This is a genomic window from Flavobacterium procerum (assembly GCF_042431625.1).
In the GTDB taxonomy this organism is placed as follows: domain Bacteria; phylum Bacteroidota; class Bacteroidia; order Flavobacteriales; family Flavobacteriaceae; genus Flavobacterium; species Flavobacterium procerum.
This window is the reverse complement of sequence record NZ_JBHLYW010000002.1, coordinates 57,672-115,342: the sequence shown is the minus strand read 5'-3', so window position 1 is coordinate 115,342 and position 57,671 is coordinate 57,672. Positions and strand designations below refer to the sequence as shown.

The 57,671-nt window shown below is 36.7% G+C and carries 31 protein-coding genes (2 of these 31 cut by a window edge); 25 read left to right on the top strand and 6 right to left on the bottom strand.

The genetic code is table 11. From position 1 onward, the window contains the following. The 13 genes from ACFFLS_RS01940 to ACFFLS_RS01880 form a co-directional block, all read left to right on the top strand. On the top strand, positions 1–2,560 hold the 3' portion of the coding sequence (locus ACFFLS_RS01940; RefSeq protein WP_379685452.1) for a M16 family metallopeptidase. 212 nt of this gene lie to the left of the window's left edge; 2,560 of the gene's 2,772 nt are visible here — the last part of the coding sequence; the start codon falls outside the window, past its left edge; the stop codon is at positions 2,558–2,560. Positions 2,561–2,771: 211 nt separating this feature from the next. Next, complete coding sequence (locus tag ACFFLS_RS01935) at positions 2,772–4,772, top strand: protein-disulfide reductase DsbD family protein (protein ID WP_379685453.1); 2,001 nt, start codon at positions 2,772–2,774, stop codon at positions 4,770–4,772. A gap of 255 nt (positions 4,773–5,027) precedes the next feature. Beyond that, the gene (locus tag ACFFLS_RS01930; protein ID WP_379685454.1) at positions 5,028–7,208 is read left to right on the top strand and encodes an HAD-IIB family hydrolase; all 2,181 of its coding nucleotides are present in this window, start codon (positions 5,028–5,030) and stop codon (positions 7,206–7,208) included. A gap of 7 nt (positions 7,209–7,215) precedes the next feature. Further along, positions 7,216–8,745: a glycoside hydrolase family protein gene (locus tag ACFFLS_RS01925; protein ID WP_379685455.1), complete on the top strand. Its 1,530-nt coding sequence runs from the start codon at positions 7,216–7,218 to the stop codon at positions 8,743–8,745. A gap of 378 nt (positions 8,746–9,123) precedes the next feature. Then, the gene (locus tag ACFFLS_RS01920) at positions 9,124–9,528 is read left to right on the top strand and encodes a hypothetical protein (RefSeq protein WP_379685456.1); all 405 of its coding nucleotides are present in this window, start codon (positions 9,124–9,126) and stop codon (positions 9,526–9,528) included. Positions 9,529–9,625: 97 nt separating this feature from the next. Continuing rightward, positions 9,626–11,281: a peptidase domain-containing ABC transporter gene (locus ACFFLS_RS01915; RefSeq protein WP_379685457.1), complete on the top strand. Its 1,656-nt coding sequence runs from the start codon at positions 9,626–9,628 to the stop codon at positions 11,279–11,281. A 2-nt stretch (positions 11,282–11,283) separates the two neighbouring features. After that, a complete protein-coding gene (locus tag ACFFLS_RS01910; RefSeq protein ID WP_379685458.1) occupies positions 11,284–12,636 on the top strand; it encodes an HlyD family secretion protein in 1,353 nt (450 codons plus the stop codon). A 1-nt stretch (position 12,637) separates the two neighbouring features. Then, the gene (locus tag ACFFLS_RS01905) at positions 12,638–14,035 is read left to right on the top strand and encodes a TolC family protein (RefSeq protein ID WP_379685459.1); all 1,398 of its coding nucleotides are present in this window, start codon (positions 12,638–12,640) and stop codon (positions 14,033–14,035) included. A 478-nt stretch (positions 14,036–14,513) separates the two neighbouring features. Then, positions 14,514–14,897, top strand: a complete 384-nt coding sequence (locus ACFFLS_RS01900; protein ID WP_379685460.1) for a response regulator — start codon at positions 14,514–14,516, stop codon at positions 14,895–14,897. A 104-nt stretch (positions 14,898–15,001) separates the two neighbouring features. Further along, positions 15,002–16,444, top strand: a complete 1,443-nt coding sequence (locus ACFFLS_RS01895) for an ATP-binding protein (RefSeq protein WP_379685461.1) — start codon at positions 15,002–15,004, stop codon at positions 16,442–16,444. Between the two features lie 2 nt (positions 16,445–16,446). Further along, positions 16,447–16,878 carry a response regulator gene (locus tag ACFFLS_RS01890; protein ID WP_379685462.1) on the top strand — a complete coding sequence of 144 codons (432 nt, stop codon included), beginning with the start codon at positions 16,447–16,449 and terminating at the stop codon, positions 16,876–16,878. A 48-nt stretch (positions 16,879–16,926) separates the two neighbouring features. Next, the gene (locus tag ACFFLS_RS01885) at positions 16,927–23,283 is read left to right on the top strand and encodes a HAMP domain-containing protein (protein ID WP_379685463.1); all 6,357 of its coding nucleotides are present in this window, start codon (positions 16,927–16,929) and stop codon (positions 23,281–23,283) included. A 155-nt stretch (positions 23,284–23,438) separates the two neighbouring features. Then, positions 23,439–24,662, top strand: a complete 1,224-nt coding sequence (locus tag ACFFLS_RS01880) for a sensor histidine kinase (protein WP_379685464.1) — start codon at positions 23,439–23,441, stop codon at positions 24,660–24,662. Here the strand turns inward: ACFFLS_RS01880 and ACFFLS_RS01875 are convergent. Genes ACFFLS_RS01875 through ACFFLS_RS01855 form a run of 5 tightly spaced genes read right to left on the bottom strand, consistent with a single transcriptional unit; the run spans position 24,659 to position 34,456 of the window. Further along, positions 24,659–25,711: a GntR family transcriptional regulator gene (locus tag ACFFLS_RS01875; protein ID WP_379685465.1), complete on the bottom strand. Its 1,053-nt coding sequence runs from the start codon at positions 25,709–25,711 to the stop codon at positions 24,659–24,661. The two genes, ACFFLS_RS01880 and ACFFLS_RS01875, sit on opposite strands and share 4 nt — an antisense overlap. Positions 25,712–25,760: 49 nt before the next feature. Then, positions 25,761–27,581: an alpha/beta hydrolase fold domain-containing protein gene (locus tag ACFFLS_RS01870; protein ID WP_379685466.1), complete on the bottom strand. Its 1,821-nt coding sequence runs from the start codon at positions 27,579–27,581 to the stop codon at positions 25,761–25,763. After that, complete coding sequence (locus ACFFLS_RS01865; protein ID WP_379685467.1) at positions 27,565–30,531, bottom strand: glycoside hydrolase family 2 protein; 2,967 nt, start codon at positions 30,529–30,531, stop codon at positions 27,565–27,567. The genes ACFFLS_RS01870 and ACFFLS_RS01865 overlap by 17 nt, the downstream gene beginning before the upstream one ends. After that, a complete protein-coding gene (locus tag ACFFLS_RS01860; RefSeq protein WP_379685468.1) occupies positions 30,531–31,646 on the bottom strand; it encodes a glycoside hydrolase family 88/105 protein in 1,116 nt (371 codons plus the stop codon). The genes ACFFLS_RS01865 and ACFFLS_RS01860 overlap by 1 nt, the downstream gene beginning before the upstream one ends. An 11-nt stretch (positions 31,647–31,657) precedes the next feature. Next, positions 31,658–34,456, bottom strand: coding sequence for a glycosyl hydrolase (locus ACFFLS_RS01855; protein ID WP_379685469.1), 2,799 nt, complete (start codon positions 34,454–34,456; stop codon positions 31,658–31,660). Positions 34,457–34,897: 441 nt separating this feature from the next. Here ACFFLS_RS01855 and ACFFLS_RS01850 point away from each other — a divergent pair, with 441 nt between their 5' ends. From ACFFLS_RS01850 to ACFFLS_RS01795, 12 genes are all read left to right on the top strand, one after another. Beyond that, positions 34,898–38,062 (top strand): SusC/RagA family TonB-linked outer membrane protein, encoded by a 3,165-nt coding sequence (locus tag ACFFLS_RS01850; protein WP_379685470.1) that lies wholly within the window; start codon positions 34,898–34,900, stop codon positions 38,060–38,062. A gap of 49 nt (positions 38,063–38,111) precedes the next feature. Beyond that, complete coding sequence (locus ACFFLS_RS01845; RefSeq protein WP_379685471.1) at positions 38,112–40,208, top strand: RagB/SusD family nutrient uptake outer membrane protein; 2,097 nt, start codon at positions 38,112–38,114, stop codon at positions 40,206–40,208. 413 nt (positions 40,209–40,621) lie between these two features. Then, a complete protein-coding gene (locus ACFFLS_RS01840) occupies positions 40,622–43,759 on the top strand; it encodes a SusC/RagA family TonB-linked outer membrane protein (protein WP_379685472.1) in 3,138 nt (1,045 codons plus the stop codon). A 21-nt stretch (positions 43,760–43,780) separates the two neighbouring features. Beyond that, a complete protein-coding gene (locus tag ACFFLS_RS01835) occupies positions 43,781–45,724 on the top strand; it encodes a RagB/SusD family nutrient uptake outer membrane protein (protein WP_379685473.1) in 1,944 nt (647 codons plus the stop codon). 182 nt (positions 45,725–45,906) lie between these two features. Continuing rightward, positions 45,907–47,421 (top strand): sialate O-acetylesterase, encoded by a 1,515-nt coding sequence (locus ACFFLS_RS01830; protein WP_379685474.1) that lies wholly within the window; start codon positions 45,907–45,909, stop codon positions 47,419–47,421. A gap of 189 nt (positions 47,422–47,610) precedes the next feature. After that, entirely contained in the window at positions 47,611–48,630 is a 1,020-nt protein-coding gene (locus ACFFLS_RS01825; RefSeq protein WP_379685475.1) for a family 43 glycosylhydrolase, read from the top strand. A 3-nt stretch (positions 48,631–48,633) separates the two neighbouring features. Next, on the top strand, positions 48,634–48,963 hold the full coding sequence (gene rhaM, locus ACFFLS_RS01820) for an L-rhamnose mutarotase (protein WP_379685476.1): 330 nt from the start codon (positions 48,634–48,636) through the stop codon (positions 48,961–48,963). Between the two features lie 108 nt (positions 48,964–49,071). Next, positions 49,072–50,406, top strand: a complete 1,335-nt coding sequence (locus ACFFLS_RS01815; protein WP_379685477.1) for a glycoside hydrolase family 88/105 protein — start codon at positions 49,072–49,074, stop codon at positions 50,404–50,406. 219 nt (positions 50,407–50,625) lie between these two features. Continuing rightward, positions 50,626–51,966 (top strand): TolB-like translocation protein, encoded by a 1,341-nt coding sequence (locus ACFFLS_RS01810; RefSeq protein WP_379685478.1) that lies wholly within the window; start codon positions 50,626–50,628, stop codon positions 51,964–51,966. Positions 51,967–52,035: 69 nt separating this feature from the next. After that, the gene (locus ACFFLS_RS01805) at positions 52,036–53,439 is read left to right on the top strand and encodes a family 43 glycosylhydrolase (RefSeq protein WP_379685479.1); all 1,404 of its coding nucleotides are present in this window, start codon (positions 52,036–52,038) and stop codon (positions 53,437–53,439) included. 20 nt (positions 53,440–53,459) lie between these two features. Beyond that, positions 53,460–54,788, top strand: coding sequence for a rhamnogalacturonidase (locus ACFFLS_RS01800; protein WP_379685480.1), 1,329 nt, complete (start codon positions 53,460–53,462; stop codon positions 54,786–54,788). 112 nt (positions 54,789–54,900) lie between these two features. Next, positions 54,901–57,342, top strand: coding sequence for a glycosyl hydrolase 115 family protein (locus ACFFLS_RS01795; RefSeq protein WP_379685481.1), 2,442 nt, complete (start codon positions 54,901–54,903; stop codon positions 57,340–57,342). A gap of 253 nt (positions 57,343–57,595) precedes the next feature. On the opposite strand, the gene ACFFLS_RS01790 is transcribed toward ACFFLS_RS01795, so the two are convergent. After that, positions 57,596–57,671 carry the final stretch of a rhamnogalacturonan acetylesterase gene (locus ACFFLS_RS01790; protein ID WP_379685482.1) on the bottom strand. 1,433 nt of this gene lie beyond the right edge of the window, so only the last 76 of its 1,509 coding nucleotides appear in the window; the start codon falls outside the window, past its right edge; the stop codon is at positions 57,596–57,598.

The window sequence follows — 57,671 nt, the reverse complement described above, 5'->3', positions numbered from 1 at the left end:
CGAAGTTTTAGGAAATACAGGATCGACGCATCTTTTGGAACATTTGATGTTTAAAGGAACTCCGACTTTCAACAAGAAAAACGGAAACACAATTACAGATGTTTTACAAAATACAGGAGCGCAGTTAAACGCTACAACTTGGTACGATCGTACGAATTATTTTGAAACGTTGCCAAGTGATAAAATCGAACTGGCAATTCAGATCGAAGCCGACAGAATGCGTAATTCTTTATTATTAAAAGAAGACAAAGAAGCCGAAATGACTGTTGTCCGAAACGAATTTGAGCGTGGAGAAAACAATCCGAATGCTTTATTGGATAAAGAAATATGGGCTTCGGCATACGTAGCGCATCCGTATCATCATTCGACAATTGGATGGAAATCGGATATCGAAAATGCTCCAATCGAGGTTTTAAAGAATTTCTATAATACATATTACTGGCCTGATAATGCGACTTTAACCATAATTGGAGATTTTAGAAAAGAGAATGTTTTTGCGTTAATCGAAAAATATTTCGGCAAAATCACAAAAGCGCCAAACGTAATGCCACAACCTTATACGGAAGAGCCTCAGCAATACGGACCACGTAAGATTACCGTTAAAAAACCGGGAGAATTAGGTGTTGTAAACAAAGCGTATAAAATTCCGGGCGCTTTGCATGAAGATCTTCCAGCGCTGAATATTCTAGCGCAGATTATCGGCAGCGGGCCTTCAGCGATTTTAAACAAAACTTTTGTCGATACGCGTTTGGGAATTTATTCTTATGCAAGCGCAACAAACTTTAAAGAAGTTGGGCTTTTTACCATTGGAGTTGGTTTTCCTGTTGCTTCCAAACATGAAGATATTGATGCTAAAATCAGCGAAGTTGTGGCTAAAATCCAGAAAGAAGGCGTATCACAAGATGAGGTAAACCGTGTTGTGGCAAAAATCAGTGCACAGACCATTTTAGCTCGCGACGGTTCTGGAGTTATCGCATCGGCATTAAATGAAGCAATCGCTTCTGGCGACTGGACAGATTACATTACAGGAGTTGACCGATTGAAAAAAGTTACTCCAGCCGATGTTTTGCGTGTGGCAAATAAATATTTGGTGGAAGACCAAAGTACAACAGGATATTTTATTCCGAAGCAAGCCGGTGCTCAAAATCAAAATACAGCTAAAGCGAATAATTATATGCCAGAAAATGGTCCGTTTTATTACAGACATCCTGAAAATGAACATGCTCACGAAGAAAATACGCCTGCTTCATCTTCACTAAAAAATAAAGAAGAAGAAATGATTTCTGTCGAAAACTTAATCGAAAAATCGGCTTCTGTTTTCAAAAGAGAAAAAGTTTCTGGAATTGATGTGGTTTCGGTAAAAACTTCGGCAAAAGATTTCGTAACTGTTGCAGCAAGTATTTCGTTAGGAAATTATGCAAGCGAAACTAAAAATGACGTTATCCCAGCATTGACAGCATCAATGCTTTCAAAAGGAACAACGCTTAACGACAAATTTAAGTTTTCAGAAAAACTACAGAAACTTGGGGTAACATTAAATGTAAATGCTTCTACTTTTAAAATAAATATCGGATTTAAATGTTTGAAAAAAGACTTAGACCAAGTAATTGCTTTATTGGCAGAAGAATTAAGAAATCCGTTGTTTGATGCTAAAGAATTCGAAAATCTGAAACAGCAATTTATTGGAAATACACAACAAGATTTGAATGATCCGGGCGAAAGAGGCAGCATTGCTTTATCGCAGGCAATTTATCCGAAAGGAAATCCAAATTACAGCTTAAGCGTTGAAGATAATATCACTAATATCAAAAATGCGACTTTGGATGAAGTAAAAGCTTTTCATAAAAAATATTTCGGAACAGCTTCAATGCGTTTGGTAATTGTGGGCGACACAGAAGGAGCGAACTTAAATGCTTCTTTAAAAAAATCATTCAAAAATTGGAATGGCGGCGTTACAGAAAAACTGAAATTTGAAGAAGCTTCAAAAGCAAATGCAAAAACAGAAATTGTTGTAATTCCAGAAAAACCAAGTGCCGAATTATTCATCGGACAGTTCACAGGTTTAAAAAGAGCCGATGCAGATTATATACCGTTTTATATTGGGAATTATACTTTAGGTGCCGGTTTCGCAGGACGTTTAATGCAGACTGTTCGTGATGTTGACGGTTTAACGTACAGTATTTCATCTGGAATTGGAGGAAATATCGAAACAGGCGGTTATTGGTATGTAAATGCATCCTTCAATCCGAATTTATTCCAGAAAGGTTTGGACGCAACGATGGTTCAGGTGGATAAATGGGTAAAGAACGGAATCACAGCCGAAGAACTTGAAAACAAGAAAACCAACTTAATAGGAAGTTTTAAAGTCGGAATGTCAACTACAAACGGAATGGCAAGAACGATTTTAAGTTTTATCGAAAGAGGTTTAGAGCCAAATTACATCGATCAGTATCCAAAAGATATCGAAAAAGCTACTTTACAACAGGTAAACGATGCGATTAAGAAATACATTCAACTGGACAAAATGATCATCATTAAAGCAGGTTCGCTTGATAAATAGTGTTCAGGTTTAGTCGCAGTTGACAGCGCCATTTTGTAAAAGTTTCAAACTTTGACTAAATCTAAAATCTGCAATCTAAAATCTAAAATTTTAATAGTAGTCTTTCATTAGTTTCATTTTAGAATCTGAATTAGTAAGCCATTTTCTGTGAAAGACCAAAAGAGCTGTTTTTGCCAACAGCTCTTTTTTTCCAAAATCAAATCAAAAAACAATGAAAAATACGATACTTACATTTCTGTTACTTATCTCAGTATCGATGTTCGGACAAATGTACAATCCGGTAAAATGGTCGACAACCGTAGAAAAAGTTTCAGATAAAGAATATATTTTAAAAGCGCAGGCCGTGATACAATCCGGCTGGCATTTGTACGGACAATATATTGAAGAAGGCGGTCCTTCAAGAACTGCTTTTACCTTCAAAAACAACAATAAAAAGTTTGAACTTATCGGAAAAACTACCGAAGAAAAAGGGCATGAAGTTGTCGATAAAATCTTCGATATGAAAATCAAATATTTTGAAGATAAGGCGCTTTTTACGCAAAAAATCAAGTTCGTCTCAGACGATGTTTCGAATGTTGTAGCCGAAGTAGATTTTATGGTTTGTGATGACAGTAACTGTTTACCGCCGACAACTGAAGAATTAACGTTTAAAATTCAAAGTATAAAGAAACAGGCTTCCGCCGAAGAAAAAATACCTGCCAAAGATACAGCAACAACAGGTTTGGTGGAAGTTAAAGAACCTGAAAAAGCAGAAGCCGTTTCGGTAAAACCAATTAAAAAAGAGGAATCTAAAGGATTGATAAGTATTTTTGTTTTAGCCTTTTTATCTGGCTTCGCAGCATTGCTGACGCCTTGCGTTTTCCCGATGATCCCGATGACGGTAAGTTATTTTACGAAACAGAGCAAAACCAAAGCTGCAGGAATACGAAATGCTGTAATTTATGGTCTTTCGATAATCGTTATTTATGTTTTGCTGGGTTCGATCGTGACAGCGATTTTCGGTGCCGATTCGCTCAATGAACTTTCTACAAATGTCTGGTTCAATCTTATTTTCTTTATTTTATTAGTAGTTTTTGCTATTTCATTTTTAGGCGCTTTCGAAATTATGCTTCCAAATGCCTTGGCCAACAAAGTCGATTCACAGGCAGATAGAGGAGGAATGATTGGAATTTTCTTTATGGCTTTGGCCTTAGCCATTGTATCTTTTTCTTGCACAGGACCAATCGTAGGGACTTTATTAGTTGAATCGGCTTCAAAAGGAGGAATTGCGCCAATTGTCGGAATGCTAGGATTCTCAATTGCTATTGCATTACCGTTTTCATTATTTGCCGCTTTTCCAGGCTGGTTAAATGCGCTGCCAAAATCTGGCGGATGGCTGAATACGGTAAAAGTAGTTTTAGGATTTTTAGAATTGGCTTTGGCTTTCAAATTTTTATCAAACGTCGATTTAGTTTTACAATTGCATTGGCTGGAAAGAGAAGTTTTCCTTGCTATTTGGATAGCTGTTTTCGGAATGTTGGCTTTTTATTTATTTGGAAAAATCACATTACCGCATGATTCTCCTCTGAATCATATTTCTGTTGGAAGATTAGGATTAGGTTTGATTGTTCTGAGTTTTACGATTTACTTGATTCCTGGACTTTGGGGCGCTCCATTAAAATTAATCAGCGGATTTGCTCCTTCTACGCAGTACAGCGAATCTCCTGATGGGTTTGGAGGTTCGAAAATTTCGGGCGAAAACTCAAAAATTAATCTGCCAGAAGGTGCAGAGAAAGGACCACAGAATATTGCCACTTTCCACGATTATGAAAAAGGAATGGAGTACGCTAAAAAAGTTGGAAAACCAGTTTTGCTGGATTTCACAGGATATGCCTGCGTGAATTGCCGAAGAATGGAAGAACTTGTTTGGTCAGATCCTAAAGTTTTGGGCGTTTTAAATAATGATGTTGTTTTGATTTCTTTATATGTAGATGATAAAAAAGAACTGCCAGAAAAGGAACAGTACATTTCTGAAACAACTGGAAAAAAAATTAAAACCATTGGCAACAAATGGAGCGATTTACAAATTAAAACGTATAAAGCAAACGCGCAGCCGTTCTATGTAATTGTAAATCATAAAAGTACAAATCTAACGACTCCATCAGCTTATAATCCGAATGTTGAAGAATATTATAATTGGCTCCAAAGCGGAATCAAAAACTTCAAAAAATAGTAGATTTAGCGTTTGATTTCATAAAAAACAAAAAAGCCTTAAGATAGATGCTATTTTAAGGCTTTAGCATTTTTAGAAGTCTTAATGTTGGGCATCATCATTTTTTTAGGATTTATTGGTTTTCAAGTGCGATTTTTTAACAGTAGTGTGACGTTTTTCAACATGTCAATGTTGTAATGAAACTGTTATTTTTTTGTAAAAGCTACCGTTAAAATGTGTCGAAATTTGTAACTTAAAATTTCTTAGAAGTAACAAATGATGAAAAAATTACGAATTTCACTTATAAATATACACGGTCTTTTAAAAGGATCTGGTCTAGAAATCGGACGGGATGCTGATAACGGCGGACAAACAAAATACATTTACGAACTAGCCGAATTTTTGTCACAGCACGAAGATGTCGAGCATGTTCATTTATTCACAAGATTAATAGACGACCGCTCATTATCGCCAGAATATGCGGTTCCGATTGAGGTTGTCAATGAAAAATTAGACATTAGAAGAATTCCTTTTCTAGGAAAAAAATACCGTCCGAAAGAACAGCTTTGGGAAGGTCTCGATACTTTTGTAAGCGGTGTAATGCAACACATCAAAGCACATAATATTTATCCCGATTGGATTCATTCGCATTATGGCGATGCAGGATATGCCGCAGCCGAATTATCATCAGTACTCAATATTCCGTTTGCGCATACCGGACATTCTCTTGGCTTTTATAAAAAGAAGAAACTGCTAGAAAGTGGTCAGAATGAAGAAGAACTGGAAAAGAAATTTAAATTTAAAGCCAGAATCGCCGCCGAAGAAAAAACCTTAGAACTTTCTGAATTTATCGTAACTTCTACAGAGCAGGAAATTGAAACCTATAAGGCGTATAAAAATTTTGAACTCGCAAAATACCACGCTATTTCTCCCGGAATAGATACCCGAAAATTTGTTCCGTATTATTATCATGAATCAGACGGAGATAAAAATATGGAAGAAACACAGCGTAAATACTGGGTTTCAGAAACAATAGCCAAATTTTTGACCAATCCGCACAAGCCTTTTATTCTGGCACTTTCGAGACCAGATCGTCATAAAAACCTGAACACCTTAATAGAAGTTTACGGCAAAGACAAAGAATTGCAGAGTATTGCCAATCTGGTGATTTTTGCAGGAATTCGAAAAGACATTCAGAAAATGCCAGAATCTGAAAAAAATGTCCTGACCGATTTGTTATTGTTGATGGATAAATACGATTTGTACGGCAAAATGGCAATTCCAAAAAAACATGATGTTGAAAATGAAGTTTCGATTATTTACCGTCATGCCGCAGAAAAAAGAGGCGTTTTTGTCAATCTCGCACTCCACGAAAACTTCGGACTTACGGTTATCGAATCGGCAAGTTCGGGACTTCCAGTGGTAGTTACCAAAAACGGAGGGCCTGCAGAAATTATTCCGGTCTGCCAAAACGGAGAACTCGTTGATCCACAAGACGAAAACCAAATCAAAAAAGCCCTTCTAAATATCCTTACCGATGAAAATCAGTGGAAATATTATTCTAATAACGGAGCAATCAACATTCAGAAACATTACAGTTGGGTGAGCCACGTAGATCAGTATGTAGAATTGGTAAAAGAGAATTTATCTGTTTCTTCTGGTGCAGGAATCAAAAAACAGCATTATGCCAATATCAATATTGACCGCTTAAAGCGAAAGGTAGAAAACTTACTCGTTTCGGATATTGACGGTACTTTGATTGAACCTAAACTAAATAATCCCGGCTTAATAGAGTTGAAAAAACATTTGATTAATCGAACCGATAAAATGGCTTTTGCAATGGCTTCTGGCAGAAATCTGGCGTTGGTCAGGAAAATCATCGATGAAGAAAAATTTCCTTTGCCTGATTTTATAATTTGTTCAGTGGGGACCGAAATTTATTATACTAACGGAAAAGAATACATTCTAGACAAAGGCTGGGCCAAATTCCTTGCCGGACGCTGGAAAAGAGACGAGATAGTTCAAAAACTTTCGGCAGTAAAATGGATCAAAATACAGGAAGATGAGGCTCAGAACCCTTATAAAATATCGTATTACTACGAAAAAGAAAAGTACGATCACGACGAGCTGGTAAGAGTTTTGGGCGACGGATGGTACAAAATCAATATTATTCCGAGTCACGGACAATTCTTGGATTTTATACCTAAAAGAGCTTCAAAAGGAAATGCAATCAAATTTTTATGCCGAAAATGGGCAATTCCGCTGGGTAATGTAATTGCAGCAGGCGATTCTGGGAATGATATTGACATGTTCAGAGGGCCAATCAAAGGAATTATAGTCGGAAACCGAAGTGCAGAATTAGCAGATTACGAAACAACTAAAACCATTTATGTGGCAAAAACTGCTGCTTCTTTGGGAATTTTAGAAGGATTAAAGCATTATAAAATCATTAAATAAGTAAAATATGTATTCAGGTTCAGGATTCAGTAATTGGGAAATAGGAGATGTTGATGTTTTTATAGACGAGCATGGTGTTCATCATTTGTTTCATCTCATTATTCCTAATCACGATTATATTGCACATGCAGTATCAAAAGATGGTCTTTCCTGGAAAAGAGTAAAAAATGCTCTTTTTGTTGGCGATCCCGGCGAATGGGATGATGATATGTTGTGGACCATGCATGTCAGTAAAAAATCGACAGGAAAAGGATATGAAATGTATTATACAGGTCTCAAACGTCAGGACAAAGGTATAGAACAAAAAGTAGGGCGCGCGGTTTCTAAAGATTTGATCCATTGGACAAAAGACAATTCGTACGGTATGCCCATAAAAAGCGAACCGCCGCATTACGAAAGCCCCACAAATAATCCTCGTGAATGGATTAGTTTTAGAGATCCTTTTAAATATCAGTACCAGGGAGATGATTATTTGCTCATCTGTGCCCGTAGCGCATCGGGACCAATTTATCGTCGAGGCTGTGTTGGAGTTGCCAAAAGAGAAAAAGAAGGTTTTGTTTTGCAAAAACCGCTTCATATTCCGTATGTGTATGACGATGTAGAATGTCCGTGCGTGATTGAGATAAAGGGCTCGTACTATCTTCTGGGTTCTATTCGAGAAGATATAAAAGTACGGTATTGGTCATCACCAGAATTTAGAGGCGAGTACTGCGCCTTTCATAATAATGTACTTTTGCCACAAGGAAATTATGCTGCCCGTGTTGTAAAAAATGACGATCATTTTTTGGTGTATAACTTTTATTTTGCCGATGGAAATGTCAATACTCACCGCGTAATTCCGCCTCCCAAAGAGCTTGATGTCGACCGTAGCGGCAGATTGATGCTTAAAAGTTATTATTATTGGGAAAAATTATATCAAAAGACGATCCATCAAAAAGACCTACCGCATCCGTTGCCTGTTTTAGGAAATCCGACTGCCGAATTTGTGATTGAAAATGAAAATAAATGGCAATTTGGATGCAGAAGCGGTTACGAAATATATTCCTTCGAAAAACCTTCATCAGATTTTGTGTGGGAAGGTACTTTTTCTGTTGAAGGACTAGGAAAAACAGGTTTTGTGATAGAATGTGATAAAGAAGGCACAGGCTATTATATTTCGATTGATTTTGTGAATGGATTTGTGCAGTTCAGAGCTTGGGGATTTAACGAAAAAGATGTTAAGAATAATTTCATTTTTGAGAATATCCAAACCAACCAGTTTGAAATACACGAAAACAGACAGATTTATTTTAAGATCATCCGTTACGGAAATTATTATGAACTTTCGATAGATGACATCGTAAAACTCACACTGCTAGATTTTAAATACAATGAAGGCAAAATCGGAATTTATGTTTGCTCGGCAGTTATATCAGTAAGTGATTCCAAAATTCATGTTATTCCGGAACCCGAAAACGAGTATGCTACTTCAGATCCCGAAAAATACCAGAAAGATTATTCACGAATGATGCAAATGGGAAATGAAAAATCAAATTAATTATGGCCAAGCTTGCAAAACTTGTTTTACAAAAGTCAGAGGGAAATTTCTTCTGACTTTTTTTTATAATTATTCTTAATAATAAAATCCCAATATTAGATTGAAAACAGAACTCATTTATTAATAACAAGTTAAGATTTTATATTTAAACAAATTCTAATGTTATTCTAATGTACCGAAAAAAATTTAACTCTAAATTGCGCGCTCAGAAAATGGAGCAGAACTGCCTTAAATCACTGGGATTTTGATTGAAATTCGTTTGATTTTTTAGACTAAAAAATAAATTTGGTGGCAAAATAAAACCAAAATCTTGAAAAATGATTTAAATGGGTTTGGTAAAACTTTAATTGGAAGAGATAACTTTTATTTTTTAGAAAAATGTTGAATAAGATTAAAAATAGCTTTTTATGCAAGTTCCTTCAGGTGCTTCTTGTCGGCTATTTTTTAATCAGCAGTTTAAATATTGCAAATAGTGTCGGGCGTATTGTGGCGGATAACTCCGAAAAGCACACTGCTAAAGGCATGGCATGCAATTTTCTTAAAAAAATATTCAAATGCGACGGTATTCCCGAAGAATTGGATGATTACAAAACAAAAGATTCTAAAACCGCAAAATTATCAAAAGGAATTCCGTCAATGGAGTATCTTCTTTCTTCAGATACTTCAATGCCAAATTTATACTTTCTAGTAGAAGCAAAAGGGAAAAATTACATCAATAATCCCATCTTTTCTTTTGCTTTTCATGGTAAAATTCATTTACCGCCTCCCCAAAGTTTGATATAAATAGTTTTTTGATGGATAGGAAGAAATTCTTACATCCTGAATACGGTTTTTGCCGTATATTTATCTATCTAATAATTCTGTATTTATATCTAAATTCATGACACCATTAAAACGTTTTTATAATTTACTTACACTAGACAAGCGCGACGTATACCAGATTGTGTTTTATGCTGCTTTTGCTGGGTTGGTAAATCTTTCACTGCCTTTAGGAATTCAGGCTATTATTAATTTTATTCAAAGCGGACAGTTAAGTGTTTCCTGGATTGTTCTGGTTTTCTTAGTGACAATTGGAGTTGGTTTTGGAGGAATTCTTACAATTTTGCAGCTTAGAATTGTAGAGAATCTGCAGCAGCGAATCTTCGTTCGTTCTTCATTTGAATTTGCCTACCGAATGCCTTTAATTAAATTTAAAGAAATGTATTCGGAATACGCTCCAGAAAAAGCAAATCGTTTTTTTGATACCCTGATGGTCCAGAAAGGAACAGCAAAGCTTTTATTGGATTTCTGTACTGCTTTTCTTCAAGTAGGTCTTGGTATTATTCTTTTGGTTCTTTATCATTCTTTCTTTATGGTAATCGGACTTTTGTTTATCGTGATTTTGTACATCATTTTTAAATTTTCTTATAAAGACGGATTAGAAACCAGTCTTAATGAATCAAAATTTAAATATAAAGTGGCAGCCTGGATTCAGGAAATTGCACGCAATCGCGAAAGCTTTCGTAAAAAAGGAGGTTTTGACTATGCCTTGGAACGAAATGACGGTTATGTAAGTCATTATGTAAATTACCGTGAAAAACACTTTCAGGTAATGAAAAAACAATATATTCAGCTGACTATTTTTAAAGTAATTGTGACCGCTGCCTTATTGTCTATTGGTGGTTTTCTGGTAATTCACCATCAAATGAACATCGGGCAGTTTGTTGCAGCTGAGATTGTTATCGTGCTTTTAATCAATTCGGTAGAAAAAATTATTTTCGGTCTAGAATCGTTTTATGATGTTTTGACTTCATTAGAAAAAATAGGTCAGGTTACAGATATGGAAACATCTTGTATTCCGCAGACTTCAAAAGTAAGCGAAACCGGCATTACTATTGAAACAGAAAGTATATCCTATAATTATCCTGACCACAATAAAAAATCGCTTAAGAATATTAACCTGAAAATCGCTCAGGGCGAAAAAATATTGTTGAGAGGAACAAACGGAGCAGGAAAAAGTACTTTACTGCGTTTGCTTTCTGGTCTGCTTGAACCTGAGAGCGGTGCCATGTACGTAACAGACAATTTTATGAACCGCCTCGACGAAGATGCCTATAGAGCTCAGGGAGGTACTTTTTTACAGGGTGATACGCTTTTTGAAGGTACTATAAAAGAAAATATTCTTTTTGGAAATGAGGAACTTAATAGTGATGATTTGAAATGGGCTTTAGATAATGTTTGCCTGACACCTTATATAAAAACATTCCCGAACGGACTTGAAAATCAAATTCATCCGGGAGGCCGTGAGCTTTCTGCTTCTGATGTACAGAAAATATTGCTGGCGAGAAGCATCGTTCACAAACCTAATATTTTATTCCTCGAAGATCCAGTTGATAAAATGGATGAATTGACTTCTGGTAAAATTGTAGATTTTTTACTTTCTGAAGAAAATGACTGGACCGTAATTGTAACTTCTAAAAGCGATATCTGGAAGAACAAATGCAGTCGTATGATTACAATCGACGATGGAAAAATTATTAACGACATAAAGCTATAATCATGCTCAATATATCAAAAGATAATCATGTATTGATAACTCCAGGGAAATACGCTTCTATTACGAGCGTTGCCCGAAGACCTCACTATAAAATTTTAAACAGAGTAATTGTTGTATTTTTAATTTTTTGTATTGCCTGTCTTTTTCTGCCTTGGACACAAAATATTTCGGGAAGCGGTTCTGTAACAACTTTAAAACCAGACCAAAGACCTCAAACTGTTCATAATGCCATTGCGGGACGAATCGAGAAATGGTTTGTTCAGGAAGGAGATTATGTAAAAAAAGGAGATACAATTCTTTTTATTTCTGAGGTAAAAGAAGATTACCTGGATCCCAATTTAGTTGGAAATACTAAAGATCAGGTAGACGCAAAAAAGATGGCATTAGAATCTTATGGAGACAAAGTTAGTTCTCTTGACGTTCAGGCACAGTCTTTAAATGCTGAAAGAGAGTTAAAACTACAGCAGGCACAAAACAAAATCAAACAGGCACACCTTAAGATAAAAAGTGATAGTATGGATCTTGAGGCTGTTAAAACGCAGTTGCGAATTGCCAAGACACAATTTGATCGTTCTACAGCATTAAACAAAGAAGGCTTGAAACCGCTTACAGATGTAGAACAGAAAAGATTAAAACTTCAAGAATCTGAAGCTTATATTATTACACAGCAAAATAAACTGTTAAGCAGTAAAAACGAACTGATTAATGCTAAAGTTGAGGTAAACCGAATTACAGCCGAATATTCTGAGAAAATTTCGAAATCAAGAAGTGATAAGTTTACGGCATTAAGCACACAGTATGATACTGAAGCGCAGGTAAATAAACTTCAGAACCAATATACGAATTACAGACTTAGAAGCGGTCTGTATTATATTACAGCGCCTCAGAGCGGTTATGTAAACCGTGCTTTGTTGGCAGGTCTCGGAGAAACGATAAAAGAAGGGACACCGATTATCAGCATAATGCCGGCAAGTTATGATATTGCTGTAGAAACCTATGTAGATCCAATAGATTTGCCACTAGTACATCGTGGTGCAAAAGTCCGTGTTTGGTTTGACGGATGGCCGAGAATTGTATTTTCTGGTTGGCCTGGATTGTCTTACGGAACGTTTGGCGGTCGTGTGGTGGCTATAGAAAACTTTATAAGTGCTAACGGAAAATATAGAATTCTGGTTTCGCCAGACGGTAAAGATCACAAATGGCCAAAAGAATTGAGTATTGGTGCAGGAGCACAGAGTATAGCATTGTTGGAAACCGTTTCGGTATGGTATGAAATATGGCGAAATTTAAATGGTTTTCCGCCAAACTATTATAATTCAGGCGAAAAAGAAACAAAAGGAAAGGAGAAAAAATAAAATGAGAAACAGTATAAAAATATTTTCTTTTTTATTCTTGTTTGGTTTTTTTCAATTGCATAGTCAGGATTTCAATAAAGAAGAATTAAGCTTTAGCGAGTTCCTTGGTTATGTCAAAAAATATCATCCGCTGGTAAAACAGGCTGATCTTGAGGTTAGCAATGCTCAAGCTAAACTGATGACAGCCCGTGGCGGATTTGATCCTAAAATTGAAGTCGATTACAATAAAAAAGAATTTAAAGGAACAGAATATTATTCGATTCTAAACAGCAGTTTTAAAATCCCGACTTGGTACGGAGTAGAAATAAAAGCCGGATTTGACGATACAGACGGACAATATTACAATCCGCAGAACCGTACTCCAGATGCCGGATTGACATCTCTAGGAATCAGTGTTGCTTTAGGACAGGGCATGTTTATAAACCAGCGAATGGCCGATGTGAGAGAAGGAAAACTGCAACTGAAATTGAGTGATGCCGAACGTAAACTTAGAGCCATCGAGGTTTTGTACAAAGCCAGCGAAGCTTATTTTGAATGGCGTAAAAGCTACAATGAGGCCGAATTGTACAAAAGATATCTAGGCTTTGCAAGTACTCGTTTTCAAGGTGTTAAAAAGTTAATAGAATTAGGAGATTCACCAGCTATTGATAGTGTTGAAGCCAAAATTACGGTAAGAAATAGAGAACTTAATGTAGAAAATGCTAATCTGAAACTGGCAAAAGCAAAGCTTAACCTAGCCAATTATTTATGGATTGAAAATGTACCAGTTGAACTTGATGATATTGTAAGACCAGAACAAAATTTAGTTCAGACTGTCGAAGAAACGCTCAAAACAGATGCCATGATGGTAAATGTGGAGTCTTTAGATTCACATCCTAAAATGCAGGCTTTAGAAAGCAAATTGTCTATTCTTGAGGTCAATCGACAGCTTAAGGCAAACGCACTGCTTCCAAAAGTCAATGTGGGCTATAATTATATTTCTGAACCGTCTTATTTTGACACTTTCAATGCAGATGATTATAAGTTTAATATCGATTTCAGTTTTCCGATTTTTTTAAGAAAGGAACGTGGAAGCTTAAAAATGGCAAAAATTAAAATTCAGGATTTAAAATTCGATATCGGACAACAGCGTCTGGAACTGAAAAATAAAATCAAGGCCCAGCAGACGGAAATAACTTCATTAAAAAAGCAAAAATCAGTAATTGACGAGCTTGTTAATGATTATACGGTGATGCTCAATTCTGAAGAAAAATTATTTTCATTTGGAGAAAGTTCAATATTCCTCATCAATTCACGAGAGAATAATCTCGTTAGTGCAAAATTGTCGCAAATTAGTATAGAGAACCAATTCTATATCTCTAATGCAGGATTGTACAAAATTCTGGCAAATCCAGATTAGAAAAGTTTTTTATATTTTTAAATACGTTGGTTAATAGGTTAAACGCAAAAAGGATGGGTATGCACTCATCCTTTTTCTTTTTGAAGCAGTTCAACTAAAATTGAATTTGTGAAGTTTCAGAATTCCTATTATCCATATGTGAATTTTGTAAGTTTTATTAATTATTATATAAGAAGTTTGAAAAACAAAACACAATATTTGTTACTGCACTGCAGCAGGAATGTTCTAAAACTGCTGTATTAGTTAAGCGGCTTTTAGTAGTGTCTTTTAACACAATCTATTCGATTTATTTTTAAAAATATAGATTCTTTCCGTAGAATATTCATTGAAAATGTGAATTTTAGTGAGTAATAAAAAACGAAGAATTTAAGTGAGTCTGTTTTCTTGTTAAAGTCAAAAGATTATTTTAAAAGAGGGATTGGTTGCAACAACTAGTTGAATCATAAAAACATATACCTAAACATAAAAAAATAAGACTATGACTTACAGTAACATACTACAGATTGACGATGATTTTGATGATTGTGAACTGTTTATGGAAGCATTGGAAGAGGTTTCGAACGCGACCTACACTTCTATCTGCAATCCTGTTGAAGCGCTCCGCAAGTTGATACAAAAAGAAATACAGCCAGATGTAATTTTTCTAGATTTGAATATGCCAATCATGTCTGGACTGGAATTTTTGACAGAAATAAAAAAGGAAGAAAACCTTAAAGAAATTCCAGTAATCATTTTTTCGACTTCTCAGCTGGATGATATAATTCGTGAAGCCAAATCATACGGAGCTCATGATTTTATTTCAAAACCAAATAATTTTAGTGACTTAAAGAAAATCTTAAGCCGGTATGCTTTTGCCGGTTAAGCATTTTTGTTCCAGATTCTTAGTTTAGAATTCATAAATCTTAAAAAAACTCTTTTTGTTTAAATAAGGTCAAGCACTATGAAATGGATATTTAATTTAAGGAAATGAAATTATCTACTCAAATACTTGCAGCATTTACTTTGATAATTTTGCTGTCTGTTGCCGACTCATATACCAATTATATGCTGTCTAACAAAGTGCACCGTAATTCTAAATTTCTGGCCAGATCAGAAGAAATTATTCGTAATTCAAATAAGACTCACAAAGCGATTATCGAGATGCAGAGCGCGTTTCGTGGTTATCTGCTTACAGGCGACAGCACTTTTCTGACTTCTTATTTTAAAAGGCTTAATTACGTACCGCTTCTTATAAAAGAACAGCAGCGACGTATTGGCAGCAATAATATGCAGCGCTCTATTTTAGACTCGATAAACCTGCTTCACAATAACTGGGTGCTTTATTCTGAGGAGATTATAAAAGCTAGAAAAGAAGAGCCTGGGGCGTATGATAATCTTTTCGAAAACTCCTTAAAAAAACATGTCGGAAAGAAAATCAATGATGAGATTTCTGATAAATTTTCCCGATTCGACAAAATAGAATACAGACGAAGAAAACATCATACCGATACGCTGCTTACTTCGTTAAAATATGCGCGGACATTTTCTCTTATCTTTCTTACGCTCACTGTTATAGTTGGAGTTTTAAGCACTATTTTTATTATGTTCATTATCAACAGAAGAATTACTTCAATGGTAAAGCTGGCAGAAAATATCGCAAAAGGAAATTTCACAAAAGTAAAGGATACCAGAAATGACGAATTGACCGCACTGACGGTTTCGTTAAACGGGATGTCGAGTAAACTCGATAAAAATATTCATGAGCTGAGAAATCGTAATGAGGAACTTAACAAGTTTGCGTATGTGGTTTCGCATGATCTCAAGGCGCCTATACGCGGTATTCATAATGTTGTAAGCTGGATTCATGAAGATCATCAAGAAGAGTTGTCTCCGGATCTAAAAAGATATCTCAGTATTATTCCGCAAAAGACTAGACGAATGGAAGCCTTGATCAACGGTTTGCTTGATTATGCCAGATTAAATCTAAAAGTGCCTTCTGAAAATATCGATACGAATGCACTGGTTCATGAAATAGCCGATTCTATTGTTCCTAGAAATTTTAAATTGGAAATTGGAAAGTTACCTAATTTGTACACGGAACAGATTAAACTAGAACAGGTTTTTGCTAATTTAATCAGTAATGCGGTAAAATATACGCCTCAGGAAGATGCGATGATTGAAATAAGCTGTAGAAAAAGAAGCTCCTATTATGAGTTTTCGGTAAAGGACAACGGAATCGGAATTGCAGTTGAATATCATCAGAAAATATTCGAAATATTTCAGACACTCAGAGAACAGGACGAACAAGAAAGCACGGGTGTGGGACTTGCAATTGTCAAAAAAATTATTGACGATCAGGATGAAAAAATTATTGTAAAATCAGAATTAGGCAAAGGCAGTGAATTTGTTTTTACATGGAGAAATAACTAATTATGAAAGCAACGAAAATATTATTGGTAGAAGACGATGAATTGGACATTATTAGTGTCGAAAGGTCTTTAAAAAAAATAGAAAGCGAATACACACTTTATACTGCTTATAACGGTATTGAAGCGTTACGCATTTTAAGAGACGAAAGTATCGGTTTGGTTCCAGATGTTATTCTGCTAGACATTAATATGCCAAGAATGAACGGAATAGAGTTTCTAAAAGTCATTCGAGAAGATGAAAAACTAAAAAAATTAAAAGTATTCATCATGACAACTTCTTCAGAAGGAAGAGATAGGAGCGAAGCCGAAGAACTTGGAATATCAGGATATATTATAAAGCCTTTGAATTATACAGAAAATACCAAAAGGCCAGATTCAATGGACGCCTTTGTTCAGTTTCATTTAAGGAAAATACTGCTTGACGAAAGTATGTAGCAAAATTAAGAATCAGATTTTTTAATCATTCGATAAAGAATTGGGAATATGAAGAAAAGTAAAGAAAATAATAAAACGGTCGAGGCTGTTATTGCATTTCCGATAGTGGCAGAAGAAAAAACTTCAAAATCAAAATCTAAAAAAGTAGATGCTGAAGAATCTATTTTGACAGATGCTGAGTTTTTGAAAATTCTGCTTAAAGTTAAAAATGGAAATTTTACACAACGGTTCCCAACGGATCAGAATGGTATAAAAAGATCGATTTGTGATACTTTAAACGAAATTATTGATCTCAACGAACGTATGGTTTTTGAATTTCAAAAAGTTGGGAAAAGTATTGGAAAGCAAGGAAAACTAACCAACAGAGTAGCGCTGGATGGTGCAAGAGGCTCGTGGAGTTCTTGTGTTGATTCTGTTAATACATTGATTTCAGACCTTGTACACCCAACAATTGAAATTGCCCACGTAATCACTTCTGTGGCAAAAGGGAATTTATCTCAAGAAATGCCATTATCTATTGAGGGAAATCCGCTTCAGGGTGAGTTTCTCAGAATTGCCAAAGAGGTAAACGGAATGGTAAAGCAGCTGAATTTGTTTTCGATGGAGGTTACTCGTGTGGCGCGTGAAGTTGGTACAGAAGGAAAACTAGGAGGTCAGGCAAAAGTACGAGGCGTTGGTGGTGTATGGAAAGATTTGACCGATTCTGTAAATAAAATGGCATCGAATCTTACTGGCCAGGTTCGAAATATTGCAGATGTAACCACTGCAGTGGCAAAAGGAGATTTATCCAAAAAAATTACTGTTGACGTAAAAGGAGAAATTCTTGAGCTAAAAAACACAATCAATACCATGGTGGATCAGCTGAACTCTTTTTCTTCTGAAGTTACCCGTGTGGCACGTGAGGTAGGAACTGAAGGAAAGTTGGGCGGACAAGCGCAAGTAAAAGGAGTTGGTGGAACTTGGAAAGATTTGACCGATTCTGTAAATCAGATGGCATCTAACTTGACGGGACAGGTTCGTAATATTGCCGATGTAACCACTGCGGTAGCAAGAGGTGATTTATCTAAAAAAATTACGGTTGACGTAAAAGGAGAAATCCTTGAACTTAAAGATACCATCAATACGATGGTGGATCAGCTGAACTCTTTTTCTTCTGAGGTTACCCGTGTGGCAGTAGAGGTAGGGTCGGAAGGAAAACTTGGAGGTCAAGCAAGAGTAAGAGGAGTTGGAGGCGTATGGAAAGATTTGACCGATTCTGTAAACCAGATGGCGTCAAACTTGACGGGACAGGTTCGTAATATTGCCGAGGTAACAACGGCCGTGGCAAAAGGCGACCTTTCTAAAAAAATTACTGTAAACGTTGCAGGAGAAATTCTGGAACTTAAAAATACCATCAATACGATGGTAGATCAGCTGAACTCTTTTGGCGCGGAGGTTACCCGTGTGGCACGTGAGGTAGGTTCTGAAGGAAAGCTGGGAGGTCAGGCAAAAGTAAAAGGAGTCGGCGGAACTTGGAAAGATTTGACCGATTCTGTAAATCAGATGGCATCGAATCTTACTGGTCAGGTGCGTAATATTGCTGAGGTAACCACCGCTGTTGCGAATGGAGATTTATCTAAAAAAATTACTGCCGTTGCCGAAGGAGAGATTTTGGAATTAAAGAAAACCATTAATACAATGGTGGATCAGTTGAACTCTTTTTCTTCTGAGGTTACTCGTGTGGCGCTTGAGGTTGGTACCGAAGGAAAACTTGGGGGTCAGGCAAAAGTAAAAGGAGTCGGCGGAACGTGGAAAGATTTGACCGACTCTGTAAATCAGATGGCATCTAACTTAACGGGGCAAGTGCGTAATATTGCCGAAGTAACGACTGCAGTAGCAAAAGGCGATTTATCAAGACAAATTACGGTTGATACAAAAGGAGAAATCCTCGAATTAAAAAATACCATCAATACCATGGTGGGCCAGTTGAACTCATTTGCGTCTGAGGTAACTCGTGTGGCGCGTGAGGTAGGAACCGAAGGAAAACTGGGAGGTCAGGCACAGGTAGAAGGTGTGGGAGGAACTTGGAAAGATTTAACCGATTCTGTAAACCAGATGGCATCAAACTTAACGGGTCAGGTTCGTAATATTGCCGAGGTAACTACTGCGGTAGCAAAAGGCGATCTTTCGCTTCAGATTACGGTAGACGTAAAAGGAGAAATCTTAGAACTTAAAAATACCATTAATACGATGGTGGATCAGCTTCGAGGCTTTGCTTCGGAGGTAACGCGTGTATCCCGTGAGGTTGGTACCGAAGGAAAACTTGGAGGTCAGGCTAATGTGCCTGGAGTTGCAGGAACCTGGAAAGATTTGACCGATTCTGTAAATCAGATGGCGGGAAATCTTACCGCACAGGTTCGTAATATCGCTGATGTGGCGATTGCGGTTGCCAACGGAGATATGTCCCGAAAAATTACGGTAGATGTACGTGGAGAAATTCTTCAATTAAAAGAAACCTTAAATACGATGGTGGATCAGCTTCGTGAGTTTGCCTCTGAGGTAACTCGTGTGGCGCGTGAGGTAGGAACCGAAGGAAAGCTGGGCGGACAAGCCAACGTACCCGGAGTTGCCGGAACATGGAAAGATTTGACCGATTCGGTGAATCAGATGGCCGGAAACTTAACGACTCAAGTACGTAATATTGCAGAGGTAACGATAGCCGTAGCAAATGGGGATATGTCCAAAAAAATTACGGCAGACGTTCGTGGAGAAATTCTTCAACTAAAAGAAACCGTTAATACGATGGTGGATCAGCTTCGTGCTTTTGCATCTGAGGTTACGCGTGTGGCACGTGAGGTAGGAACCGATGGTAAATTGGGCGGACAAGCGTTCGTGCCCGGAGTTGCAGGAACTTGGAAAGATTTGACCGATTCTGTAAACCAGATGGCCTCTAACTTGACGGGGCAGGTTCGAAATATTGCCGATGTAACCAAAGCGGTAGCAAATGGCGACCTTTCTAAACAAATTACGGTAGATGTAAAAGGAGAAATTCTGGATTTAAAAAACACCTTTAATACGATGGTGGAACAGTTAAATTCGTTTTCTTCAGAGGTAACGCGAGTGGCGCGTGAGGTAGGTACAGAAGGAAAATTGGGTGGACAGTCTGAAGTAAAAGGTGTTGCAGGAACGTGGAAAGATTTGACCGATTCGGTTAACGTAATGGCTTCGAACTTGACAGGCCAAGTGCGTGGAATTGCAAAAGTAGTAACTTCTGTAGCCAAAGGAAATTTAAAACAAAAATTATCTATCGATGCCAAAGGCGAGGTTGCTCAGCTTACTGATACTATCAACGAAATGATTGATACGCTGGCAACATTCTCTGACCAGGTAACAACTGTGGCGCGTGAGGTTGGGGCTGAAGGAAAACTGGGAGGTCAGGCCAATGTACCAGGAGCATCAGGAACTTGGAAAAACTTAACTGAAAATGTAAACCAGCTTGCAGCAAATTTGACAACTCAGGTGCGTGCAATTTCTGAGGTGGCTTCAGCGGTAACTCAGGGAGATTTAACGCGAACCATTGGAGTTGAGGCAAAAGGTGAGGTGGAAGCATTAAAAGATACAATCAACCAGATGATTTCGAACCTGAAAGCGACAACCTTACGTAATCAGGAACAAGACTGGCTGAAATCGAATTTAGCAAAATTCACCCAGATGCTTCAGGGACAGAAAGAATTAAATTCGGTAACCAAAAAAATCCTTTCGGAGCTGGCAACGGTTGTTACCGCACAACATGGATTGTTTTATATTTTGCAGGAAGATGAGGATTTTATGGATTCAAAACTGAATCTTATTGCGTCTTATGCTTACATCAAAAGGAAAAACTCTCCTACGCAGTATGCTATGGGAGAAGGGCTTATTGGCCAAGTTGCAGTTGAGAAAGAAAGAATTATTTTGAGCAATGTTCCTAAAGATTATATCAGAATCAATTCGGGGCTTGGAGATGCAAAACCTAAAGACGTTATTATTCTTCCGGTTCTTTTTGAAGGAAGATTAAAAGCGGTCATCGAGCTGGCTTCATTAGACACTTTCAGCCAGACGCATTTGGATTTCCTTGAAGGATTGACAGAAAGTATCGGAATTGTATTGAATACGATTGAATCAAACTCGAGAACCGAGGAATTACTGGTTCAGTCGCAGTCTTTGGCAAGCGAGCTCAAAAGTCAGCAGGAAGTATTGAAAAACACTAACGAAGAACTGGAAGAAAAGGCAATCTTACTAGCCAATCAAAAAGAAGAAGTAGAACTTAAAAACCAAGAAGTTGAGGTTGCCAGAAAAGCTTTAGAAGAAAAAGCCGATCAGTTGACGCTGACGTCTAAATATAAATCGGAGTTTTTGGCCAATATGTCGCACGAACTTCGAACACCGCTAAACAGTTTACAGATTTTAGCAAACGAATTGATTGCCAATCGCGACGGAAATTTATCCGAAAAACAAATTCAGTTTGCAAAAACAATCAATTCTTGTGGAGATGACCTTATTCAGCTGATTAATGATATTTTAGATTTATCGAAAATCGAATCGGGTTATATTTCTGTTGATTACAATCCGATTAGTTTTGCAGAAATCAGCCGTTTTGTTGCCTCTACTTTCAATCCGATTGCGGCGGCAAAACACCTGCGCTTTAAAATTGAAATGGATGAAGAACTTCCTGAATTGATGGAAACCGATTCGCAGCGATTGAATCAAATTTTAAAAAACCTGCTTTCCAATTCATTCAAATTTACAGAGAAGGGAGAAGTACAGCTTAAAATATACAAAGCCAACAACAATTGGAAAATTAACAATGTCAGTCTTGAAAATGCAGAAGCAGTGGTGGCATTTGAGATTTCGGATACTGGAATCGGGATTTCAAAAGAGAAACAAAATATTATTTTCGAAGCTTTCCAGCAGGCAGAAGGTTCTACAAGCCGTAAATATGGCGGTACAGGACTGGGACTTTCAATAAGCCGCGGACTTTCAGATTTGCTTGGAGGAAGTATTGAATTAGAAAGCGATACCAATGTAGGAAGTAAGTTTACGCTTTTCCTGCCATTACAATATGTTGATATTTCTGAAATTGAAAACATTGATGTTACAGAAGAACAGGATGTGAAAGGGAGAATCAAATCTCTTCCGTCGGAGAAATTTAACAGATCAGATATCGATTTGTTTTTTGTGGATGAAGTTGGAGATGACAGAACCGACATCAAACCAGAAGATAAAGTGTTGCTCATTGCTGAAGATAATTTGACTTTTGCGAAAATTATGCTGGAGCAGGCGCATGTAAACGGAATCAAAGCGATTGTTACTACTAAAGGAAATGATGTGATTGATTTTATCAACCAATTTAATCCCCACGCGATTACGATGGATTTGAATATGCCGGATACAAGTGGCTGGAAAATTCTAGACAGACTTAAAACCGATTTTAATCTGCGCCATATTCCGGTTTACATTATTTCTGGAGAAGATGAAAGAAACAAAGGACTCAAACGCGGTGCGAGAAACTTTTTCCTTAAACCGGTAAAAAACGATTCGCTTTCGTATCTTTTTAATGATATTCATGATTTCAAGAATAAAAAAGTAAAAAATCTTCTGGTTGTAGATGATAATCAGCAAGAATTAGAGCGAATATTGGAAGCGGTCAGTGGAGATGATATTACGGTTTTCAGTGCCAAAACGGCGGCAGAAGCGGTAACTCTTTTGCGAGAAAAATCGTTTGACTGCATTATTTTAGATTTAGTGCTTCCCGATGCAGACGGTCTCGACCTGATTACAGATTTAGAAAATAATATTACAGGTCAGGAAACGGCAATTATCATTCATTCGGCTGGAGATTTAACCAAAAAGCAGAAATCACGATTAAACCGTTTCGCTCACAGCATTATTACAAAAAGTGCCGTTTCTATGGACGAATTAATTGATCAGACGGCTTTGTTTATGCATCGTGTACACAAAGAACTGCCTTTGGAAATGCGTGAAAAAATAGAATCGTATTATCTAAAAGAAGATGTTTTATCCGGAAAAAAAGTATTGCTTGTCGATGATGATGTTCGTAATCTTTTTGCACTAACTACGGCTTTGGAACGTTATAATCTAGAGGTGATAAGTGCAGAAAGCGGTCAGGAGGCAATCGATATTTTAAATGAAGACGAATCGATTGATATTGTTTTGATGGATATCATGATGCCTGAAATGGATGGTTACGAAACCATGAAGCGAATTAGAAAAGAAGAAAGACATAAAGATTTGACAATGATTGCCGTAACAGCCAAAGCAATGAAAGGCGATAGACAGCGCTGTATAGAATCGGGTGCATCAGATTATATGACAAAACCTGTAAACGTTGAACAGTTGTCTTCTTTAATGCGTGTATGGCTTAAATAATTTAAATTTATATGAAGTTTTAAATCACAAAAAACGAAAATGAATTTCTAATACATAAGCACCGGAAGCCTTATTTTATGCCCCAAAATAAGGTTTCTAATGTGTTGAAATTAGAGCAACGGACTTAGTAATTAATTTATTCAATTGAAAGTATAATGGTTGATAATGCTATAAAAATCTTAATAGTTGATGACAAGAAAGAAAACCTACTTTCTTTACAAGTCATTTTGGCCGATCGCGGTTATCAGTTTGTTGAGGCAACATCTGGTAAGGATGCTTTGCGGATTCTTTTGAAAGATCAGGATTTTGCTATCATACTTATGGATGTCCAGATGCCTTTGATGGATGGTTTCGAAACAGCCGAAATGATTCGCCAGAGTGATAAACTCAAACATGTGCCTATCATTTTCCTGACAGCGAATATGAATGCGTCTGAATATATTTTTAAAGGTTATCAGTCGGGTGCTGTCGATTATATGATTAAACCGTTGTCTCCAGAAATTCTGCAGGCTAAAGTGATGGTTTTTACTGAATTGTTTAGAAAAAACAGAGAATTACGAATTAAGGAAGAAGAAACAAAGGCGCTTAACGAAATAATTCTAAAAGCCAACATCAAGCTTTCTGCTCAATATGAAGCCATAGAAAAACATGCAGAAGAACTGAGAAAGAAAAATCAGGAACTTGATGCTTTTACTTACATCTCTAGTCATGACCTTCAGGAGCCTTTGCGAAAAATTCAGACTTTTGTAAATCTTATTTTAAATAATGATTACCCAAATTTATCTGATGATGGAAAGCAGAAATTTGACAGGATTTTGTACGCGACCAATAGGATGCGCGAACTTATAAACAGCCTTTTGACTTTTTCTCGAACTACTATTGTGGACCGTAAATTTGAGAAAACCGATTTAAATACTGTAATTACAGATGTAAAGTTGGCGCTACAGGAGAATTTAACAGAAAAGAAAGCAGTCATTGTAACCGATTTTCACGATAAAGTCAATATAATTCCGTTTCAATTTGTTCAGCTCATGGAAAATCTGATTCATAATGCTATTAAATTTTCGAAAACAGAGGTACCGTTGCAAATCGAAATCAAAAGTAAATTTGTAGCCAGAAATACAGTTCAAATCGAAAAATTATCACCTCAATACGATTACTGCCATATTAGTTTCGGAGATAACGGTATCGGTTTTGAACCGGAACATAGCGAAAAAATATTTGGAGTGTTTCAGAAATTGCATGGAAAAGACGTTTATGAGGGCACCGGAATAGGACTTGCAATCGTCAAAAAAATTGTAGAAAACCATAACGGACATATCAATGCTACGGGCGAACCTATGCAGGGAGCAATCTTTAATATTTATATTCCGTACTAAAGCGAAGTGCGTTCGATATAACGAAACGGGTTTTTTGAAATTTCCTTTTTTTTGCTCAGGATCAAATCTCCTGCTTTTTGTCCCATTGCTTTAAAATCGGTACTCATAACCGTAATATCCAGAAGTGCTTTTAGAGGTGTTTCATTATAGGAAATAACGCCAACATCTTTTCCTATTTTTAGCTTTTTTTCTTTAATCTGCTGAATCAGATTGACCAAATCATTATCTTCAATCGTAATATAGGCTTCTTTATTTTTAAATTCTAAGCCGTCATAGATTTTATCGGCAATTTCATACTCAAAATTATAAGTATTGCAGAATTCTAAAAAGCCATCAACCAACGACCCAGGAGCAGGAAAAGCGGCTTTTTCGGGATGAACAAAAATAATCTTTTCGTATTTTTTTAGTTTATCAATTCCTTCTTTTAAAGCGTTAAATATATCCGATTTAAAATCTTGATAAACTGCTGTGAAATCGCCTGTAATTTCTTCACAGGAATTATCTAAAATTACCAATTTTTCTTTCGGAATATTTTCAATGAAATTAATAACATTCGGAGTATAATTCACGTGACTCTCTTCTGTATTTCGAAAATGAGGCATAATGACAAAATAATTGTAATTGTGAATGTTTTTTTTCAGGACTTCTATAAACAGCTGTTCGTCATTGTAATAAAGATGCATGTCAACATGAACGTTGTTTCCAATCGTCGTCACAAAAGAGTCGTAGACTTCCATTTTGTAGGAGCAGGGTTTGTTGATGAGAAAAAGAACATTTTTGGACTTTTCATCATTAATAGACACAAAATTACCAACTCCCATTACAGAAAAGGCTAAATTTCGATCTCGCAATTCTTTATAGGCTTTCTCTGCTGTATCACGCGATATAGATCTTGCTTTGCTCAGTTCGTTAATAGACGGAAGTCTCTGTCCTTTTTCCATTTTTCCAGATAAAATTTCCTCGGCTAAGCCATTGGCAACCTGAATGTATTTTGGAATACTAGAATTGGATTCTATCTTTATTTCTGAATGTTCTGTTGTTGATATCATGACTTTTATTGTATTGATTAAAAGTACAGTCCTGTAATCTGTAAATAGGTTATTTGCTGCCTGATTCCTTTTTTAAGTTATTTAATTCTTCTGAAGACACTTTTATTACAGTGCCATGGCGTGTTCCAGACGGAAAACTGATTTGCTCCGAAATATCTTCCCAGCCTTTTGCAGTTTCTTTAACTGCGCCGTATTTCTTCTCTGTATATTTATCAAAATAGACAATCCAGCTGTTGTCGATTTTAACAGCAGTCGGTCCTTCTGCCCAATACTTTCCTGTTATGGGTTCGCTGGCTTTACTGTAAGGCCCTGTCAGATTTTTACTGTAAGCCACTTTAAGATTCTTCTGAACCGGATTTCGGGTTTCATCTTTTAGATACATTACATATTGTCCTTCTTGCTTTACAATTGAAGCATCAATTACATTAAAACCAGGATCATAAAGTAATTTGGTTTTGCTGAATTTTTTAAAATCTTTGGTTGTAGTATAATAAATTCGATGATTATAGCCTTTCTCTTCTTCCGATTTTGTTTCAGGGAATTTTCCATCAATAGTAGAAGCCCAGTAAATCATATAGTCTTTGCTTTTTTCATCATAAGTTATTTCTGGAGCCCAAGTATTACGGGTTTTTTCTTCATGCATCATAACCGGAATAAATTCCTGTTTCGACCAATGAATTAAATCTTTGGACGAAGCATATCCAATTCCTTTATCGGTCCAGCTTACCGTCCAGACCATATGGTATAATCCGTCTCCGCCTTTGATTACGCAAGGATCACGCATTAGTTTATCTTTTCCAACTTCAGGAGTTAAGAAAGAAGTATCATTTTTAAGCGTATTCCATTTATAACCGTCTTCGCTGTACGCCAAATGCAGTCCATCTTCGCCGTTTCCTTTAAAATAAGTAAAAATATAGGCATCAGGCTGAAGGGTATAATTATTTGCTACAAGCCATTTTTCACAGGCTTTTGGCCAGAAAGAGTTAGTTCCATTAACGCCTAAACCAAAACCATGTCCGCCGTTTTCATACAAATGCATTTCGGCCGAAACTTTTTCCTTTTTTAAAGCCAGATAGTAGTTAATGCTGTTTTCTACTGGAACGGCCTTGTCATCTGTTGCATGAACCAAAAAAGCTTTTGGTGTTGCAGCATTTACCTGTTTTTCATTAGAATAGAAATCAACTAATTTAGGTTCAGGATTTTTGCCCAGCAGATTGTCTTTCGACCCTTGATGCGTAACACCTTCCTGAGTTGAAATAACGGGATAGATTAAAATAGAGAAATTGGGTTTTGCACTGATTGTATCTGACGGAATATATACTTTGTCTTTATAATGAGTACTTAAAGTTGAAGCTAGATGTCCTCCGGCAGAAAATCCCATGATACCGATTTTGTTCGGATTAATTTTCCATTTCACAGCATTGCGTCTCACCATACGCAGTGCTTCCTGTGCATCCTGCAATGGTGCGACAGTTTTGTTTTTCATTATCAAATCACTTGGGAGACGGTATTTTAATACAAAAGCGTGAATGCCGATACTGTTAAGCCATTCCGCAACTTTAAAACCTTCTTTGTTAATGGCTAGCATTCCGTAAGCTCCGCCCGGACAGATAATAACGGCGCTTCCATTTGATTTTTCGGGGTCGGCAAAATAAGGCGTTAAAGTTGGTATAGTTACTTTTCTGACTCCTTCTGCAATTCCGTCTTTATTGTAATCTATTTTTTCTGCGTATTCTTTTGACTGAATTTCATCAGGGATTTTATCCCATAATGGTATTTCTTTCTTTTGTGCCAAAGCAGCAAAACTTATCAATAAAGTAGCTAAAAATGTGGTTGCTTTTAGTTTTTGGATGTTAATCGATTTTTTCATAAAATTCTATTTCTACAATGCGTAATTGTCCCGAGGCATCAACGGAAGTTTTATCTTTAAACAAATCAAGTTCTTTTGTAGGATCTACTTCAGTAATCTTTGAGAAATTGTCTTTTTCGGTGTTAATGCCGATTAATTCAATTGTGATTTTTTCAGCTAAGATAGGTTTTAACGGAATTGTGATATAACCTAGACTCTGAGTTGTATTTCCTTTAAAAACTTCCTGTCCATCTGCCAAAATCCTGATTGGGTAAATTTTGGATCTCCAGCCTGTAAGTTTTACTACTATTTCGTTTACAATAGAGGCTTTCGCCAAAGTATACGTTATAGTTCCAGTATTGATGTTCCCATCGTTTCTCCATTCTGTCAACTCGTTATCATCATAACTTTTGTAAGTGTCGTTATTGTTTGACGGAGAAACAGCATTTAAAATGTTAATTGGATTTCTTTTTATAGTATAAGAGGATGTTTTAGGAGTTGGACCACGCTCTAAATACGAAGGAAGATCAGTTCCTGGAAGCTGTTTTGAAAGACCATTTGAAGTTTCTATTGGCTTGCTTTCAAAAATCAATTCAGCAGGCTGTAATCCTTCAGAAACGGCTTTAATCTTAATTTTGCCTGATTGTATCATCGATTGAATCATAACTCTGTTGATGCCGTTTTCAACTGGAATTTCTTTAGAAAGAATATAATTTTTAGGGCCAAGCGCAATACCTCCAAGCCATTCTGCAGGTCCTTCCAAAGTAAAAGAAATCATATTGTTGCTGATTGGACATCGATTACCTTCTTTATCAACTGTTTCAACATCAATCAATGCTGTGTCAGCACCGTCGGCAGTAAAGCCATTTGGATTTGTGTTTAATTTTAATCTAATGGCATAAGGCTCGCCAGAAGTACTTTTAGAATCCTCGCTTAAAATAATTCCGTTCTCATTATAAGCAATTGCTTTTAAGGTTCCTGATTTCCATTTTATATTTTCAAATGTAAAAAGAAATTCACTGCTTCTTTTCCCGAAACCCTGTGAAGAACCATTTACAAAAAGCTCCACTTTTGAAGCAGTTGAAACTACATAAATATTTTTGGTAACGGAATCAGAATAATTCCAGTGCCCCATAATATGGATGCGGTGTTTTTCAATATCAACCCAGCCATCCCACATTACTTGATGTGCCCAAAAACCGTCTTTAGGAATCCGCATGGCATCGACTTCGCCACTGGTTCTGTAATTTACTTCGCCACGATGGTGCGTATTGGAATCCGAAAAAATAATATTGACGCCACCTGAACTGACTCTCTTTCCAGTTCCCGGTCTTTCTCGATAATAATCGTACCATCGCACAATATTTTCAATGGCATGTTTGTCCTGATTATGATTGTAAGCTTCAGCAGGATTACCGCGGTATAAGGGGCCATCGCCTTCTTTATGATAGGGAGGAGAAAACTCATCCCAATATTTGCGTAGTCCTTCATCTCTTGAATATTCGGTTGCCCAAAGCGGTTTTCCAGCGCTTTTGTTAATGTAAAGCATTTCACCGCCGTATTCCGCTTCACGGCTATCAAGCATTTCGCGGGAACCAATGGCGCGTCCTCCAAAAGGGTCATAAGTGTTGCGAAGGCTTTTCATTTCGTGCATATGGGTTTCGCTGATGGATTCATTACCGCTTTCATAAAAAATAATACTTGGATTATTTCGGTTGTAAATGATGGCATCCCGCATCAGGTTTACTCTTTGTTTCCAAGTATCGCCTTGGGCATCTTTTTCTGCATCTCCTGCCGGCATTGCTTGCAAAAGCCCAACCCTGTCACAGGATTCTATGTCTTGTTTCCATGGCGTGACATGCATCCAGCGAACCAGATTTCCGTTTCCTTCCACAATCATTTTATTACTGAAATCACTGAGCCATGCTGGAACAGACATTCCGATGGCAGGCCATTCGTTGCTGGTTCTTTGCGCATAACCTTTTAACTGTAATACACGATCGTTTAGCCAAAATTGACCGTCTTTAAAATCAGTTTTTCTGAAACCTGTTCTGCTCACTACTTCATCAGCCGTTTTCTCGTCAATTTTTAAAATTGTTTTTACATTATATAAATAACCATATCCCCAGCTCCAGAAATTTAGTTTTTCAACTAATTGATGCGCTTTGATAATTTTGGTTTCACTAGGTTGAATAAGGATTTTGTCTCCTGAAAATAACGCTTTTTGATGTCCTTCTAAATCTTCTAGTATAACTTCAAATGTTGCCATTTTAGGAGTGTCGAATTCATTCTTGATTTGAGATTCAACGTTGATGACGGCACTTTCGGCTTGTATATTTATTTGAGAAGGATAAATATATACTCCAGTTGTATTTAGATTAGAATAAAGCGGTAATGTCTGATATAGTTTTCCGGTAATGTGAAGAAATACATTTTTGGGAATACCGCCATAGTTTGCATTAAAATTAATGTTATTCCATTGGTAAGATGCTCCGGTGGCTTGTTCCTTGTATTTCCAGTCGTTATCAATTCGGAGTGCGATACAATTTTCCTGCGGATAAGGTTTAAGCAGGTTTGAAATATCAAATCCAAAAGCCATTACGCCATTTTCATGAAGCCCGATTTTTTGTCCGTTTACATAAATAACGCCTGCTTGACGAATTCCTTCAAATTCTATAAAAACTTTATTGTTTTTAATGCCTTTCGGTAGTTTGAATTTTTTACGATACCAGACAATTCCTGTAGTAAGATGTTCAATATCTTTTTCAAATGCCTCTTCTTGATTGTAGGCATGAGGAAGCGTGATATTTTTCCAAGAGTTATCATTAAAAGCAGGTGATTCTGCATTTTTAGAATCACCTGCTTTCAGTTTCCAATCAGAATTGAAATTGTATTTTTCTCTCTTAAATTGCTGAGAAAATAAAGCGGTATTGAATAGAATTAACGCAGTATATAAGAGAGCTTTTTTCATTATTTCATTTTATAAATTTCTGAACCAGCCAGTAAAAAACATCCCAATCCGTAATCTTCGAAATCTGGAATTTTGTCGTAAGATAATGGTTGTCCATCTTTAGGCTCTTTTCCAGTTGACTGTAAAAATCCTAAAAATCCGTTTTCGTGAAGACTTTCTTTTGTAAGGGCATTCCAAGCTTTTTCAATTACAGGAAGATATGTTTCTTTTTTCAAAATGCCGTTGTTTACGCCGTAAGCTATTCCGTAAATGAATAATGCAGTTCCAGAAGCTTCTTTTCCTCCAAAATTAGTTGGGTCGTGCAGACTCACATTCCAAAAACCGTCAGGTCTTTGAATTGGGACAAGTGCAGCTGCCATTGCTTTCAAATCTTTTGCATATTGCTCTCTGTGAGGTGCATTTTCAGGAATAATGGTCAATACTTTTGCTAAAGCGGCAATTACCCAGCCGTTGCCACGACTCCAGTAGCAGTCTTCTCCGTTTGGTTCTTTGTACGGAGGGTCAAAATCGGCATCACGCCACCATAAACCGTCTTTTGGATTAAAAAGTCCATGATCGCCGTGTTTATTTCTTGAATACATATACATTTGGTACATTTTTTCGAAATAACGATTGTCTTTTTCTAAAACCCCCATTTTCGCAAAAACTGGCATTCCCATCTGGATAGCGTCAATCCACGACCAGTCATCAAGCTGAGGCGTGTTTAAAAGCATGTTCAAATTGGCTTTTGTATTTTTTAATTTTTTAGAATCCGGTTCCAGATTGTACAAATCAATATATGTTTGGGCTGCGCAGTAATTATCTGCATTTCGGGTAGTGTTGCCACCGTTGAATCCCCATTTGTGGAACTCAGACCACGACATAGCATAATCATAATAAGCATCTTTCGGAAAAATTTCGTGTAACGCCATCAATCCTTCATAATAAACTCCTCTCGTCCAGATATTGCTAGGACGCTCTTTATTGGTAATAATTGTTTTTCCAGTTTCTGGCCATTTCTGCATAAAATAATCATTGGCCGAAATCATTTGTTTGAGTACTAATTTTTTATCAAATTGCTGTGCGGTGGCATTATAAAAAGCGCCTATAGCGAATATTAAAAGTAATTTCTTCATTTTAGATATCGTTATTTAATAGTTAGTTTAAAGGTTAAAGGTGTAATGGTCACAGGGCCTAATAATCCAGAAGGCATCGGACTCCATTTTGTTGCGTCGAATTTTTTATAATCTTTATCGACCATATTGATTTCATAAAAAATCTTCCATTCTTCTCCTTTTAATTCTTTGTCACGAATTCTGTTGGCAGAAAGATTCGTTACCTGAATCTTAAGAATGTTTTTGCCTGATTTTAGTTTTCCAATATTCAGTTCATACGGAACAGACCAAGCGGTGCCAATATACTGGTCATTCAGCCATACTTTTGCGCTTTCGCGGACATCGCCCAGATTTAGATTCCAAGATTCTGTTTTCGTATTCGGATTATCAAATTCCAAAGTATATGTTGCAGAACCTGAAAAAGCTTCGGCTTCGGGACTTAATTTTGTCCATGATTCCAAATTTGAAATTGTAGCGGGACTAGGCAGTTTTGGACCTCCTTTGTCAAAATTAATTTTCCATTTTCCTTTTAGAGGAACGGCTTCGGCGGTTGGTTCAAAATAAGTCCATTTTTTTTGTGAGGTCGTATTTTCTGTTTTTAGAAAATAAGACTTGCCCGGTTCTATTCTGATTTTGACAAATGTTTTATCGCCTGTTTTTTTTACGATGGCATTGCCAAATTCCCTGTCTAGCGGATCAAGAATAATAACTTCTTTATTGCTGATTTGCAATGGAATAAAATCATCAATTGTTTTGGTGGTATGATTGACCAAATAGTATATTTTTTCTCCGTCGATTGTTCTTCGGATATATTTTAAACCTGTATTTACAAGTGTTTCTGGGTAAATCTGCACACTTTCTAATGCTGTAAAAATATCAGAGACAGGTTTTACTTCTTTATTTTCTGCCAAAAGCGACTGCATTTTCTCTTCCTGTTTTTTATAATCATAAAAACCGGGAACAGATTCGGGCAGATTTTCAAAAATAATTGAGGCTCCAGCCTTTTTCAATTCAATTAATTTTTGAAGCGTTGCCAAAGGCATTTTTTTACAGGAAGGAATAATTAAAGATTTAAAAGTTCCTCCTGGCAGTACTATTTTTCCATCAATGATTTTGGCATCAGCTATGAAATTATCCGAAATAAAATCAACGCCATATCCTTTTTTCATAAGCTTGTTGGTCATATCATAAAATGAGGTTCCGTGCAGCCATTCGGAAAGAGAATGTATTTTAAATTCAAAAAATAAAGTACCTTTTTTATATTCGTTCCAAGTATCAAAAATGGGAAAGTACAATAGGATTTCATTGTCTGATTTTCCCTGTTGGAGCAATGATTGACAATTGGAGATATATGAGAATAGGGCAGGAGCATTTTCCCAAATGCTGTTGTTGGCATTAAAATTTACTGAAGCATAAAACTGCCAGCCCGGCCAAGCTGCTCTTTCTGGCGAATAAGTAGAACCGTGCAGGAAAATATGATTGATTCCGTTTAGCATTAAATCTTCGGCTTCTGGTTTACATTGTGACAATGCTGCTTTAAAATGTTCGCGAAGCCAAGTAAATGTTTCAGAAGAAACGAGATTCTTTCCTGAAATATGTGCCGCAGATGAAGAAAATTTCAGCATAACAGGATCTGCATCTCCAGGACGAATATCTTCTTTTTCACGTCTAAAGCCTGGAATATCAAAAGGCATGGAACCAAAAGTTTCGCATTCTGGAATATCAGCGGAAGCATATAAATCAATTAAATTCCCAGGAGAACCATGTGCTTGTAGTTTGGTTTTAAAGTTTTTAGAATTGCCCCATTTAGTCCAAGGTTTGTCAAATTTATTCAGTAATAAATCACCAATAGTCTGGCGGTAATCACTTCGTATTCTGTTGCTTATTTCATCGTCGGTTTCATTGAGTAATAAAGGCAGTTGTTTTTTAAGGTCATAACCTCTAAGTTTTAGGAATTCATCAAAAAAAGCAGGAGTAAAATCGGTGCCATATACTTCATAACTGTCATTAAATATAGCCCTGATTTTGCCTTCTCGGCCTTTAAAAGCATTATTAAATGGAACAACATAAGCATTCAGCGCTTCTTCAGAATAATGGTCTAAAGTAAAACCAGCTCCACCCGGAGCTGCTCTCTTTACTTGCTGTCCTGTTTTGCCTGTAAAAACGGCATATAGAGTATAATCTGTTTTTTTGGCGGTCCATTTTAGTTTATTAGGTTCTGGATTTGGTAATGAAACTGAACTTCCGTCAAAACCTTTGTCTTTTGATTTTGATTTACTTCCAGCAAGCTGATCTGTTAGATTAATATAAGATCCGTCACTTCCATAAGCTACAACATATAAAAGTGAAGCGGGATTTTTTTCTTTACTGTTTTCTAGTTTAATAATCCTATCGATTGTTTCGTTCTTTTTTAGAGGATATTTTTCGACGATAAGTTTGGTCGCGGCATATTCTGGTGTAACATGAGATCCGCCATACGGCCATCCTGTGCCTAATACCATATCAACCTGCATATGAAGACTATCTGCGACCTGAATGGTATAATCGAGCATGTTCAGCCATTTTGGAGAAAGATAATCGATGAAGTTTTTTTCTTCTCCCTTAACTCCGTAAATAGGAGTGATTTCTACACCGCCAATTCCCGCTTTATGAAAATCAATTAAACTTCTCTTTAAATTAGGTTTGTCCACTGCGCTTCCCATCCACCACCATCTAGTCCATGGCTGGTTTATGTTGGAAGACGCTGGCCAAGGAGATTTGGACGTTTCCTGGCTAAAAGAACTAAAAGCCAGAAAAAGGAGCATAATAGAATATGGTTTGGTTAGTCTCATATTTTGGTTTTCGATAGTTTAGATATTCTTAATGTGCTGTTTATTGTTTGATTATTAATCGTTTCTATAATTTCCAGCCACATCGATAAGGTAAAAATATTTCTTGTGAGGGAGATTGCTATCCTGTAGCGTCCTGTTTTATTGTGTTTTTGATAAAAATCATATTTATAAAAAAGTAATTGATTTTTTTTACAATTCGTATTTTTTGTCAAAAATAAATAGGAATAAGTAAAAAATATTTTTATAAAATTTCACACTGTGTAATTGTGTATTTCGCAATGATTTCAGCCTTGTAAATCAGTCAGTTGAGATTTTTTTTTGTTAAAATAAATATAATAAAATTTATAATAACCTGAAAGTTAACAGGATACTACAGGATACCGCGGAGGTCGCTTCTAAATAAATTTGGAATAACTAATTAATTAACCAAATTTAACTTTTATGAAAAACAAATTTAGTCTTATGCTGATTTTGGCCATGTTTATGCTGCTTCAGGCTTCGGCATATGCGCAGAGCAAAGTGGTTAAAGGTACGATTACAGATGCCTCAGGATTACCAATTCCGGGAGCAAATGTGACCCTTAAAGGAACAAAGCAGGGAACAAGTACTGATTTTGATGGTAAGTATTCGATAAGTGCCACTCAAGGACAAGTGTTGGTTTTTACTTCTACCGGATCAAAAACAGTCGAAATGACTGTTGGGACATCATCAGAAATTAATGTGAAGCTCCTTGATGATGTTTCGCAACTGAATGAGGTGGTTGTGGTTGGATACGGAACGCAGAAAAAATCTGATGTTACGGGATCTTTAGTAAATGTAACTGCAGAGCAGTTGATGACAAGACCAGTTACAAACGCTCTTGAAGCATTGCAAGGAAAAGCGGCCGGTGTTGATATTACCAGTAACGAACGTCCTGGAGCTTTAGGAAGGGTGCGTATTCGTGGTGTACGCTCACTGCCGATTTCGGGTAGTGATGATAGACTTAATGAGCCTCTTTATGTAGTAGATGGTGTGCCTTTGATGTCTTCGTCTGCTATTGAAACATTAAATCCAAGAGATATTGCTTCTATTGATGTTCTTAAAGACGCATCGGCTACGGCAATTTATGGTTCTCGTGGTGCAAATGGGGTCATTATTGTTACTACTAAACAAGGAAAAGCGGGGCAGTTTTCTTTAAATTACTCCGGTACAATTACAACTTCACAAATTGTAGATCGTGCTCCTTCTATGAGTGCAGCAGATTTTATTACGTTTAGACGTTGGGCTGCTTATAATCTAGATCCTAATACTTATGCACATCCTGACTCGCCAACTATCGCAAATGACAGATTGATTTTTGATAGTGCGCTAGACGGACAGACTTCTAGGGATAATGTTTTGAAAGGTTGGCAAAGTGGAACTTGGGATGCTTCTAAAGTAACCAATACTGACTGGGTGGATATGGTGACTCAGGCGGGAATCAGTAAAGAGCATGTTTTAAGCGCTAGTGGAGGTTCAGAAAAAGTAAATACATATGCTTCGCTTGGTTATTTGGATAATGAAGGAACTCAAAAAGGGCAGTGGTACAAACGATATACTGCGAAACTGACTTCGAATATTAATCCGGTTGATTGGTTTAGAATGAATGCATCGTTGAATGTTTCGTGGAGTGAGCAAGACTACGGAATGTCTACATTGCAAGCACGAAGTGGTACGGCACCAGATGCTATCTATGGAGCAGCAAAAACGTTGTACAATATGGCGGTACCTTATGATGCCAACGGAAAAATGGTGATTAATCCAGGAGGAGAATCTGCGATTTATACAGTTGCAAATGAATGGGATAAAAGTACGCAACAGTCTCAGATGATGAGAATATTAGGTAATTTTTCAGCGACTTTTGATATTGGAAAAATTGTAACTCCTTTAGAAGGGCTTAGCTATAAAATAAATTTTGGTCCTGATTTTCGTAATTGGAGAGAAGGAGTTTATGTAGACGGAACTTCATCTCTTAAAATCAATGCAGACGGAAGTACAGGTGTAAACTATGCCCGTCTTAGAAATAGTAGAGATCTTTCTTGGACTTTAGATAATATGATAACTTATGATCGTACTTTTACAAAACATAAGATTGGTGCTACTTTATTACAGACTGTATCTTCTTGGGATATTGAAGAGTCTTCGATGAGTGCTAATAATATTCAGAAGCCTTCTTTCTTATGGAATGCAATGAATACTGTAGATTTGACCAATGCTGCAAATAATGCCCGTATGGGGTCTGATATTACGAAACGTCAGCTTAATTCGTATATGGTTCGTCTGAATTATGGCTTTGATAATCGTTATTTGCTTACAATGTCAGGACGTTGGGATGGTGCATCGCAATTGGCAGATGGTTATAAATGGGATTTCTTTCCTTCAGCCGCCTTGGCTTGGAGAATTAATAATGAAGAATTCTTAAAAGATACAAGTTGGATTGATAATTTAAAGCTTCGTTTCGGAGTCGGTACAACAGGTAACTCATCTGTTGCGCCTTATGGTACAAAAGGAGGTATTTCGTCTATCTATCTTCCATTTAATGGAATGAGTAATCAAATTGGTTATACGACCAATGAACCATACTATACGAACACACAGCTTCCGATGGCAAACAAGGAATTAGGATGGGAAAAAACGACTCAATATAATGTTGGTTTTGATTTTGGTTTCTTCAACAACCGTGTAAGCGGTACTATAGAAGCGTACAGATCTTTTACTAGTGATATTCTTATGTTGGTTAAAATACCAACACTTACAGGATTCCCTACCACTTATGCAAATGTTGGGAAAACAAGCAACAAAGGGGTAGAGGTAACGCTTAACTTAATTCCGATTAAGACTAAAAGTGGCTTTACATGGGAAACCAATTTGAATGCTGCTTGGCAGAAAGATCAAATTGAAGAATTGGCTTACGGTAAAAATGACATGGTTGACAATACTTGGTTTATCGGGCAGTCGATTGCTGTGCGTTATGGTTTTGACAACTTGGGATTATGGCAAGACACTCCTGAAGACCGTGCTGAAATGGCAAAATGGACAGGTTATAATTTTTCTCCAGGAAATGTACGACCAAAAGATCAAAATGGCGATTACGTAATGGATGCTAAAGACCGAGTGGTGTTAGGAAACAGTAACCCAAACTGGACAATGGGATGGAACAATACTTTTACTTATAAAGGAATTGAATTAGGAATAAATATTTTCGGACGTGCAGGATATTTTGGCAATTTAGGAGGTGAAGCACTTACAGCTCACAGCAACCAAAGACAAGTAGATTACTGGAGACCTGATAATCCAAATGCAGAATTCCAAAAACCAATTCTTGGCCAAGCATCTTCAGGTTCTGCAGATAAATTCTCTGGTCTTCTTGGTTTTCCAAAAGCTGCTTTTGTAAAAATTCGTAACATCACTTTAGGATACAATCTTCCAAAAGATTTAACCTCTAAAGTGGGCTTGGCAAACATGAAATTATATGTTCAGGCAGTAAATCCAGGTAATATCTACCAATCTTTAGACTGGTATGATTTTGATACTGGTTCGACTTACTTCAACCGCAGTTTTGTGATGGGTATTGATGTAGGATTTTAATAATAATATGTTGTAACGAGTTGATGTATAACACAAAAAAGTAAACAAGATGAATAATATAAAAAATATCGGAATCGGTTTTTTGATCATGATGGGATTGACAATTTCCTCTTGCTCACAAGACTTTCTTGACGAAGATCTGACAAATCAGTATTCGACAGATTATTTTGAAACTCCAGAAGGTCTTCAGTCCCTTGCAGTATCGCTTTACGGGAATATCCGTTGGCATTTTGGTTTTGAGTGGTCCTATGCCAATACATTATATGGTACAGATGAGTTTACCAATGCAAACGATTTAACCAACGAAATGTGGAACACCTACGATAATCGTTTCGGGCCAATTGGAGCTACAACTTCAACTGGTGCAGCCAATGGAAATGCAACAAATCCTGCTGCTCTTTGGGATGAGATGTATTACGGAATCGCTTCTTGTAATACTATTATCGCTAATGCAAGCAAGATTGATGATGTAGCGATTCGTAATCGCTGTTTAGCACATGCTTATTTTTTACGCGGTTATAATTACTATCGTCTTACTGCACAGTACGGCGGAGTCGTTTTGCAAACACAGCCTGCAGTTGGTGTGGTTCGTAATTTCGTTCGTTCTACAGATGAGCAATGCTGGGAACAGGTAGTTTCTGATTTGCGTAATGCTTATACGCTTTTTGAAGGTGAGGTTTTCACTTACGGAAAAGGAATTACTTGGACAAAAGCTACAGCAGCGCACTTTCTTGCAAAAGCATTGTTGTTCCGTTCTTCAGAGCGTAATGCTGCATGGAACAGCAAATACAAAGACACCGATCTTAAAGAAGCAATTGATGCGTGTACTTATGCAATTTCTGCACGTGGCCCGTTGACTCCTAATTACAGTGATTTGTATGCTAACTGGACTGGTATTGACTGTCCTAATGAACAGTTGAACGAAATATTAATGGCTGCAGGACATAATGGAGATGCGGCTACAGTAGGACGTTTTGGAAATCGTACATATAATTATTTTGCCCCTCAGTTTTCAAGCTTTTCAGGTGGATGGGTTAGAAGAGGTGTATGGATTGGAAGTATGGACTTTCAGCGTTGCCGTCCAACGGAATACACATATGCAGTTTATGATCACGTAAACGATGCGCGTATGTGGAAAACATTTAGAACCGTTTATGGAGCTAATAATGTGGTTACTGCTAATGCTGGCGTTAAAGTTGGAGATCCAGGTATTGTAATGATTTTGAATACTAAGAATGATAATACTTATAACAGCGCTAAATTTGGAGCAAGTGTTCAGGCTCCTACCTGGACAGACGTTAACGGACGTCTTCCAGAATGGACAACGGGAAAAAGACAGACTCCAACAACCGGGACTTTGGCCGCTGTAAAAGGACAATATGTGCCTAACTCTTTGGTCTTGTACCAAAACGGAAATTACGTAGCGCCTACATTTAAAAATCAGCCGATTTGTAACTTCTTTGCAGGTATCAATAAAACAGATTGTGGGTCGCGTACCGCCGAAAGAGGAGATTCACATCGTGATGTAATTATGGCACGTCTAGGAGAAACATACCTTGTTCGTGCAGAATGTTATGCTCGTTTGGAGCAATACGGGAATGCAATGCAGGACATCAACGTAGTGAGAGCAAGAGCACAATGGAAGAGCGGTGAAAACAGATCTTATTACAGTGATGGCTCTCAAGCGTTTAAAGTAAATCCATTGAATACTGGAACGGCTGCTACAAACTATACGGCTTCAAATTTAGATATGAATACGTATTATTTGTCTAATCCTACAGTTGCTGTTACAACCGCTGCTTCTGATTTAAGATTAACTTCGTTTCCTGGTAATTTACCGGCTGAAGATGAGGCTGTAATTGCCAAAGTTGGAGCTGCTTCAGCTTACGAACGTGCTCTGAATTTTATTCTTAACGAATATACTCGTGAATTAATTGGAGAATGGCAGCGTTGGGAAACGCTTTCTCGTACTGGAATGCTTATTAAAAGAGCTAAAGCATTTAATGCTGAAGCTGCGACAAATATCACGACCAACAAACACGAACTTCGTCCAATTCCGCAGTCATTTATTGATGGATTGTTGAATGACGACGGTTCAAACTTGTCAGATGCTCAAAAGAAAGCATGGCAGAATCCAGGTTATTAAGAAAAAAGATTTCTTGTTATATTTTGTTTTTTTTTGAAAGAAGCCGCCTCGTTATTGAGGCGGTTTTTTTTATTTGTTATATGAATGTTTTGTAGGTTAATTTTTTCAATTAGATATTATGCTTTTAAATTATTTATTTTTGATTTATTTGATGAAAAAAATAATAAAAAATTACGATATTTTTTATGTAATAATATATTGCTTTTTGTATTCGTAATTTTTGTCTAAAGTTCGGAAATTCTTTTAAAATCAAGTGTTTCGAAGGTTTTTATGGTTAAAAAATACTTAATTAAAATTTTTAAAACGCTGTAAATTAGAAATGTACTAAATAATTTTGCAGGATACTACAGGACACGACGAGATTAACTTCTGGATAAATTTGATTAACTAATTATTAACCAAATTTTACTTTTATGAGAAACAGATTTAGTCTTCTGTTGCTATTGCTGATGATTGCATTTATGCATGTGTCTGGTTATGCACAGAACAAAACAGTTAAAGGTTCAGTAACTGATGCCGCCGGTTTGCCAGTGCCAGGTGTCAATGTGCTTGTTAAAGGAAGTCAAAATGGTGTAAGCACCGATCTTGATGGAACATATTCAATAAAAGTTTCGTCAGGAAATGTTTTGGTTTTCAGTTTTATTGGTTTTAAGAAACAGGAAATCACTGTTGGTAATGCAGCAGTTTATAATGTGGTCTTACAGGAAGAAGATAATTCTTTAGAAGAAGTTGTAGTTGTGGGATATGGTGTTAAAAAGAAAAAAGACCTGACTGGATCTATAGTAAGTGTTGGTGCCGAGGAAATCGCTTCGAGGCCAGTTGTCAATGCGGTTCAGGCCATGCAGGGAAAAGCTGCCGGTATTGATGTAGCTTCAACAGAACGTCCAGGAACAGTAGGAGCTATTACCATTCGAGGAGCGCGTTCTATTTCGGCATCAAATGCACCTCTTTATGTTGTAGATGGGATTCCTTTAAATTCAAGATTGGTAACCGATGCGGCAACTGGAAAAATAAGCGTGGATCCCAATTCTGGAGGAATCGACTTTTTAAATCCAACGGATATTGAAACTATCGATGTTCTTAAAGATGCTTCTGCAACAGCTATTTATGGTTCTCGAGGTGCAAACGGGGTTGTTATCGTAACGACTAAAAAAGGTAAAAACGGAAAATTTACCTTAAACTACGATACTTCAATAATGATGGAAAACATTCATGAAAATGCTCGAATGATGACTTCTGCAGAATATATTGAATTTAGACGCTGGGGAAGATATTATTCAAATCCGACCGCTTTTCCTAGAGGAGATGCTCCGAATATTGAGAATGATAAGTTGATTTTCTTGGCTTCTGCTGATCCATCGGCTTGGGCAAATGTTGAAAAAGGCTGGAAAGATGCAAATGGAAACTTTACCACAACTTGGGATGGTTCTAAAGTTGCAACCACCAACTGGGAAAAATTTGTTACCCGTACCGGAATTACGCAACAACATACATTAGCAGTAAGCGGTGGTACAGAAAAAATGAAAGCCTATGGTTCTTTTGGTTATCTGAATAATACCGGAACTTTAAAAGGACAGAGTTTTGTACGTTACAGTGGTACAGCAAATGTAGATATCACGCCTACAAAATGGTTTTCTATGGGAGCGAGCCTCAATACAAGTTATGGCGTTAATGAATATGGGCAGTCGAACGTAGGAAGAACGGCGGTTACAAGCTCAATCGGAATTTACAATACCGCAAGAACCAATCTTCCGTATGCGGTTCCTTATGATAGCAATGGTGTAAGAATTGATAATCCGGGTGGTGACTCCACAATCAGGACTCCTGTTGATGAAGATAAATATTCGCAGGATCAGCGTATAACTTTACGAGCTTTTGGAAGTATGTATGCACAGCTTGATTTTGGAGCGATTTCTCCTTCATTGAATGGATTGAAATACCGAATGAATTTTGGTCCCGATATCACTTCGTACCGTGATGGGGTTTATTTGGACGGTAAATCTGCAATTCGTTCAGGAACTAGTTTTGCTTCATTAGCCAATGAAAAATCAATTTCATATACGCTCGATAATCTTATTTTTTACAATAGAACATTCGGCAATCATAATTTTGGAGCCACTTTATTGATGAGCCAGACAGAATATCATAACGAACAAAGCTCATTATCTGCAAATGATATTAAAAATCCAGCAAATAAATGGAATGCTTTAACGCCTGCCAATGTTACGCTTGCGGGATATTCGTCAGGGCTTACTGATACGGGACTGTTGTCTTACATGGCTAGGGTTAACTACGGTTATGCCGATAAATATTTGTTGACAGTTTCAGGACGTTATGACGGAGCTTCGCAGTTGGCTTCAGAAAACAGATGGGCCTTTTTTCCGAGTGCTTCTTTGGCATGGGTTTTAAACAAAGAAAAGTTTTTAGAAAACGTAACTTGGCTTAATCAGCTAAAAATGAGAGTAGGTTATGGTGAAACCGGAAATGCTGCGGTACCAGCCTATGCTACACAGCCTCCGCTGACGGGAATAGTTTATCCAAACGGATCAGGAGTTGTTAATAATACTTCTTTAGGAAATGTCGAATTAGGATGGGAACAAACAGCGCAGTTTAACTACGGTATCGATTTTGCCATGTTTAATAGCAGAATTTCTGGAGCCTTAGATTATTTTACCAGTAAAACTACCGATTTGCTTTTAAAAAGCAGTGTGCCAACTGTAATAGGTGTAAAAGATACCTATCAAAATGTTGGCGAAACCGAAGGGCATGGGGTAGAGCTTACCTTGAATACTGTAAATATTTCCACAAAAGATTTTGAATGGACGTCTAATTTCAGCGGTTCGTATCAGCAGAGCAAGATTGTTTCGCTTCAGAATGGAAAATTTGATGACATCAATAACAATTTATTTATCGGTCAATCACAGAACGTTATTTATGGTTTTGCGTCAAATGGAATCTGGAAACCGGAGGACGCTGCAGAAATGGCAAAATTTAATGCAGCCGCGGGTTCTAATATTTTCTCTTTTGGTAATGCAAGACCAGTAGATCAAAACGGCGATTATAAGATTGACGCTAACAATGACAGGGTAATAATTGGAAGTAAGGATCCGAAATATATTGTTGGTCTCACCAATACTTTTACTTATAAAGATGTTGATTTCTCAATCTTTGTTTACGGAAGAATGGGGTATTTGTACGATACTTTGGGAGAAAACGAAGGAGCGAAAGGAAGCCAAAGAGCTATTGATTATTATACAGAAAACAATACAAATGCCGAGTACCAAAAACCTATTTATTCGGCTGGTACTGGGGATCCTTATTATCCGACATTAGGATACCGCAATGGATCATTCTTAAAAATAAGAAACATTTCATTAGGATATCGTTTTGATAAAGATTTAGTAAAGAGCCTTGGACTTTCTAAATTGAGATTGTACTGTCAGGCGAACAATCCAAGGATGATTTTCTCAAAAGTAAAATGGACTGATCTTGATACGCAGACAACTGCTTCCAACAGAGGGGTGACTTTAGGTTTAAATGTAGAATTCTAAATAAATTTTAAAAAGATTATTATGAAAAATTATAAAATACGATATAGTAATTTCATACTTATTGCCTTGCTTGTTTTGAGTAGTTCCTGTAATAAGGATTTTCTTGATGAAGAGTTGACAACCGCTTACAGCAAAGATTATTATAAAACCGAAGCTGGAATTCAAGCTTTGGCAGTAGGAACGTATTATCAGGTATTTGCTGCTGAATTTGTTGGTGAAGTGCCACTTACGGCTACAGAATCGGGTACAGATGAATTTCATGCAGGAGGAGACCCTTCAAACTGGATTTGGAATTCTTATTCTTCTGGATTTAAGGCTTTTGTGACGGTTTCTAATGCCAATACAGTTGCAGCAAATACGAATTGGGATAATCTTTATATCGGAATAGGAAATGCAAATCAATTGATAGAATCGGCAACAAATATTGCTTCTAGCAATGATGCCATCAAAAAAACGGCCTTGGGTGAAGGCTATTTTTTAAGAGCTTTTAATTATCTGAAATTGGTAAGCCAATATGGTGCTGTTCCGTTAAAACTAAAAACAAGTTCTACGGTTGAATTAGAATTTGCAAGAACTCCTCCTCAGGAAGTATTAAATCAAGTGATTGCCGATTTTACACAGGCGTATAATCTGCTGAGTAATGCCGGAGCTCCTTCAAAAATTACAAAAGATGCCGCAGCTCATTATTTAGCTAAAGCCTATTTGGTACGTGCTAGTGAAATTAATGACGCATGGAATTCTGCAACCAAAACAGCCGATTTACAGCAAGTGGTAACTTTATCTGATGAGGTTATTGCGCACCATCCATTAGCAGCAAATTACCAGAATTTATGGAGTTATACTGTTGCTGACGGCGCAAACGAACAATTGCCAGAGTTGATTCTTTCTGCTCAGTTTAACGCCAGTACACTCATTACAGTTGCAAACCAGCAGCATTTGTATTTTCTCTCTACTTACGATCAGTTGCCACAAATGAAACGTAATCTTGCTGGCGGAAGGCCTTTCAGCCGTTTGGCGCCTACTTATTTTGTTTATGATGTGTTTGATCATGTAAACGATTCTCGTTTCTGGAAAAGTTTTCAGACCAAAAGTATCATTAATAACAAATCGGGTAATTATTATGCAAACGGCGATTTAGGTATTATGTATGTTGTAAACAATGCGTCTGATACTCGTTTTGCGAACACAAAAAATACAGATGTAATTGTTGATTCAAAAACCGGAAAAACAATTCCAAGTGTATATGTGGCATACGCAGCTGATAAAAAGGGCTTGATGTCAGATGTTCGTTTTCCTTCTTTAAGTAAATACATGGACGGCAATAGAATCGATTTGAGCAGTATAAGAGGTTCGCGTGATGTAATATTGGCACGTTCGGCCGAAACCTATTTAATGGCAGCCGAAGCAAAAATACGTTTGGCAAAAGCAGGAGGTGCGAGTTTTGCAGATGCATTGACTTATATCAACATTGTACGAAACCGTGCAACTTACAAATCGGGAGAAAACCGTAGTGCGTATGCAGACGGTTCTGCTGCATGGACAGTAGCGGGTCAGGCAGGAATTCCGATTTCATACACTCCAGAAAACTCTTATTATGAATCTAATAATATCGCGGCTACAACTGCAGCTACAAATTTAACGATTTCAAGTGTAAGTGCGCTTCCTGCAGAAGATATGGCAGTTATTGCCAAATTAGGATATAGCAGCGATTACGACAGAATGTTGTGTTTGATATTGAACGAACGAACGAGAGAGCTTTGTGGTGAATTTCATCGCTGGCAGGATCTCAGCAGAACAAAAACTTTGATTGCAAGAGCAAAAGCTTATAATATCGAGGCGGCTCCAAATATTCAGGATTATCATAGTCTGCGCCCGATTCCGCAGACCTTCTTGGATGGCGTTTATGCAAGCGGAAAACCTTTGACTTCTGCCGAAAAAGATGCGATGCAGAATCCAGGTTATTAATTTTAGATTTTTATAATAAAATAGAACCGCCCACTTTGAGGCGGTTCTTTATGTTTTAGAAACAGTCAAGATTTTTGTTTAATACCTATTTAATAAACAGGGCACTACAGGATACCAATAATGATTTAGTGTTATATCTTTAAAATTTTAGGAGTAAAATTGTATAACTAATTATTTATTCGGTGAAAAATTTTGTATTATTTATTTTTTTTGGGCTAGGCCTAACTGTTACGGCGCAAGTAAAATTGCCAGCTTTAGTAGGGGATAATATGGTTTTGCAACAGAAAGCAAAAGTTAATTTATGGGGATGGGCTTCTCCAAACGAAAAAATAAATATTAAACTAGGATGGCAGCAGAATGCAATAGAAATCTCAACTAATGCTGACGGTACTTGGAAAACAGCCGTTGAAACCCCTCAAGGAAGTGAAAAAAGTTATGAAATCACAATTGAAGCTTCAAATAAAATCATTCTAAAAAACATACTGATTGGAGAAGTCTGGGTTTGTTCTGGACAATCAAATATGTACTTTCCTGTTGGAAAAGAAGACGGTACTTGGAAAACAGGTGTTAAAAACTACGAACAAGAAATTCAAAACGCCAATTTTCCATCCATTAGATTATTTACCGTTCCGACCAAAGCTTCTCAAAAGCCTTTAGATGACGTTAGCGCAAACTGGAAAGAATGTTCACCAACCTCCATCAAAACATTTTCTGCCGTGGCTTATTTTTTTGGACGTGATTTGTACCAAAATTTGAAAGTCCCAATAGGATTAATTTCGTCTTCTTGGGGAGGAACAAAAGCAGAAGCTTGGACTTCGCAAAAGGTTTTGGAAGAAAACCCAGATTTTTTGGGAATATTAGAAAATGATGCCAAAAATGAAAAATTATTTCAAGAGAAACTAGAAAAATATTACGCAGATTTAAAAACGGAAAGAATTTCAAATAATAATAATGATTTAACCAAAACGGAGCTTAAAAAACCGAAAAAAGAAGAAAACAAAACTTCTTATGTATTGTACAATGCCATGTTGCATCCTTTAATCAATTATACTATAAAAGGAGTAATTTGGTATCAGGGCGAAAGTAATGCTACAAAAGCATTTTTGTACAGAAGTCTTTTTCCTGCTATGATAAAAAATTGGAGAAGTGACTGGAATCAGGGAGATTTTCCGTTTTATTTTGTTCAGATTGCACCGCACAAAGGACAGAATCCTGATATAAGAGAAGCGCAATTATTAGTTTCAAAATCGGTTGCAAATACCGGAATGGTTGTCACTACAGATGTTGGAGATGAAAACAATATTCATCCTATCGATAAACAGACAGTTGGTTATCGTTTGGCTTTACTGGCAAGATCTAAAACGTATGACGAAAAGAATCTAGTGCATTCTGGACCAGCTTACAATCATATGAAAATCAAAAAACAGAAAATTCAGTTGTTTTTTGATGAGGTAGAAAACGGATTTAAAAAGACAGAGGATTTGAAAGAATTTGAAATTGCAGGAAGTGATCAAGTTTTTTATCCTGCAGAAGCAAAAATTGATGGTAAAACAATTATCGTTTCTTCATCAAAAGTAAAAAATCCAGAAGCGGTGCGTTTTGCATGGAAAGCCGTTCCTAATCCAAATTTATTTAATGTAGAAAATCTTCCAGCATCTCCTTTTAGGACTGATGATTGGGTGAATATTAAAAATTAAATGTTTGTAGAGTTTGTTTAAGAGTAAGTCTAGTTTGTCATTCCGAGGAACGAGACTCGAGCGATAGCGAATAGGCGGAGCAAATCACACTAGAAACTCGACACAGTATGTCGCCAATCTTTATCGAATCCCGAGTGTGATTCCTCGTTCCTCGGAATCACAAAATTGAACAAAAAATAACAAAATCAAATGAAACCAAAACTAAAATATCTTTTTCTAAATCTTGCAACTGTGTTGTTCACTTTGACAATCTCGGCTCAGAATGAAAATAAAAAAGATCAAAAACATACAGCATCAAAGCCATTGTATCGCGACCCTATTTTTGACGGTGCCGCAGACCCTACCATTATCTGGGACAAAAAAGAAAAACTGTGGATTATGTTCTATACCAATCGAAGAGCAAATGATGCTACAGCCAAAGGAATAACATGGGTGCATGGCACTAAAATAGGAATTGCAGTATCAAAAGACGGCGCAAAGTGGACCTACAAAGACACTTGCAACATTAATTATAAACTTAAAGATATAACCTACTGGGCCCCAGATGTAATTGAATACAAGAATAAATTCCATATGTATCTTACGATTGTACCTGGAATATTTAATGACTGGTATCATCCGCGTTCGATAATTCATCTTACCAGCAGCAATTTGATGGATTGGAAGTTTGAATCGGAACTAAAATTGGCTTCTGAGCGATGCATTGATGCATCAGTTTTTAGATTGCCAAACGGAACTTGGAGAATGTTTTACAATAATGAAAACGATGGAAAATCAATTTATTATGCAGACAGTAATGACTTGTACAATTGGAAAGACAGCGGTGCAAAAATTATAAAAGATCGTGGCGAAGGGCCAAAAGTTTTTGTTTGGAAAGGAAAAAACTGGATGATCTCTGATTCTTGGAGAGGATTGAATGTGTATTCTTCCGAAGATTTTCTAAACTGGAACCGTCAAGAGAAAAATATACTGCAGCTTCCCGGAACTGGTCAAGATGATAAAGTAATTGGAGGACATGCAGATGTTGTGGTAAATGATGGAAAAGCGTATGTTTTTTATTTCACTCATCCAGGAAGAACTCCAGAAAACAAAGGAATTGACAGCTATGAAACCAAAAGAAGCTCTATACAGGTTGCAGAACTTGAATATAGTAACGGAGAAATTAGCTGTAATCGTGACGAATCAGTTCAAATCAATTTAAAACATTAGAAAATGGAAAATAAAAAGACCATTAGGAATGCTTTCAAAATGAAATTAAAACCGGGTTTTGAAGCAGAATATAAAAAAAGACATGACGAAATCTGGCCAGAATTACAGACTTTATTGTCCGAAGCGGGAATACAGGATTACAGTATTTTTTTAGATGAAGAAACACTGATTTTATTTGCAGTTCAAAAAATCAGTCCAGATTTTGATGAAAAGCATCTGCCGAACCATCCATTAGTAAAAAAATGGTGGGCTTATATGGCTGATATAATGGATACCAATCCAGATAATTCTCCGATTGCCATTTCGTTAAAAGAAGTTTTTCATTTAGATTAAAAAATAATTTTATAACTTCTTCGCTTTCAATGACAATAGACCACTTTGGGAAACCAAAATTGTTATTGCAATATTAAATTGAATCTTATTAACCAAAAAATACTAACTATGAACCATTCATCTGTAAAAATACTTGCCTTAATCACATTTGGGGTTTTTGCTTCCGCGAATGCGCAGACAAATGATGTAACCACACCTTTGCATGCCATGCAACCGGATTATGTAACGCCTTATGTTGTTCCAGAAAAAAATAATATTGAGGCGGTTTTAAATCGGGTATATAATTTCCTTGAAGAAAATACCGCTTCAAAAGTTCTCAATGCAAGTGATAATTCAGAAGTAAAAGATTTCAAAAAAGCAAAAGGCAAACTTGTATTTTCTCCAGGCTCTTTCAGACTTACAAGTTACGAATGGGGCGTTACTTATGCTGGAATGCTTTTGGCGACTGAAGCAACAGGAAAAAAAGAATATGCAGATTATGCCAATAAGAGAATTAAATTAATCGCGGATCTTGCTGAAAATTTTAAAAGCGAAAATGTACAAGATTCGCCAATTCGCACCGTTTTAAAGCCGCATGCATTAGACGATGCTGGAGCGCTTTGTGCTGCTTTCATCAAAGCAAAAAAAGGAGGACTAAATGCAAATGTTGATCCGGTAATAAATAACTTCATTAAATACATAAGCGAAAAAGAATATCGTCTAAAAGATGGAACGCTGGCTAGAAATAGACCGCAAAATAATACACTTTGGCTGGATGATATGTTTATGAGTGTTCCAGCTTTAGCACAAATGGGGAGTTATACAGGAGACAAAAAATATTTTGATGATGCTGTAAAACAAGTCAATCAGTTTTCAGAAAGAATGTTTAACAGTCAAAAAGGAATTTATATGCATGGCTGGGTAGAGTCAATGCAGACACACGCCGAGTTTCATTGGGCGAGAGCAAATGGCTGGGCAGTGATGACTATGGTAGAATTATTGGAAGTGCTCCCAAAAAATCATCCGGGATATCCTCAGGTTCTGGCGCAGCTTCAAAAACATATTGCTGGACTTATGCAATATCAAGACGGAACAGGTTTCTGGCATCAATTGCTGGACCGAAACGATTCTTATCTTGAAACTTCGGCAACTGCCATTTATACGTATTCTATTGCAAGAGCAATCAACCGAGGATATGTGGATAAATTGGCCTATGCACCTGCAGTTTTATTAGCGTGGAATGCTGTAGCTTCCAAAGTAAATGAAAAAGGTCAGGTAGAAGGAACCTGTGTAGGAACCGGAATGGCATTTGATCCTGCTTTTTACTATTATCGTCCTATAAACTTATTTGCAGCTCATGGTTATGGGCCAGTGTTGTTGGCTGGAGCCGAAATAATCACACTTTTAAAGAATAATCAATTTGAAATGAATGACAGTTCTATTCAGTTGAAAATTAAGGGATAATAGGTTGTAAGTTGTGAGTTATAAGTTATTAGGTTATGAGGTAAGAGGTATGCGGTATTCGGTATTCGGTATATGTGAGAGTTTACCGTTCAAATTTTTAAAACATAGCCCATAGTTTCAACTATGGGAATGTGATGATGTGCAGTATGCGTTTATCATTTTAATTTTAAAGACATAGCGCATAGTTTCAATTAGATAAGATTAATCAAAAGCAAACGGATGAAATTCAAATCAATCTCAATTATATTTTTACTTTTTTTCTCGGCGACAGCTTTTAGTCAGATTGGAAAACGCTTCCCATCTGAGAAAAAGATAATCAAAGATCCTGTCACGGGTGTTGATTTAATCTTTTTAACTACGAAATCGGCAGGTGATTCCAAAACATATCCAACTCATCCACAATGGACAGCAGATGGCGAGTGGCTTATTTTTAGAACCAAAAGAGCCAATGGTGACGCAGTTGCGGTAAATGAAAAATCAGGCGTGATGGTTCAGGTTACAGAAGGCGGTTACAGCGGTACTTTGTGTATGGCGCAAAAAACGATGAAATTGTATTATATGCGCAAAAGCGAAGAAAATACAATGCAGATTATAGAGGTAAATCTAGAAAATGTTTTTAAGGATAGTCAAGCTGGAAAAATGAAAGCTGTTGCTGCTTACGAACGTGTTTGCGGGACAACACCTTCAGAAATGGGAGCATCAGGAGATATGGCTTTGGATGCCAATGAAGATCGTGTGTATTTTAGAATTGGAAGAGAAGAAGCCGCTAAACATTTAGATCCGAATGTTAAACTTGAAAAAAACTACGGTCCTAGAAATATGGGTGCCGGTCCTGGAGGTATTGGCAGTATGAATATAAAAACGGGAGAGTTGAAACATGTAGTTTCGGTGCCGTTTCAGGTAGGTCATATTCAATCCAATATCTGGAATCCGGGCGAACTGGTTTTTTGCTGGGAAACGGGTGGTAAATCGCCTCAGCGTACTTGGACGGTTATGGCAGACGGAACGGGTTTAAGACCGTTGTATCCTGAATCGGATTATGAATGGGTGACACACGAAGCAGTGATTTCTAAAGATGAGGTGGCAATGGCTATTATGGGACACCGAAAAATTGATATTCAAAAAGAAACTCCGGTTGAAGTGACGGAAAGCACAGAAGTGAGAAATCCGCAGAATCCAGGACAAGAAAGCAATTGGGGAAATTCGGGAACCCGTGAAAAACCAACAGGTCTAGCTATTGTAAATTTAAGAACCCGCGAAATGATTATTGCTGGACAAACCAAAAGAGGCAGCGGATTATGGCACGTACACGGTTCCTCTGACGGAAGATGGGCTGTTGGCGATGATTTCTCCAGAAGTTTGTATTTAATCGATCGTAAAACCAACGAAATGATAATGCTGACAACAGGTCATAAACAAACTGCTGCAGATCATGTGCATCCGACTTTTAACAGAGATGGAACTAAAATTCAAATTCAGTCAGCAATGCTTTCTGAGGATAACAGAACTTTGAATATCTGTATTGTAAATGTGCCTAAAGAATGGCTGAAGAGAAAGTGAATTAATGAAAATTCCAAAACTCAAATTCCAAATTCCAATCGAAACTCAATCGAAACAAAAATATAAACAATGAAAAAAGCAGTATTCTGGATTGTTTTCTTTGCTAATATCATTATCTCTTCTGCTCAAAAGTTGGAGAGAATGGATGCTGTTTATTCTGGAGTACCATGGTTTGATCAGAACGGAAATATCGTTAGTGCACATGGAGCTTGTATTGTAAAAGAAAAAGAGACATTTTATCTTTTTGGAGAAGCTCATTCTGATGACAGTAATGCATTTGCAGGATTTAATTGTTATTCGTCCAGAGATCTTTATAATTGGAAGTTTGAAAGTGTGGCTTTGCCGTTGCAAAAAGAAGGAAAATTAGGTCCCAATCGTGTCGGAGAAAGAGTAAAAGTGATGAAATGTCCCAAAACGGCTGAGTATGTAATGTATATGCACGCCGATTCTCTGACCTATAAAGACCAATTTGTAGGTTATGCTGTTTCAAAAAACATAGAAGGTCCGTATACATTTAAAGGCCCGCTTTTGTTTGAAGGAAAACCAATAAAAAAATGGGATATGGGAATTTTTCAAGACGATGATGGTTCGGGATATATTTTGGTTCACGGCGGTGAAATTTATAAATTAAGTGATGATTATAAGTCGGTTACAGAAAAAGTGAACGAAAACATAACAACAGGTTTTGAGTCGCCAACGATGCTTAAAAAAGATAATCTGTATTATTTTATTGGCTCGCATCTAACCAGCTGGGAACGAAATGACAATTATTATTACACTTCAAATTCAATTAAAGGCCCATGGGAATCGCGTGGTTTAATTGCTCCCGAAGGAACATTGACATGGAATTCCCAGTCGACATTTGTTTTGCCTATTAACGGAACAAAAACAAGAAGTTATATATTTATAGGAGACCGCTGGTCTTTTCCAAAACAAGCTTCTTCGGCAACTTATGTTTGGCAGCCGCTTACTATTTCGGGAACTTCTTTAAAAATTCCAGAGTATCACGAAAGCTGGCAGATTGATTTACAGACAGGAATTGTGTCTGTACCTAAAAATGCAACTAAAATTCTAAAAAATACAGATTCAAAAATTAAATATTCTGGCAATTGGAATCATGCTGTTAAAGAGAATAGGATTTCAGAAAGCAAATCAGATGATAAAAATGCTTCATTTTCAATACAATTTAAAGGACAACAGATTGGCTTTTCGAGTTTGGTTGGCAGTGAAAATGGTTATGCCAAAGTTGTTTTGACAGATAAAGAAGGAAAAACGATTACCACTGCAATCATTGATATGTATAGTAAAAGTGCAATGGAAACAACAGTTTACAAATCTCCAGTCTTAAAAAAAGGCAATTATGTCTTAAAAGTTTATGGAACAGGAGAAAGGCCAAATTGGTCAGACAAAAGAAAATCAAATTACGGCAGTACAGGAAATTATATTTCTATAACCCAAATTGCCATTAGATAATAAAACAAAAATAAGGTACAATGAAAAAGTTTTTCACTTTAATTTTTTGCATTTTAGGAATGGTTCAAAATGCATCTTCACAAAAATACAGCAATGATAAATTTCCCGATGGAAGTGAAATTACACCATGGTTTAAAGATTATACCAAACTGGAGCTTAAAAGTCTAGGTAAACAATATAAAATTACAGACCATGGAGTGGGAACTGACAGCACTAAAATACAAACAGCTGCCATTCAGAAGGTAATTGACAAAGCTGCTGCAAACGGCGGCGGCGTAATTGTGATTCCAAAAGGTGTTTTCTTGAGTGGTGCTTTGTTTTTTAAACCTAAAACTAAGCTGTATGTTAGCGAAGGCGGTGTATTGAAAGGCTCTGATAATATAGCTGATTTTCCGATTATGGCTTCCAGAATGGAAGGACAGAATCTAGATTATTTCCCGGCTGTAGTCAATGCTTACGGAGTAGATAATTTTTCAATTTCTGGAAAAGGAACGATTAACGGAAATGGCAAAAAATACTGGGATGCTTTTTGGGCGCGTCGTAAAGAAAATCCAAAATGCACCAATCTGGAAGTTTCGAGACCTAGATTAGTATTTGTATGGAATTCAAATAATGTGCAGTTTCAGGATGTGAAATTAATTAATTCTGGTTTTTGGACGAATCACTTTTACAAATGTAATAATGTTAAACTGCTCGATTTGTATATTTTTTCTCCGCATCTTAAAGACAAGGCACCAAGTACCGATGCAATTGATGTAGATATCTGCACCAATGTTTTAGTAAAAGGTTGTTATATGTCGGTTAATGATGATGCTGTTGCGCTTAAAGGCGGAAAAGGCCCTTATGCAGACCAAGATCCAAACAATGGAGCAAACAAGAATATTATTATTGAAGACTGTAATTTCGGTTTCTGCCATTCCGCTTTGACCAACGGAAGTGAAGCGATACACAATAGAAATATAGTTATGCGAAATTGTAAAATTGACGGCGCTTCAAGATTATTGTGGCTGAAAATGAGACCTGACACACCGCAACGTTACGAATATATCAGAGTTGAAGATATTAAAGGAGAAGCAAAAACTGGATTGGGCGTTTTTGCCTGGAAACAATTCTTTGATTTGAAAGGACGCCCAGATATTCCGCTTTCGTACGGCGATAATGTAACTATGAAAAACATCGAATTGAAATGCGATACTTTTTACGGAGTAGAAAACGACCCGAATGTTCGTTTGTCTAATTTCACTTTCGAAAACCTAAATATAGAATCAGTAAAAACAAATATTGATAAGAGTTTGATAAATGGTGTGACGTTTAAGAATGTTTATTTGAATAAGAATTTGGTTGAGTAATTAGGTGCAAAGTAACAGAGAAACAAAGAGACAAAGGTTTTTAACTGCCGAATTCTCTAATTTTAAAAAATAACTTTGTGCCTTAGTGCCTTTGTGGCAAAAGAAAATAAAAATGAAGAAAATACTAACATTAATTTTCGCAATAACAGCTTTAAATTGCTTTAGTCAGAATAAAGAATCAGTACAGTTTTTAATTGCAGATTCCAATCATGCAGTAAATATTTTCATTGACAAAAACACGGATTCACTAATTGTTTGGGCTGTAAATGAACTAGCAGACGATATTAAGGAAATAACAGGAAAACGTCCTGAAATTGTTACTACAAATAAGGTTTCAAAGAAGGGAATTTATGTTGGTCAGATTTCTTCAAAATTATTTCAATCCAAAAACAATCAAAAAGAATTAGGAAATCAGTGGGAAAAATTTTCAATTAAAAAAGAAAAAGATAATCTTCTGATTGTTGGTTCAGATGTTAGAGGAACTGTTTATGCAGTTTTTGAAATTGCCGAACGTCTCGGAATTTCTCCGTGGAAATGGTGGGCAGATGTTCATCCGTTAAAAAAAGAAAATCTTTCGTTGTATCTTCCATCAAAAGGAATTGTTGAAGCTCCATCTGTACAATATCGAGGGATTTTTCTAAATGACGAAGACTGGGGATTACAACCTTGGGCAGCTAAAACTTTTGAGCCAGAAACAGGAGATATCGGCCCTAAAACCTATGAGAAAATTTTTCAGTTACTCCTGCGTCTAAAAGCGAATACAATTTGGCCTGCTATGCATCCGTCTACAAGAGGTTTTTTTACCCTTTCGGGGAATAAGGAAATGGCACAGCAATATCGAATTGTGATTGGTTCTTCTCATGCCGAACCGATGCTGAGAAACAATGTTGACGAATGGAAACCGAAAATTTATGGCGATTACAACTATTTTACGAATAAATCTCAGGTCGATAAATATTGGCAGGAGCGATTGGATGAATTAAAATCGGCTCAAAATGAAACAATTATGACCTTAGGAATGCGTGGTGTTCATGACAGTAAAATGGAAGGCGCAAAAGATTTAAAGGAATCGATTGCAATGGTGGAAAAGATTATTTTAAACCAGCGTGAGATGCTTTCAAACACTTTTAAAAAACCGCTTTCAGCCATTCCACAGGCTTTTGTTCCATATAAGGAAGTACTGGAATTATATGATAACGGACTCAAAGTTCCAGATGATATAACGCTTGTTTGGCCCGATGATAATTATGGTTACATTCGTCGTTTGAGCAGTCTAGAAGAACAAAAGCGAACAGGAGGAAGCGGTGTGTATTACCACATTAGTTATTGGGGACGTCCTCATGATTATCTTTGGTTGAGCACTACACAGCCGGGTTTGATTTGGTACGAAATGGTAAAAGCCTATCAAAATGGCGCAAAAAAAATGTGGATTGTAAATGTTGGAGACATCAAACCAGCAGAATACGATACCGAATTTTTTCTGGATTTGGCATGGAATATCAATAGCATCAAATCGGACGGAATTGATGAATATCTGAAAAACCGGACGGCAAGAGAATTTTCTGCTGCAGTAAGTGAAGAGTCGGCATTGATTATGAAAGAATATTACCGTTTGGCAATGCTCAGGAAGCCTGAATATATGGGATGGAGCCAGACGGAGCCAACAACTCCCGTTAAATTTTCTGATTTTTCTGAAGAAGAATCCTTGAATCGAATAAAAGCGTATGAAAATCTAGTTCAGAAAATTGACGAATTAGAAAAATTTGTTCCTGAAGAAAGAAAAGACGCATGGTTTCAATTGATGGTTTATCCTGTTAAAGGTGCTGCCTATATGAATTACAAATTTTTGTATTGGAATTTAGCAGCTACAGTTTCTGATACAGCTGAAAAAGAAAAGTATAATACTTTGGCCACTCAGGCTTTTGAGAAAATTCAGGAATTGACCAGTTTTTATAATGAGAAAGTAAGCAATGGCAAATGGAATTATATGATGTCAATGCAGCCACGAAGACTGCCCGTTTTTGAAGCTGTTAAAAAGAGTGAAAATTCTAAGAAAAAGTCAGGAAAAACAACAGGTAGAATTTATATTCAAGCTAATCAATTTACTTCCAAAAAAGACACAGAAAATTATCAATGGAAAACAATTGAAGGTTTGGGATATAGTGACAATGCCATCACTTTGTTTCCGTTTATGCATCGTTATTTTAAAAAGGAAAAACCGTCTGTTTCTTACGAATTTGAAATTGAAAAATCAGGCGATTATGAAATTGAAGTACGTCTGCTTCCAACACATTCCAATAATTTTGACCATGAAATCGGAATAAAGGTAGATGGAAACAATACAGAATACTTTAAGATAAATACGAAAGACCGTGATAAAACCTGGAAAGAGAATGTGCTTAGAAACAGTGCAGTAGTAAAAATTCCTACATCAAATCTTTCAAAAGGAAAACATATCGTTAAGATTGAAGTCAATCAAACCGGAATTGTACTCGACCAATTAGCGGTATACTTGGCTGCTGAAGGAGGAACTTATGAAATTCCAGTCAAATAAAATTTAGCTCAAAAGTAAAGCTCTTTTTTTGTAAGCTTCGGAGGAGCTAAATATTTATAGCAAAATTTAAGGTTTACAATATAAAAAGCTCCAGAGGAGCGACATATTTTTAGATTATAAAAATCATGTCGATAATCTAAAGTTTTTTTAACTGCAAATTGCACAAATTTCCACAGATTAATTTGCGGAAATTTGCGCAATTTGCGGTTAAAATCAAGTTTTTTAATTTTGAGTCTTCAAGTCCATAACTGCTTTATTTAGGAATTTCAATATAATCCCTCAAATTACAGTTTTTTAATTTTTGAATGCTTTCAGCCACAGTAAGTGCA

Excerpts from the sequence above, each read along its gene's own strand:
- ACFFLS_RS01880 (WP_379685464.1), top strand. The coding sequence starts at position 23,439 with ATGGTTGATAATGCTATAAAAATCTTAATAGTTGATGACAAGAAAGAA.
- ACFFLS_RS01930 (WP_379685454.1), top strand. The coding sequence starts at position 5,028 with ATGATGAAAAAATTACGAATTTCACTTATAAATATACACGGTCTTTTA.
- ACFFLS_RS01850 (WP_379685470.1), top strand. The coding sequence starts at position 34,898 with ATGAAAAACAAATTTAGTCTTATGCTGATTTTGGCCATGTTTATGCTG.
- ACFFLS_RS01935 (WP_379685453.1), top strand. The coding sequence starts at position 2,772 with ATGAAAAATACGATACTTACATTTCTGTTACTTATCTCAGTATCGATG.
- ACFFLS_RS01890 (WP_379685462.1), top strand. The coding sequence starts at position 16,447 with ATGAAAGCAACGAAAATATTATTGGTAGAAGACGATGAATTGGACATT.
- ACFFLS_RS01845 (WP_379685471.1), top strand. The coding sequence starts at position 38,112 with ATGAATAATATAAAAAATATCGGAATCGGTTTTTTGATCATGATGGGA.
- ACFFLS_RS01870 (WP_379685466.1), bottom strand. The coding sequence starts at position 27,581 with ATGAAAAAATCGATTAACATCCAAAAACTAAAAGCAACCACATTTTTA.
- ACFFLS_RS01915 (WP_379685457.1), top strand. The coding sequence starts at position 9,626 with ATGACACCATTAAAACGTTTTTATAATTTACTTACACTAGACAAGCGC.
- ACFFLS_RS01925 (WP_379685455.1), top strand. The coding sequence starts at position 7,216 with ATGTATTCAGGTTCAGGATTCAGTAATTGGGAAATAGGAGATGTTGAT.
- ACFFLS_RS01865 (WP_379685467.1), bottom strand. The coding sequence starts at position 30,531 with ATGAAAAAAGCTCTCTTATATACTGCGTTAATTCTATTCAATACCGCT.
- ACFFLS_RS01895 (WP_379685461.1), top strand. The coding sequence starts at position 15,002 with ATGAAATTATCTACTCAAATACTTGCAGCATTTACTTTGATAATTTTG.
- ACFFLS_RS01875 (WP_379685465.1), bottom strand. The coding sequence starts at position 25,711 with ATGATATCAACAACAGAACATTCAGAAATAAAGATAGAATCCAATTCT.
- ACFFLS_RS01815 (WP_379685477.1), top strand. The coding sequence starts at position 49,072 with ATGAACCATTCATCTGTAAAAATACTTGCCTTAATCACATTTGGGGTT.
- rhaM (WP_379685476.1), top strand. The coding sequence starts at position 48,634 with ATGGAAAATAAAAAGACCATTAGGAATGCTTTCAAAATGAAATTAAAA.
- ACFFLS_RS01885 (WP_379685463.1), top strand. The coding sequence starts at position 16,927 with ATGAAGAAAAGTAAAGAAAATAATAAAACGGTCGAGGCTGTTATTGCA.
- ACFFLS_RS01905 (WP_379685459.1), top strand. The coding sequence starts at position 12,638 with ATGAGAAACAGTATAAAAATATTTTCTTTTTTATTCTTGTTTGGTTTT.
- ACFFLS_RS01860 (WP_379685468.1), bottom strand. The coding sequence starts at position 31,646 with ATGAAGAAATTACTTTTAATATTCGCTATAGGCGCTTTTTATAATGCC.
- ACFFLS_RS01825 (WP_379685475.1), top strand. The coding sequence starts at position 47,611 with ATGAAACCAAAACTAAAATATCTTTTTCTAAATCTTGCAACTGTGTTG.
- ACFFLS_RS01795 (WP_379685481.1), top strand. The coding sequence starts at position 54,901 with ATGAAGAAAATACTAACATTAATTTTCGCAATAACAGCTTTAAATTGC.
- ACFFLS_RS01920 (WP_379685456.1), top strand. The coding sequence starts at position 9,124 with ATGTTGAATAAGATTAAAAATAGCTTTTTATGCAAGTTCCTTCAGGTG.
- ACFFLS_RS01805 (WP_379685479.1), top strand. The coding sequence starts at position 52,036 with ATGAAAAAAGCAGTATTCTGGATTGTTTTCTTTGCTAATATCATTATC.
- ACFFLS_RS01855 (WP_379685469.1), bottom strand. The coding sequence starts at position 34,456 with ATGAGACTAACCAAACCATATTCTATTATGCTCCTTTTTCTGGCTTTT.
- ACFFLS_RS01835 (WP_379685473.1), top strand. The coding sequence starts at position 43,781 with ATGAAAAATTATAAAATACGATATAGTAATTTCATACTTATTGCCTTG.
- ACFFLS_RS01810 (WP_379685478.1), top strand. The coding sequence starts at position 50,626 with ATGAAATTCAAATCAATCTCAATTATATTTTTACTTTTTTTCTCGGCG.
- ACFFLS_RS01840 (WP_379685472.1), top strand. The coding sequence starts at position 40,622 with ATGAGAAACAGATTTAGTCTTCTGTTGCTATTGCTGATGATTGCATTT.
- ACFFLS_RS01800 (WP_379685480.1), top strand. The coding sequence starts at position 53,460 with ATGAAAAAGTTTTTCACTTTAATTTTTTGCATTTTAGGAATGGTTCAA.
- ACFFLS_RS01900 (WP_379685460.1), top strand. The coding sequence starts at position 14,514 with ATGACTTACAGTAACATACTACAGATTGACGATGATTTTGATGATTGT.
- ACFFLS_RS01910 (WP_379685458.1), top strand. The coding sequence starts at position 11,284 with ATGCTCAATATATCAAAAGATAATCATGTATTGATAACTCCAGGGAAA.